The 42,871-nt window shown below is 43.6% G+C and carries 51 protein-coding genes and 2 tRNA genes (1 of these 53 running past the window's edge); 43 read left to right on the top strand and 10 right to left on the bottom strand.

The features are described 5' to 3' along the window. Nucleotides 1-36: 36 nt before the first annotated feature. The 3 genes from I3252_RS08840 to I3252_RS08830 all read right to left on the bottom strand — a co-directional run bounded on the left by I3252_RS08840 (nucleotide 37) and on the right by I3252_RS08830 (nucleotide 2,378). Nucleotides 37-405: a hypothetical protein gene (locus I3252_RS08840; protein ID WP_238034886.1), complete on the bottom strand. Its 369-nt coding sequence runs from the start codon at nucleotides 403-405 to the stop codon at nucleotides 37-39. A 249-nt stretch (nucleotides 406-654) separates the two neighbouring features. Next, nucleotides 655-2,118 carry a tyrosine-type recombinase/integrase gene (locus tag I3252_RS08835; protein ID WP_238034885.1) on the bottom strand — a complete coding sequence of 488 codons (1,464 nt, stop codon included), beginning with the start codon at nucleotides 2,116-2,118 and terminating at the stop codon, nucleotides 655-657. Between the two features lie 183 nt (nucleotides 2,119-2,301). Further along, nucleotides 2,302-2,378: transfer RNA gene (locus tag I3252_RS08830), tRNA-Arg, on the bottom strand. Between the two features lie 358 nt (nucleotides 2,379-2,736). Between I3252_RS08830 and I3252_RS08825 the strand changes: the two genes are divergently transcribed. The 8 genes from I3252_RS08825 (at nucleotide 2,737) to I3252_RS08790 (ending at nucleotide 9,447) form a co-directional block, all read left to right on the top strand. Next, a complete protein-coding gene (locus I3252_RS08825; protein ID WP_201560461.1) occupies nucleotides 2,737-3,369 on the top strand; it encodes a c-type cytochrome in 633 nt (210 codons plus the stop codon). Between the two features lie 232 nt (nucleotides 3,370-3,601). After that, the gene (locus tag I3252_RS08820; RefSeq protein WP_238034884.1) at nucleotides 3,602-4,564 is read left to right on the top strand and encodes an ABC transporter ATP-binding protein; all 963 of its coding nucleotides are present in this window, start codon (nucleotides 3,602-3,604) and stop codon (nucleotides 4,562-4,564) included. Nucleotides 4,565-4,593: 29 nt separating this feature from the next. Continuing rightward, entirely contained in the window at nucleotides 4,594-5,367 is a 774-nt protein-coding gene (locus I3252_RS08815; RefSeq protein ID WP_045446727.1) for an ABC transporter permease, read from the top strand. Nucleotides 5,368-5,430: 63 nt separating this feature from the next. Next, the gene (locus I3252_RS08810) at nucleotides 5,431-6,288 is read left to right on the top strand and encodes a hypothetical protein (protein WP_238034883.1); all 858 of its coding nucleotides are present in this window, start codon (nucleotides 5,431-5,433) and stop codon (nucleotides 6,286-6,288) included. Further along, on the top strand, nucleotides 6,289-7,158 hold the full coding sequence (locus I3252_RS08805; RefSeq protein ID WP_238034882.1) for a hypothetical protein: 870 nt from the start codon (nucleotides 6,289-6,291) through the stop codon (nucleotides 7,156-7,158). 27 nt (nucleotides 7,159-7,185) lie between these two features. Further along, entirely contained in the window at nucleotides 7,186-8,013 is an 828-nt protein-coding gene (locus I3252_RS08800) for a hypothetical protein (protein WP_201560458.1), read from the top strand. 63 nt (nucleotides 8,014-8,076) lie between these two features. Beyond that, on the top strand, nucleotides 8,077-8,961 hold the full coding sequence (queF, locus tag I3252_RS08795) for an NADPH-dependent 7-cyano-7-deazaguanine reductase QueF (RefSeq protein WP_201560457.1): 885 nt from the start codon (nucleotides 8,077-8,079) through the stop codon (nucleotides 8,959-8,961). A gap of 84 nt (nucleotides 8,962-9,045) precedes the next feature. Next, complete coding sequence (locus tag I3252_RS08790; RefSeq protein WP_201560456.1) at nucleotides 9,046-9,447, top strand: lysozyme inhibitor LprI family protein; 402 nt, start codon at nucleotides 9,046-9,048, stop codon at nucleotides 9,445-9,447. Between the two features lie 87 nt (nucleotides 9,448-9,534). Here I3252_RS08790 and I3252_RS08785 read toward each other — a convergent pair whose 3' ends face one another. After that, nucleotides 9,535-11,253 carry a proline--tRNA ligase gene (locus tag I3252_RS08785; RefSeq protein ID WP_201560455.1) on the bottom strand — a complete coding sequence of 573 codons (1,719 nt, stop codon included), beginning with the start codon at nucleotides 11,251-11,253 and terminating at the stop codon, nucleotides 9,535-9,537. A gap of 569 nt (nucleotides 11,254-11,822) precedes the next feature. Between I3252_RS08785 and I3252_RS08780 the strand changes: the two genes are divergently transcribed. Continuing rightward, nucleotides 11,823-12,560, top strand: coding sequence for a DUF4230 domain-containing protein (locus I3252_RS08780; protein WP_087814691.1), 738 nt, complete (start codon nucleotides 11,823-11,825; stop codon nucleotides 12,558-12,560). Nucleotides 12,561-12,725: 165 nt separating this feature from the next. Next, nucleotides 12,726-12,887, top strand: coding sequence for a hypothetical protein (locus I3252_RS08775; protein ID WP_238034881.1), 162 nt, complete (start codon nucleotides 12,726-12,728; stop codon nucleotides 12,885-12,887). An 81-nt stretch (nucleotides 12,888-12,968) separates the two neighbouring features. Here the strand turns inward: I3252_RS08775 and I3252_RS08770 are convergent, their stop codons facing one another. After that, nucleotides 12,969-14,660 carry an FAD-binding domain-containing protein gene (locus I3252_RS08770; RefSeq protein ID WP_238034880.1) on the bottom strand — a complete coding sequence of 564 codons (1,692 nt, stop codon included), beginning with the start codon at nucleotides 14,658-14,660 and terminating at the stop codon, nucleotides 12,969-12,971. Between the two features lie 210 nt (nucleotides 14,661-14,870). On the opposite strand from I3252_RS08770, the gene I3252_RS08765 reads away from it, so the two are divergent. From I3252_RS08765 to I3252_RS08735, 7 genes are all read left to right on the top strand, one after another. After that, nucleotides 14,871-15,554, top strand: coding sequence for a phosphoribosylanthranilate isomerase (locus I3252_RS08765; RefSeq protein ID WP_238034879.1), 684 nt, complete (start codon nucleotides 14,871-14,873; stop codon nucleotides 15,552-15,554). A gap of 173 nt (nucleotides 15,555-15,727) precedes the next feature. Next, nucleotides 15,728-16,930: a tryptophan synthase subunit beta gene (gene trpB, locus I3252_RS08760; protein WP_238034888.1), complete on the top strand. Its 1,203-nt coding sequence runs from the start codon at nucleotides 15,728-15,730 to the stop codon at nucleotides 16,928-16,930. A 129-nt stretch (nucleotides 16,931-17,059) separates the two neighbouring features. Next, nucleotides 17,060-17,884: a tryptophan synthase subunit alpha gene (gene trpA, locus I3252_RS08755; protein ID WP_238034878.1), complete on the top strand. Its 825-nt coding sequence runs from the start codon at nucleotides 17,060-17,062 to the stop codon at nucleotides 17,882-17,884. Between the two features lie 269 nt (nucleotides 17,885-18,153). Continuing rightward, nucleotides 18,154-19,116, top strand: coding sequence for an acetyl-CoA carboxylase, carboxyltransferase subunit beta (gene accD / locus I3252_RS08750; RefSeq protein WP_238034887.1), 963 nt, complete (start codon nucleotides 18,154-18,156; stop codon nucleotides 19,114-19,116). 234 nt (nucleotides 19,117-19,350) lie between these two features. Next, a complete protein-coding gene (locus tag I3252_RS08745) occupies nucleotides 19,351-20,754 on the top strand; it encodes a folylpolyglutamate synthase/dihydrofolate synthase family protein (protein ID WP_238034877.1) in 1,404 nt (467 codons plus the stop codon). A gap of 258 nt (nucleotides 20,755-21,012) precedes the next feature. Next, nucleotides 21,013-22,203 (top strand): LysM peptidoglycan-binding domain-containing protein, encoded by a 1,191-nt coding sequence (locus I3252_RS08740; protein WP_238034876.1) that lies wholly within the window; start codon nucleotides 21,013-21,015, stop codon nucleotides 22,201-22,203. A 323-nt stretch (nucleotides 22,204-22,526) separates the two neighbouring features. Then, complete coding sequence (locus I3252_RS08735; protein ID WP_238034875.1) at nucleotides 22,527-23,057, top strand: DUF2726 domain-containing protein; 531 nt, start codon at nucleotides 22,527-22,529, stop codon at nucleotides 23,055-23,057. A 17-nt stretch (nucleotides 23,058-23,074) separates the two neighbouring features. On the opposite strand, the gene I3252_RS08730 is transcribed toward I3252_RS08735, so the two are convergent. After that, nucleotides 23,075-24,055, bottom strand: coding sequence for a DUF1853 family protein (locus tag I3252_RS08730; protein WP_238034874.1), 981 nt, complete (start codon nucleotides 24,053-24,055; stop codon nucleotides 23,075-23,077). 152 nt (nucleotides 24,056-24,207) lie between these two features. On the opposite strand from I3252_RS08730, the gene I3252_RS08725 reads away from it, so the two are divergent. Further along, entirely contained in the window at nucleotides 24,208-24,510 is a 303-nt protein-coding gene (locus tag I3252_RS08725; protein WP_238034873.1) for a monooxygenase, read from the top strand. 75 nt (nucleotides 24,511-24,585) lie between these two features. On the opposite strand, the gene I3252_RS08720 is transcribed toward I3252_RS08725, so the two are convergent. The 4 genes from I3252_RS08720 to gatC form a co-directional block, all read right to left on the bottom strand. After that, nucleotides 24,586-24,662: transfer RNA gene (locus tag I3252_RS08720), tRNA-Pro, on the bottom strand. 114 nt (nucleotides 24,663-24,776) lie between these two features. Next, entirely contained in the window at nucleotides 24,777-26,306 is a 1,530-nt protein-coding gene (gene gatB, locus I3252_RS08715; RefSeq protein ID WP_238034872.1) for an Asp-tRNA(Asn)/Glu-tRNA(Gln) amidotransferase subunit GatB, read from the bottom strand. Further along, nucleotides 26,306-27,802: an Asp-tRNA(Asn)/Glu-tRNA(Gln) amidotransferase subunit GatA gene (gatA, locus tag I3252_RS08710; RefSeq protein ID WP_238034871.1), complete on the bottom strand. Its 1,497-nt coding sequence runs from the start codon at nucleotides 27,800-27,802 to the stop codon at nucleotides 26,306-26,308. Before gatA ends, gatB begins: the two co-directional genes overlap by 1 nt. A 68-nt stretch (nucleotides 27,803-27,870) precedes the next feature. Then, nucleotides 27,871-28,185, bottom strand: coding sequence for an Asp-tRNA(Asn)/Glu-tRNA(Gln) amidotransferase subunit GatC (gene gatC / locus I3252_RS08705; protein ID WP_238034870.1), 315 nt, complete (start codon nucleotides 28,183-28,185; stop codon nucleotides 27,871-27,873). A 651-nt stretch (nucleotides 28,186-28,836) separates the two neighbouring features. Here gatC and I3252_RS08700 point away from each other — a divergent pair. The 25 genes from I3252_RS08700 to rpsE form a co-directional block, all read left to right on the top strand. Continuing rightward, nucleotides 28,837-29,865, top strand: coding sequence for a rod shape-determining protein (locus I3252_RS08700; RefSeq protein ID WP_083475748.1), 1,029 nt, complete (start codon nucleotides 28,837-28,839; stop codon nucleotides 29,863-29,865). Between the two features lie 189 nt (nucleotides 29,866-30,054). Next, nucleotides 30,055-30,915: a rod shape-determining protein MreC gene (mreC, locus tag I3252_RS08695; RefSeq protein ID WP_087814671.1), complete on the top strand. Its 861-nt coding sequence runs from the start codon at nucleotides 30,055-30,057 to the stop codon at nucleotides 30,913-30,915. Then, nucleotides 30,905-31,090 carry a hypothetical protein gene (locus tag I3252_RS08690; protein WP_045446597.1) on the top strand — a complete coding sequence of 62 codons (186 nt, stop codon included), beginning with the start codon at nucleotides 30,905-30,907 and terminating at the stop codon, nucleotides 31,088-31,090. Before mreC ends, I3252_RS08690 begins: the two co-directional genes overlap by 11 nt. Further along, nucleotides 31,077-31,562 carry a rod shape-determining protein MreD gene (gene mreD / locus I3252_RS08685; RefSeq protein WP_045446600.1) on the top strand — a complete coding sequence of 162 codons (486 nt, stop codon included), beginning with the start codon at nucleotides 31,077-31,079 and terminating at the stop codon, nucleotides 31,560-31,562. Before I3252_RS08690 ends, mreD begins: the two co-directional genes overlap by 14 nt. Nucleotides 31,563-31,693: 131 nt before the next feature. Beyond that, a complete protein-coding gene (locus I3252_RS08680) occupies nucleotides 31,694-32,359 on the top strand; it encodes a Maf family protein (protein ID WP_238034869.1) in 666 nt (221 codons plus the stop codon). Between the two features lie 178 nt (nucleotides 32,360-32,537). Next, nucleotides 32,538-34,148, top strand: coding sequence for an Rne/Rng family ribonuclease (locus tag I3252_RS08675; protein WP_238034868.1), 1,611 nt, complete (start codon nucleotides 32,538-32,540; stop codon nucleotides 34,146-34,148). 441 nt (nucleotides 34,149-34,589) lie between these two features. Further along, a complete protein-coding gene (gene rpsJ, locus I3252_RS08670) occupies nucleotides 34,590-34,901 on the top strand; it encodes a 30S ribosomal protein S10 (protein ID WP_169393475.1) in 312 nt (103 codons plus the stop codon). 48 nt (nucleotides 34,902-34,949) lie between these two features. Continuing rightward, a complete protein-coding gene (gene rplC / locus I3252_RS08665; RefSeq protein ID WP_055125271.1) occupies nucleotides 34,950-35,588 on the top strand; it encodes a 50S ribosomal protein L3 in 639 nt (212 codons plus the stop codon). 14 nt (nucleotides 35,589-35,602) lie between these two features. Further along, on the top strand, nucleotides 35,603-36,205 hold the full coding sequence (gene rplD, locus I3252_RS08660; protein ID WP_045446611.1) for a 50S ribosomal protein L4: 603 nt from the start codon (nucleotides 35,603-35,605) through the stop codon (nucleotides 36,203-36,205). Beyond that, entirely contained in the window at nucleotides 36,202-36,552 is a 351-nt protein-coding gene (rplW, locus tag I3252_RS08655) for a 50S ribosomal protein L23 (RefSeq protein WP_010196677.1), read from the top strand. The genes rplD and rplW overlap by 4 nt, the downstream gene beginning before the upstream one ends. Before the next feature lie 11 nt (nucleotides 36,553-36,563). Then, nucleotides 36,564-37,391, top strand: a complete 828-nt coding sequence (gene rplB / locus I3252_RS08650; protein ID WP_055125272.1) for a 50S ribosomal protein L2 — start codon at nucleotides 36,564-36,566, stop codon at nucleotides 37,389-37,391. Nucleotides 37,392-37,403: 12 nt separating this feature from the next. Beyond that, entirely contained in the window at nucleotides 37,404-37,679 is a 276-nt protein-coding gene (gene rpsS / locus I3252_RS08645; RefSeq protein ID WP_010196682.1) for a 30S ribosomal protein S19, read from the top strand. 10 nt (nucleotides 37,680-37,689) lie between these two features. Next, complete coding sequence (rplV, locus tag I3252_RS08640; RefSeq protein WP_045446615.1) at nucleotides 37,690-38,019, top strand: 50S ribosomal protein L22; 330 nt, start codon at nucleotides 37,690-37,692, stop codon at nucleotides 38,017-38,019. 3 nt (nucleotides 38,020-38,022) lie between these two features. Further along, nucleotides 38,023-38,751, top strand: a complete 729-nt coding sequence (gene rpsC, locus I3252_RS08635; RefSeq protein ID WP_045446618.1) for a 30S ribosomal protein S3 — start codon at nucleotides 38,023-38,025, stop codon at nucleotides 38,749-38,751. A 3-nt stretch (nucleotides 38,752-38,754) separates the two neighbouring features. Next, the gene (gene rplP, locus I3252_RS08630) at nucleotides 38,755-39,168 is read left to right on the top strand and encodes a 50S ribosomal protein L16 (RefSeq protein ID WP_055125273.1); all 414 of its coding nucleotides are present in this window, start codon (nucleotides 38,755-38,757) and stop codon (nucleotides 39,166-39,168) included. Continuing rightward, the gene (gene rpmC / locus I3252_RS08625) at nucleotides 39,168-39,365 is read left to right on the top strand and encodes a 50S ribosomal protein L29 (protein WP_011279794.1); all 198 of its coding nucleotides are present in this window, start codon (nucleotides 39,168-39,170) and stop codon (nucleotides 39,363-39,365) included. Before rplP ends, rpmC begins: the two co-directional genes overlap by 1 nt. After that, nucleotides 39,362-39,634, top strand: coding sequence for a 30S ribosomal protein S17 (rpsQ, locus tag I3252_RS08620; protein ID WP_045446623.1), 273 nt, complete (start codon nucleotides 39,362-39,364; stop codon nucleotides 39,632-39,634). The genes rpmC and rpsQ overlap by 4 nt, the downstream gene beginning before the upstream one ends. A gap of 181 nt (nucleotides 39,635-39,815) precedes the next feature. After that, nucleotides 39,816-40,184: a 50S ribosomal protein L14 gene (rplN, locus tag I3252_RS08615; protein WP_010196702.1), complete on the top strand. Its 369-nt coding sequence runs from the start codon at nucleotides 39,816-39,818 to the stop codon at nucleotides 40,182-40,184. Nucleotides 40,185-40,192: 8 nt separating this feature from the next. Beyond that, the gene (rplX, locus tag I3252_RS08610) at nucleotides 40,193-40,510 is read left to right on the top strand and encodes a 50S ribosomal protein L24 (RefSeq protein WP_045446626.1); all 318 of its coding nucleotides are present in this window, start codon (nucleotides 40,193-40,195) and stop codon (nucleotides 40,508-40,510) included. 21 nt (nucleotides 40,511-40,531) lie between these two features. After that, the gene (rplE, locus tag I3252_RS08605) at nucleotides 40,532-41,068 is read left to right on the top strand and encodes a 50S ribosomal protein L5 (protein ID WP_011512858.1); all 537 of its coding nucleotides are present in this window, start codon (nucleotides 40,532-40,534) and stop codon (nucleotides 41,066-41,068) included. 12 nt (nucleotides 41,069-41,080) lie between these two features. After that, a complete protein-coding gene (rpsN, locus tag I3252_RS08600) occupies nucleotides 41,081-41,386 on the top strand; it encodes a 30S ribosomal protein S14 (RefSeq protein WP_021813378.1) in 306 nt (101 codons plus the stop codon). Between the two features lie 11 nt (nucleotides 41,387-41,397). Continuing rightward, nucleotides 41,398-41,796 carry a 30S ribosomal protein S8 gene (gene rpsH, locus I3252_RS08595; protein ID WP_045446631.1) on the top strand — a complete coding sequence of 133 codons (399 nt, stop codon included), beginning with the start codon at nucleotides 41,398-41,400 and terminating at the stop codon, nucleotides 41,794-41,796. Nucleotides 41,797-41,971: 175 nt separating this feature from the next. Next, nucleotides 41,972-42,505: a 50S ribosomal protein L6 gene (rplF, locus tag I3252_RS08590; RefSeq protein ID WP_045446634.1), complete on the top strand. Its 534-nt coding sequence runs from the start codon at nucleotides 41,972-41,974 to the stop codon at nucleotides 42,503-42,505. An 11-nt stretch (nucleotides 42,506-42,516) separates the two neighbouring features. Further along, nucleotides 42,517-42,867 (top strand): 50S ribosomal protein L18, encoded by a 351-nt coding sequence (rplR, locus tag I3252_RS08585; RefSeq protein ID WP_021813381.1) that lies wholly within the window; start codon nucleotides 42,517-42,519, stop codon nucleotides 42,865-42,867. A gap of 2 nt (nucleotides 42,868-42,869) precedes the next feature. Next, on the top strand, nucleotides 42,870-42,871 hold a 2-nt sliver of the coding sequence (gene rpsE, locus I3252_RS08580; protein ID WP_010196711.1) for a 30S ribosomal protein S5. 514 nt of this gene lie beyond the right edge of the window; only 2 of the gene's 516 nt are visible here; its start codon straddles the right edge of the window (only 2 of its three bases are visible, at nucleotides 42,870-42,871); the stop codon falls past the right edge of the window.

The following is a 42,871-nucleotide window of genomic DNA, read 5'->3' as shown; positions in this document are numbered from 1 at the left end:
TGCCTAAGCTATTTCAGGATATGGGCTGTATTTATTTTATTGTGAACTGACTATAACTTGTGGCTCTATAAGCTTTGCTATGTTATCTCCAACACCGTGTGAAAAAAGCTCTAAGCTATCATCATTAGTGTATATCCAATGCTCATCATTAATATCACCTAATCTAATGACTTCTTTTACTGTTTCTAAGACCTGATTGATTATATCTTTCTTATCAAAGCTAATAGGCGTAATGCTATATTTTGAGTCAATATAATAAAAACCTAGCGTATTAAGCTCACAACACAGTAAGTAATTAACTACTTCATAAAGTGGTTGATTATTGCTTCCTGATAAATGTAGTAAAAGGTCTTTGAAACTTATATAGTCCTTTGTTGGCTCTATAAGCCTGTCTATTAAACTCACATTCGCACCCTCACACCCCTAAAGCAAAATAGGAGCAAGGCGCTGACAGCTAAGGGTGCGGTGGCTGTCGTTCGGGTAATTAGTCCTAGCCTTGCAATCGGTTATGACAGCGACTGACGCTATCATGTTCGGTTTTGTCTGTTATATCGCGCTTACCAATAGGTTTCGTCAGTTTTGTCAGTGCTGTTTTATGGCATATTGATATTTTTATGCGTTTGGGCTGGCGCGTTATGTTGTTAAAAGATGTTGTTAAAGCTGCTCGGCAAGTTTGGCCAGTACCTCAGGTGATACGCCTTGCGCCTGTAAGCTCTTTATCAGTATGTCTTTATCATGCAGCGCTATATCGGTGGCTTGCTCATTGCGGCTATTCATTTCCTTAGCGAGTTCATCAGGGGTCAGTAAATCAAAGCTGATCATCTTGCCAGCGCGTAAGTCATCAAGATAGTTCGCCCATCGGTGCATCATCATTTGACGCTCGGCTAAATGCTCTGATAAGTCATAGCGCCTTCTCACGCTCGATTGCTCAAGGTGGGCGAGTTGTATCTCTATCAAACTTTCAGAAAATTGCAGCTCATACAGTCCTGTGCTGGCAAGCTGCCTAAAGCCGTGACCTGTCATCTTGGGGTAGGGGTCACCTGTATAGCCCATGCGCTGTAGAGCCTGATTGAACCATGCTTCACTATAGGGCTTGTTTGACTCAAAGTTATAGAATACATAGCCCGTCTGCTCAGTCAGTGGGCGCATACGCTCAATGATTGCCATTGCTTGTGGTGATAGCGGGATAATATGATCTTGGCGCATCTTCATTTTGGCGGCTGGAATACGCCATACGCTTTTATGATAATCAATCTCTGACCACTCAAAGTGCCTTAGCTCTTTAGTACGCACAAAGCACAGCGTCATAAGCTGTAACCCTGCTACGGTCTGCGCGTGTGCGTTTGGGTGATTGCTAATATATTGGTCAATGTTACGGAGTAGGTCGGGGAATTGGTGCTGTTCTACCGCCTTCATGCGTTCGGCTTTATGCGGTCTGAGTGCTTTATTACGTCCAATGGCAAGGTTAGTAATATCATAGCCCAGCGTATTGATAGCGTACTCAAAGATAGAACTAATCAGCCCCATGCACTTATGCGCGGTTTCTGAGGTGTGCTTGCCTTGCTGCTCAAAGCTCGCTTGAATGGCAAGCCCTGTTTTAATAATGTCTTGCGCGGTGATCGCCCCAATAGGGTATGAGCCTAAGTGCTTTAAGATATGATTGTCTAAAAACCCTTGCAGTTTTTGCACGTTTTTGGCTGTAGTTTTAGATTTTTCATCGATATAACTTTTGGCAATGGCTTTGAATAAGTCCTTTTGCTCAAAGTTATTTTTCTCAGCACCTTTATGGACGGTGGGGTCAATACCATCAGTGAGTAGCGCCTTTGCCTTGTCACGCTCGATACGCGCTTGCTTTAGCGACACTTGCGGCTTGAATGAGGCGTCAATGGCTTGCTTTGATGATTTATAGATACCGATTTGATAGGTTTTTTGTTTGGGCTGAATGTCTTTATCCGATTGATAGCGGTATGACATTTGCCAAAATAATGAGCCGTTGGGGTGTTGTATCAGATATAGGCTGTTACCATCGCTATGACGGGCGACTTTATCGGGTGCCGACTGCTTAGCGATAGACTTCACGCCATTATCCGTTAATAGATAGTCTTTTCTCTTATTCATGCCAGCCCCAAAGATGTTAAATAAGTTTTAACAACAGATTTAACAACAGATTTAACAACAGATTTAACAACATTCTATAGGTGCTAATAGGTAATGACAAGTAATAGTTAAAGATATAGAATGATGGTATTAAAGGGCTGTAGAGGTTTGGGGTAATGCTAGGGAATGGCAAAATATGAGGGTTGGTGCGCTCGGCGGGAATCGAACCCACGACCCTCGGCTTCGGAGACCGATACTCTATCCAACTGAGCTACGAGCGCATAACAACAACGGCGTACGGTATTATCAGCATCATGCCTAAACGAGCGTTATGAGCAGTAAAGATGTCGAAAAATAAAGACCGCTTAGTCTAACAAATAAAATCCATAAAGCCAATGAATGAAGACAGTGATTGATGTTTTTTAAGAAAAAACAGGATAGTCATTAAACAGGCATGGCAATCTACCTGCCTTTTCCCTTATAATGACAGGGAGAATTCATATTTATAATCACCGATTACAAGTGTGCTGGTACGCGGGATGGCTGTTTGCTATTGATAACTATTTGGTTGTCAAAGGAGGACAAGCAGAATGTCTGAGCCGTATAAGCCTTTGTATATGTAATAAGAGAACGTGACGAATGAGAAAAGTAGTTATGTTATCGGCAGCTGCCATTCTAGGAATCGCTAGTATCGCGGTGAGCCAAGCTGAAAGTGTTGTAGACACTCCTGTAACTGTTTCTGATGTAGCAGCAGCGCAGGAAGTGGTAGCAAATGCGCCTGAGCAGTTGGGTGATGATACCCAAGCTGCTGCAGATACGACTGACGGCGATGCACCTGCCGCAGAAACTGCCGCTGCCGCACCTGCGGTTGATGAAGAGCCTATTCCGCAAGATACGCCGCAAGTGCAAAAGCTGATTGCTTTGTATCCTAACTTAATTGCTCGCATTCAGCCAGTTGCTAAAGTGTGCTTTGAAGACGATGAAGTTTGTGATGTGACGGCACGTGCCGCTGGCCCAGCAGCGGGTGACGGCCCTCGTGATGGCAAAGCAGTATATAATGCCGTATGTCAGACTTGTCATGCGGCAGGTCTACTTGGCTCGCCAATCTTAGGTGACGCTGGTGCATGGGGACCACGTATCTCCAAGGGTAAAGAAACATTATACACTCATGCTATCAATGGTTTTAACGCCATGCCTGCTAAAGGTGGTGCTGATATCCCTGATGAGGAAGTTCAAAACGCTGTTGATTATATGGTTGGTGAAGCAAGCTAATTGTATTGAATATCTGGCTAAGCTTTTTACCCTATATATCAGTGGAGCGCCTATTTCATTAAATGAGATAGGCGCTTTTTTAATGATGAGTATTATCAATACGGTACTTCTAAGGCATTACAGTTGAAATTCATCGACACTAGCCTCACTTTATGACACTACACAGTATCTTCTGTCTGTTTATATTCTAAAAACATTTTTACATAAATTTATAACCAATAAAGAGGTTTTCATGTCTGAGGTACCAGCACTTGCTATCCAGAATTTATCCAAAACCTATAGCAATGGGTTTTCGGCACTCAAAGATGTCAGTTTAACCGTCCCGCAAGGAGGTTTTTTTGCGTTGCTGGGGCCAAATGGTGCTGGTAAATCAACCATGATCGGTATTATTAGCTCGCTTTTTAAACCAACAGCTGGCAGCGTAAAGATATTTGGCACAGATTTACTAGAGAATCCGTCAGTCGCTAAACAGTATCTTGGTATCGTCCCACAAGAGTTTAATTTTAATATGTTCGAAAAAGTCGAAGATATTTTGATTACACAGGCTGGGTACTTTGGTATTCCTGCCAAAGAAGCACGCCCACGGGCAAAACGATTATTAATGGCGCTAGGTCTGTGGGACAAGCGCAATAGCAAATCACGTGAGCTATCAGGTGGTATGAAGCGCCGGTTGATGATTGCAAGGGCGCTGATTCATAAACCAAAATTATTGATTTTGGATGAGCCAACCGCTGGGGTAGATATCGAGTTACGCCGCTCTATGTGGGAGTTTATGCAGCAGATTAATATCGAAGAAAACACCACGATTATTCTGACGACTCATTATCTTGAAGAAGCGGAGCAGCTGTGCAAACGCATTGCGATTTTGGATCATGGTGAGATTCGTATTAATACTGAGATGAAGGACTTGCTAGCGCAGCTATCGGTTGAGACTTTTGTTTTTGATTTGGAGACACCGCTTACGCGTCAATTGGTTTTGGCAGGAGTGACAGACATATCGCAGCCTGATGATCAGACGCTTGAAGTCACACTGACTGAAGGCGAATCGTTGAATGGTGTTTTTGACCAGTTATCGGCGCAAGGTATCACGGTAGCCAGTATGCGTAATAAAGCCAATCGACTAGAAGAGCTATTTATGCGTTTAGTAGACAAAAATATCCAAAGTGCAGATAGCATGAAGGAGGCAGGATTGTGAGTCAAGAAATGATAGATCCTAATAAAACCATGTCATGGAATAAAAAGTGGATTGCTTTTCGCACCATTTTGTTAAAAGAGGTTCGCCGAATTCTGCGTATTTGGCCACAGACCTTGCTGCCACCAGTGATTACGATGAGTCTCTATTTTGTCATCTTCGGTAAGATGATCGGCTCGCGTGTGGGTGAAATGGGCGGCGTACCATACATGCAGTTTATCGTGCCTGGTCTCATTATGATGTCGATTATTACCAACAGTTACTCCAATGTGGTATCGAGCTTCTTTAGTGCTAAGTTCACCTCCAGTATCGAGGAGCTATTGGTTTCGCCAGTATCCAAACATGCGATTTTAATGGGTTATATCAGTGGTGGTATCTTTCGTGGACTGGCCATTGGTATCATCGTATCAATAGTTGCACTATTCTTTACCGACCTTGGCATTGAGCATTTATTTGTGACGGTATTTACGGTACTAGGTACGTCTATCTTATTTTCACTTGGTGGCTTTATCAATGCCGTATTTGCTCGCTCATTTGATGATATTTCTATCATTCCAAGTTTTGTGCTTACGCCATTGACTTATCTAGGTGGTGTGTTCTACTCGATGGAAAACTTGTCACCATTTTGGCAAAATATCTCACTATTAAATCCTATCGTTTATATGGTGAACTCATTTCGTTACGGTATTCTTGGTTATTCTGATGTGAATGTCTGGTATTCAATGGCGGCTATTTTTGTCTTCTGTGCGGTATTCTATACCATCGCCTATCGTTTACTCAGTAATGGCTCACGTGTGCGCTTGTAGATTAGTTTGTAAAATGTAGCTTGTCACCTTATTATAAGAGTCCAACATTGTTGGGCTTTTTTTATGCAAAATTTTTTTGTCAGAAGTATGAGTAAGGCTTTTACAGCCACTTTATTGAGTACAATCACGAGCATTGCCATCGCAGCGCCACTTGCGGCAACGGATGATTATGATTGGGTCGTCATGGAGACGCCTGTAGATCCTGCAACGTATAAGTATGATTGCCATAACGACTACAAATATGAAACTTATGATGCGCTACAAAACTGTCTGTATAACTTGAGGGAAGATGCAGATAATGCGCTTAGTAAGCAATGGAATATCAGCGATAAAGTCTTTCGAGAGAGAAATGCCATTTATATCAAAGTCGCTAATCGGAAAAACCCACTAGTATTTGTTGATTACTCCAGTCCTTATGAGGAGGATTTTAATCCTTATTATTCGCTACAAGACTACGATAAAGCACGGAAATTACTGACAATACATCAAAGATTTTATGAAGGAGAGAGCTTGACGGTAGTGAATTTGGTTACTGGGTTTTGGCAAGATTTTAGTCTCAGAAAGCTAAGTATCTCTCCTGATATGAGATATATAGTCGGTTTTGAAAGTGAAATGGGAGCGACGGAACACGTCAATATTTTGGAGCGACAAGATAGCGGTTACTATGAAGGCTACTATAAACAAGTCTATAGTAGTAGTTACGATTCAAAAAACTACGACAGTCATAAAAAGTTTTATCAAGCAGATAAAGCACAGCAGGTTTATGATAGCGAAACCTTTACTTGGATAAATGATGATAAGTTTTATGCAGATTCTTTTTATAAGTTGAATGAAGCGGATTCAGCGGCTTTTAGAGTACGATATACCTTTATTAAAAATACCTCAACGAATAAGTGGCAACTGTATGAAGGTAGTAGGTAAATGATCGCTATCTCTCATTGTATAAAGACGGTGTTGACTGTCGCAGGACTATTTATATTGACCACAATAGCAGCCTTAGATGCACAGGCAGCGCCTATAGCTTTAGAGCCATCGACAGGTGAAGAGATATGGATAAAAGTCGCTGCGCCTGTAGCCATAGACTGGTATGAAGGCAGCTGTCGATACGATCATACTGAATATCAAACATTTACAGATTATGAAAACTGTATTTTTGAATCGTTAGCCCAAGCTGATAATGCACAAAGCCGAGAGTGGGGCTTGAGTGACAGAGTCGTTCGAGAAAAGGACACCATTTATATCAGTATACCGAATCAAAAGCAGCCATTAGTATTTAAAGATTATCTTGTACCGTTTGAAGAGGAACATAGCGCTCACTATGAATTGCAGTACTACGATAAAGTGCATCATTTATTACAGTTACTACATACGATGTATGAGACTCAAGCGACTGTCATTGTCGATTTAAACACAGGGCGCTGGCAAGAGCTGTATGCGACCAATCTTAAGTTTTCTAGCGACATGAATCAAGTGGTAGGGTTTAATGGTAGGCAAGGTGTGACCAGAGATATCATAATATGGGAGCGTCAAAAAGCTGACAATGACGGACGCTATGCAACGATATTTGCTAGTAATGAATTATATGAACAAGATTATGATAATGACAAAAAACATGAGGTGTACGAAGCGCGAGATATCAGTTGGACAAGCGATAATAAAGTTAACGTTGATTTTTATTACAGAGTCAATCCCACTGACACGGTAGCATTTCGCGTGCGCTATATTTATGCGGCTAATAATAAAGAGGGTGAATGGCAGAGAGTTTTACCTGATGCTAATATCAACGATTAAAAAACAATAAAAAGGTCTAGCTCTCATATGCAAATAACTCTATCAGTCGCCACCTCAATTCGCATCTGTATGGCGAGTGCATTGCTACTGATGCTATCGGTGCCTGCGCAAGCAGACCTGCCCAAAGCGGCGATGGATGACTATGTTTGGGAGGTACTAGACAAGCCCGTTTATCCTAACTGGGGTGAGAATTGCAGTAGTGAAGATGAGCGGATTTATCAAGATTGCTTAGATAAAAGCTTGATGATTTATAATCAAAGACTCATCAAGAAATGGGGTTTATCAGAATACATTTCTCGCAAGCTAAACAAGACTATCATAAAGGTACCAAATCATGACCTTATCATATTGATGGACGATTTTGCAGAAGGGGAAAAAGAGCTTAGATATGTTTATCTTTTAGACCATTATGATGCAGATAACAACTGGCTTTATTTATCTGGGCAAATATATGAGACTAACAATACAGTATTGATTGATTTAGATTCAGGCTTCAAGCAAGAGTTTGAAGGATCTCATTTGACGTTTTCACCAGATATGACTTATGCAGCTACGGTTAAAGTTGAGTTTCCAGGAGAAGAAAATGTCATGATCTGGAAAAAAGATAAGAGCGATGCTTACCAGTATGACGAAAAAAATAACAGGGATTACGATAAATTCCGACAACATTTAAAATTTTATAATGGTAGCGAAGATAAGGTTCGCAAGGTAGAGGTTGAATGGATTACCAATGAGAGCTTATTGGTAGATTTCTATTTCAAAATGAACGATAGCGATACTGCTGCTTACCGAGTACGCTTTAACTATGTAAAGACAGATTCTGCATCAGACTGGCAAATGATTCCCATAAAATAGCCCATTGCTGTAAAATGACTGGTTTTTATTTCATTATATTTAAGCATGACAGGTAAGTAACTTATGAGTATTCACGGTATCTTGGGTGAGCAAACCACCGACTATCCAACCGAGTATAGTCCAGAAACCTTGTATCCAATTGCCCGTAGTATGGGGCGTGATGCAATTGGCTGGCAAGACGATAAGTTGATGGTTGGCATCGATTGGTGGCAGGCATTTGAGATGTCTTGGTTGAATCCGCAAGGACTCTCGCAAGTGGCTATCGCGCGTTTTGGTATTCCAGCCAGCTCGCCATTTATCGTTGAGTCAAAGTCACTTAAGCTCTATCTAAATAGTATCAACTTTACTGAATTCGCTAGTTGGAATGATGTGCAAGCGCTGATTGCTAAAGACTTATCAGCCTGTGTACAAGCAGACGTGCAAGTTGAGTTGTTTAGCTTAAATGACGACCTGCATAATAAGACAACAGGGCTATTGATTGCTCAGCCTGAGGGTGTTTGCATTGATGACGCGCTTGCTAACAGTAGCGAAAAAGTCGCATTGTGCGAGCATCCTGACGCGTCATTGCTAAGTAGTGATAAAGATTTAAACAGTAGCTCTATTTTAGAGAATACTGGCACTGAGCCTTATATTTTCTATTCTAATTTACTACGCAGTAATTGTCCGGTGACCAATCAACCAGATTGGGGGACGTTAGCAGTTTCGATTACCAGTAATAAAACAGTCGATGAGGCTGGAATGCTGCGTTATATCTTAAGTTTTCGTCAGCATAATGGTTTTCATGAGCAATGTGTGGAGCAAATATTTGCTGATTTGAGTCAATACTATGAGCCAAGTGAGCTGATGGTTCGCGCTTGGTATACACGCCGAGGCGGTATCGATATCAACCCTTGCCGTGTGAGTGATATAACCTTGCTACCTAAACCAAGTCGTTTGATTCGGCAGTAAATGAATATTAATTTTTAGCTTTCATAGATGAGCGTTCTTTCTTATACTCAATAAACCTTATTTTATTAATATTGAGATGCAGCTATGAAGTTAAAAACCGGATTTTTAACCGCTCTAGGGACTACTATTTTGTCTCTTTCTACCTTGCAGTTAGCACAGGCTGCATTTGTGGAAAATCAATATAACTGTGAAGACGCTTATATGGAAGTGGCTTATGATTGTGGTAACGATGCGATTGTAGTCGAAAAAAATCGCCTTAATAAAATCTATATGGGCGCTTATCGTACTTTGAATACGACACAACAACAGCAGTTGGATAAAGAACAGCGTATATGGGTAAAGGATCGTAATGATAAGTGTGACTTTGAATACGAAGGTCCAATGAATAATTCTGTGGTGTACGCTCAGATTAGCGCTAATGTTTGCACCGCTAATGAGACACAGAAACGCAGTAAGGTCATTGCTAAAAGATATAATATTAAGTAGTTTTTTTTAGCTATATTACACGCGAAAAAGCGCCTATCTCATTTAATGAGACAGGCGCTTTTTATGGCACAGTTTTAACGAGTAAAACTATTTGCCGCTTACTTTTGCAATGACGTCTTCACGGCTCAGCATTTGCTTTTCTGCTTCACGGCGATTGACGTATTCGTACTGGCCTTCAGCCAAGTTACGGTCTGAAACCACGATACGATGAGGAATACCAATCAATTCAAGATCAGCAAACTTGACACCTGGACGCTCGTTACGATCATCAAGAAGCACATTGATGCCTTGTGCTTTTAACTCTTCATAGAGTGCCGTCGCTGTCTGCATGACGGTCTCTTCTTTTGACTTCATCGGTATGATAGCGACCTCAAAAGGAGCGATTGAATCATTAACCGTTGGCGTTTGTGGCCACATGATACCGTTTTCATCGTTGTTTTGTTCGATAGCAGCGGCAATGATACGGCTCACACCAATACCGTAGCAGCCCATCATTAGGGTCACAGGCTTACCATCTTCACCAGATACGGTAGCATTTAACGCTTGCGAGTACTTATCACCCAACTGGAAGATATGACCGACCTCGATACCACGTTTGATTTTTAGGCTGCCTTTACCATCAGGTGAAGGGTCGCCTTCTTGTACATTGCGTACATCAACGACACGAGTAATGCTCGCATCACGCGCCCAGTTCATACCAGTGGTGTGTTTATTGACTTCATTGGCACCGCACACAAAGTCTGACAAAGTTGCTGCCGAACGATCAACGAAGACAGGCATATCCAAATTAACGCCAATATAGCCTTTGTGCAGACCAGCAGCTTTCAGTTCTTCATCAGAAGCCATTGTCAGCGGCACATTGGCCTCTTCGATTTTCTCGGCTTTGATCGTATTTAGCTGATGATCACCGCGTAATACGATAGCAATAAGCTGTGGCTCATCATTTTCGGTATGACCATGGACGATTAACGTTTTGACCGTCGTTTCTAATGGTAAGCCTAAATGTTCAGCAACCATTTTACAGCTGGTCATATTTTCCGTCAGGATGTCTTCACGCACCATCTTCGGTGGCTGACGCTCAGCGGTGCTCACTGATTCGGCAAGCTCAACGTTGGCCGCATAATCAGAAGAATCAGAGAAGGCAATATCATCTTCGCCGCTGTCTGCCAATACATGAAATTCGTGTGAAGCAAAACCACCAATAGAACCAGTATCTGCTTGCACGGCACGGAAATCTAAACCCAAACGGGTAAAGATGCGCGTATAAGCGTCATACATGTCATGGTAAGTTTTTGCCAACGATGCTTGGTCAACGTGGAACGAGTAGGCGTCTTTCATGGTAAATTCGCGTGCGCGCATCACCCCAAAACGTGGACGAATCTCATCACGGAATTTATTCTGAATTTGGAAAAAGGTGATTGGTAATTGTTTATAACTACGTAGCTCGCCTTGCGCCAGATTGGTGATGACTTCTTCATGCGTCGGACCAAGCACAAAGTCGCGATCATGACGGTCTTTGAAGCGCAACAGCTCAGGACCATAATCGTTAAAGCGTCCGGTCGTTTGCCAAAGCTCGGCAGGCTGGGTCATCGGCATGAGCACTTCTTGTGCACCAACTTCTTGCATCTCTTCACGAACAATACGTTCGACTTTTTGCAAGATGCGTAGCCCCATGGGCAACCAAATATATAACCCAGAAGCAATCTTTCGAATAAGACCGGCACGCACCATCAATTGGCTTGAGGCGATATCGGCATCACTTGGGGTTTCTTTTAGAGTGGCAAATAAAAATTGACTGGCTTTCATAAATAAAGCGTAACCTTATCAACGATAAAATAAATAAGAAATAGTAGGATGTTGAGCGTGTGCTTTGATGGCCGACGCAAGCTTACCTTTGTATCACTTGGTAATAGTCTAGGACATGCCTAGCTAAAAAGTACTGCGACAAACAGTACATGAATAGAAAGTGCGTTCATAAAACGCCTTACAAAAAGGCTGGAACTTTTCATTTTGTATTAAAACGTTGATGTTGGCAGCGTCATACTTTACGCATAAAGACCAGAAAAATAGATGTACGCCAACATTTTGCTTATACAATCTGACTATGTTAGGTAAAGTTAGCCTAAGACGCAATGACTTTTTGTTTTTTCAGACAGAACGTGACTTAAACGTGACTTAAACGAGCAAATGAGGTCACTACAACTCGATTGTTTACCAGTTTTTAGGGTATTTATAGTAAATGGTAGCACTAGTCATTGTGTAGCGTATTGGTAGTTATTACTTGAAGTTGCTGCTCAAAAGTAGCATTTATCATTTAGACAGTTATTTGTTATACGTTTAATAAAAATAAATGATAAAACTCTGAGGGTGTTTATATGAATAATCCTGACAATCGATCTCCTGTTAATAATGATGCGACTAACTCACAAGCGAAAAAACCTATTGCGATGATGTCGTGGATGATATTGCTCATCGGTTTAGCAGCTATCGTCTTTGCTATTTATAGTGTGCAGAATATAACCAAGGAAGAGCCGATAGAAACCATTACTCGTGAAGGCGTGGTCACACAAATTCAAAAATTGAATCGTTTGGAAACGGTGGCGTTTAGTGTCGATACCGTCATTACCAGTCAACGTCCTGGCAGTTGGATGAAGCTGTGGCAAGACGAGCAAAAGGGTTTGTTTATCGCGCGCGGACGAGTGGAGGCGGGGATTGATTTAAGTGCACTTACCCCTGAGATGGTACAAGTGGTGCAGCCTGAATTTAACGTCGATGAGGTACAAGAAGCAGGTGCTAATACGCCAGTCTCAGTGATGCCGCAAATCAATATTACCATCCCACCATCAGAGATATTTTCGGTTTATCTAGACGATATCGAGATTTATGATTGGCAGACGGGTGCTTTTGGCATGATGCAAGTCGATCCAAAAATATTGCAACAAGCGCAAAGTATGGCAAAAAAAGAAGTACTCGAACGCGCTTGTCGTGGTGATGTCATGAATATGGCACTAGAAAATGCGCAAACCCAACTGCAACAGCTATTTTCGTTAACTGGTGCAGTAGTGACGGTAACGACTCAAGGTGCAGGCGCGTGCCAGATGTCAGTAAAATAATGCATAATTTTATTAGAGCCATAGACTAGATAATCATACGTTAGCTTATTAATTGGAAACACTTAAAGTAACGCCATTTATATTGTATAGTAGAGCTTATCTATTATTCATAGTGAACTTATGAATTTCGTTGATAATATAACACTACATAAAAAGGTGGCGTATATGACAACTCTTAATAATAAACCGTCTTCTAAGCCTGAACGTCAGCTTGATAAACGCTCTAAAGCGAAAGAATCGCTTTCTTTTGCGACATGGGTGCTGTTAATTATAAGCTTCACTCTACTAGCCTATGCCCTATACATTATCCAAACCCGTATCTTGTAAACTATAGCTGAGCTAGTAAGCAGGCAATTAATATGGCTAAGGTGATGAATGTGACTAAAGCACATTAAGTGAGACGCATCGCTATTTTTTAAATTCAGCAATGGCTAATAGACGCGCTACTTTATGGTCGACCATAGGTTTTGGATAGTTGATTTTGACTAGCTGCCCACTTCTACTAAGTAGCTTGCGCATTTTATCTTCGCTATGCAAGATAGTAGCAGGGATTTCTTTCAACTCAGGCAGCCAAGTTTTAATGAATATCCCATCAGTATCATGAGTTTTAGCTTGGCTAAATGGGTTCATAATACGGAAGTAGGGCGCTGAGTCCGTCCCAGTTGAGGCACTCCATTGCCAGCCGCCATTATTAGAGGCAAAATCCCCATCTATCAGCTGCTGCATAAAGTAGCGCTCGCCTAAGCGCCAATCAATCAATAAATCCTTAGTCAAAAACATCGCCGTGACCATCCGCAAGCGATTGTGCATAAAGCCCGTTGCATTCAGGCAGCGCATTGCCGCATCGACTAACGGTACGCCAGTTTTACCTTTGCACCACGCCGCAAAATCATCTTGATTATATGACCAGTTAATTTTGACATCAGTCTCATGTTTATACGCTTGATGGCGAATCAGCTCGGGCTTATAGTCTAAAACATGGCGATAAAAGTCACGCCAAGCTAGCTCACTTATCCAGCGGTTAATGTCGTTATTATCAGTGTTGTTAAAGCTATCCCCGCTGTCTAAGGTGTCACCGCCATTCCCATGTAATTCTCCCAGTGCTTTGCTCAATTGTAGGGTAGCTTGTAAGTAGCAAAGTCTGGGGCTGATTGCGCCAATAGTCAGGTAAGCAGATAGCTGACTGGTCGCATGTAAGCTTGGTACATCACGGCTCACATCGTAGTTATCAATATCATCAGCGATGAAATCCTTTAAACGTTGGCACGCCGCCGCTTCGCCAGCAGGGTAGGCTGCCCGAGCGTGCTCAAGCTGTACGTCTATATCCATGTGCTCTAATAAACCAGCATTTTGCAGTGTCTTTTGATAATCTTCGACTACTTCTTTACTTGCTCTTTCTATATCTTCGATAGTAGCACTGGCGTTCGATACTTCTAGTTTGACTTTAGTGTTGCCATTTATGGCGGATGCCTCATGCATTTGTATGGTGCTGATATCCAAGGTATGCCGCCATTTTTTATAAAATGGGGTAAACACTTGATACATGCTGTCATCGTTCGTGGTGATGGTTTGTGGTGGCAAGATACATTGATCATGCCAGCGAATAAATTCTACATCGTTGTTTGCAAGCTGTTTGGTTAATTGTTCATCACGCTTAATCTCATTGCCTTCGTACTCGTGATTTGCCATCACAGTGCTGATCTGGTTCGCGCTACAGATATCTAGCATCGCCTCAACACAGTCAGAAAAGCTTGGACAGAGCTGTACTGTTAAGTGGATATTTAATTGTGTTTGCAGAGATTTGGCTAGGATAGGCAAGGTGCGTGCGATATGGTCGAGCTGTGTCAGCGACATGTCATGTGCTTGCCATTGTTCAGGCGTCACGAAGTAAATAGCGCTTACTGAGGCGTTATCCGCATTTGCCTGCTCGCAAAGCGTAGCTAGCGCGGTATTATCATAAACTCGCAGGTCACGACGAAACCACATTAAATAATGTGCTGGGTTTACGCTAGTGGCATCGTCGCTATTGTTGAAGTTGCTTGTTTCGGTGCTATCTGTGCTATCGGTGTTATGAGACGTTTCCGCCGCCGTTTTAGACATTCAACTATCCCTCTATTAATCAATCGCAATCATAAACAAAACTGGTAATAAAAGTATGCTAGGATAAGTTTTTGGATGCAATGGATTTACCATTCAATTAACAAATCCTCATATTTACGCTTTAGCGTTGGCAATTGACGTTTACTTGCCGTCAATGTAGCGAAGACAGTCTAATAATGTCGCACTAAGTGTTATATCTAAGGTCACATCATGCACGTTAAGTTTTGCGGATTTACCCAGCCTAATGATATTAAAATTGCCGCCCAGTTGGGTGTTGATGCGGTTGGCTTGGTATTTTATCCGCCCAGTCCACGCGCTGTCACTATCGAGCGGGCGCAATCGTTAAGTGCGTCTTTGCCAGCTTTTATAAGTATAGTGGCTCTAGTGGTGAATATGCCGCGCGCAGAGCTGATAGAATTAGCGAATCAGGTCGCTTTTGATATCATTCAATTCCATGGTGATGAAACACCAGAGCAATGTGCGCAGCTGGCCAGTGCGGTCAATAAACGCTGGATAAAAGCGCTGCGTATTAATGCTGACCAACACACCGCTGCTAGCGTAAGCGCCGAAATTAATGAGTTTGCCGCCGCTGGCGCGAACAGTATCTTATTGGATGCTTACCATCCCCATAAATATGGCGGCACAGGGGCACGTTTTGATTGGAGTCTGCTACCGCAAGACAGCTCGCTACCTATTATTTTAGCGGGCGGACTGGATGCCGATAATGCCGCTGCCACTTTAGACTTGCCTATTTATGCGGTCGATGTCAGCGGTGGGATTGAGTCTGACAAAGGCAAAAAAGACGCTGCCAAAATGCGTGCCTTTATGAAAGCAGTTAAGCGTGACCGATGGCAAAATGAGACGCTTGGCGAACCTTCGAATATCAGTAACTAGTTTTTTATCCGTGAATTTTTATCCGTTAAATAGCTAATTACTTGGAAAAATTTCCCCCTTATTTATCTTAAAAAATACCACTTATTATAGTAGGAATTATCATGAGTCATGTCGCAAGCAAAGATGTATCGGCTACTGCTAAAGCTATCAATACCTTCACCAATCCAGAGAACGTGCAAGATTTCAATCAATATCCTGATGCCCGTGGACATTTCGGCGTGCATGGCGGTCGCTTTGTCTCTGAAACCTTGATGGCAGCACTAGAAGAGCTAGAAACGTTATATAACACAGTAAAAAAAGACCCTGCGTTTTGGGAAGAATATCACAATGATTTGGTCAACTATGTCGGCCGTCCAACGCCTTTATATCATGCCAAGCGATTGAGCGATGAGATTGGTGGTGCGCAAATTTATTTTAAACGTGAAGACTTAAACCATACTGGCGCCCATAAGGTGAATAACACCATTGGGCAGGCGCTACTTGCCAAGATGAGTGGTAAAAAACGTATTATTGCGGAAACTGGCGCAGGGCAACATGGTGTCGCGACGGCGACGATTGCCGCGCGTTTGGGGCTTGAGTGTATCGTTTATATGGGCGCTGATGATGTCGAGCGTCAAAAGATGAACGTCTATCGTATGCGTTTGCTCGGTGCAACGGTTGTGCCAGTGACTTCTGGCTCACGTACCCTAAAAGATGCCATGAACGAAGCAATGCGTGATTGGGTTACTAATGTCGATAGCACCTATTACATCATCGGTACGGTTGCCGGCCCGCATCCTTATCCGTTATTGGTACGCGATTTCCAAGCGATTATCGGCAAAGAAGCACGTATTCAGCATCTGCAAATGACGGGTAAATTACCAGATGCATTAGTCGCTTGTGTGGGTGGTGGCTCAAACGCCATTGGCTTGTTCTTTGATTTCTTAAACGATACTGACGTTAAAATGTATGGCGTTGAAGCAACGGGTGACGGTATCGAAACGGGTCGTCATTCTGCACCACTGGCTGCTGGTCGTATCGGTGTACTGCATGGTAACCGTACCTATTTGATGGCCGATGATGACGGTCAAATTCAAGAGACACATTCTATCTCAGCGGGTCTTGATTATCCTGGCGTTGGTCCTGAGCACAGCTTCTTAAAAGACATGAAGCGTGTTGAATATGTCGGCTGTACCGATAAAGAGTCGCTAGAAGGCTTTCATGAAGTCACGCGCAAAGAAGGTATTATTCCTGCGCTCGAATCTGCGCATGCCGTCGCTTATGCATTGAAGCTAGCTAAAACGATGACGCCTGATCAAACGATTATCGTGAACATGTCGGGTCGTGGTGATAAAGATTTGCACTCAGTAATGAAGGCGGAAGGGATTGAGTTGTAGTGGCCTCTATTTTTATAAGCTATTTTACGATTTATCCATTATAAGAAAAATTGCTTAACACCCTTTGTTTAATATTGATTCTTAAATAAAGGGTTAACTAGGCCAGTTTATAATAATCAAGAGACCACTATGACCAGAATTGAAAGCACTTTTGAAACCCTAAAAGCCCAAAATAAAAAAGCCCTGATTCCTTATGTCATGGCAGGCGATCCTAATCCTGCGACCACTGTAGGTCTGCTGCATGACCTAGTGAAGCACGGCGCGGATATGATCGAAGTAGGCTTACCGTTCTCTGATCCGATGGCAGATGGCCCAGTCGTCGCTTTAGCTGGAGAGCGTGCATTAGCCGCAGGTACGAGTACACGTGATGCCCTAAAAATGGTCGCGGAATTCCGTCAGCAAGACACGCAGACCCCCATTATTTTGATGGGTTATCTAAATCCCGTGGAAATCATCGGTTATGATAACTTTGTGGCGCTATGTGAGCAGTCAGGTGTCGATGGTATTTTGATGGTTGATTTACCACCAAGCGAGGCGGGCAGTTTTACCCAGCATTTGACTGACCATGCGATGAACGAGATTTTCTTATTGTCACCAACCACTTTACCTGAGCGCCGTGAGCAAGTATTGACTCATTGCGGTGGTTATATTTATTATGTGTCATTAAAAGGCGTGACAGGTTCGGCAACGCTTGATACTGATGATGTTGCGACTCAAGTGCAAGCGATTAAAGCAGCGACTGATTTGCCAGTATGTGTGGGTTTTGGTATTCGTGATGCGGCTTCTGCTAAAGCGATTGGAGCACATGCGGATGGTATTATCGTCGGTAGTGCCTTGGTTCAAAATTTTGCTGATATAGATGCCAATGATAGCACTGCGGTTGCCGCGGCTCAGAAAAAAATCATGGCAAAAATGGATGAGCTACGCGGTGCACTTGATAGTTTGAGAGCCTGAGTTAAATAAAGTTAAATTATCGTCACTTAAATCGTCATGGCAATATGAATAACAATGTTTATAAAGACAGGGTTAAATGACTTTGCTAAAGTTAGTTCACGTGTGTAAACTAACATCACATATAAATTGTTACAGTTTCACGTAAGCGTGCCTTATAACTGCGCTTTATAACTGTGAAAGTTATGAGAATATGTGACGATTAAACTGATCCTTATAAATCGATTCTTAGGGACAAGCGCATGAGCCAGCTTGTCGATAAGCCTTTGATAATGGCGAATAATATGACTGATACGATAATAAAACCTGATATGACGACTCTGAACCATACTGAAAAAAGCAACGCTGAGCCAAACGGTAACGCTGCTGGGCAATCGTGGTTTAATCGCCCGATACCGGGTATTAAACAGCAATTGACAGCGCCTTTGACGGCGGTAGAGACCGAACCATCAACGAAATGCAGCAGCTGCCACTCGATGATTACCAATACGGCGCTGATTTTTAACTGCTATGTTTGCCCGCATTGTGATCATCATTTACCGATGAGTGCTCGTGAGCGCTTAAACTGGTTGCTCGATAAAGTAGAAGGTGAGCTTGGACAACAATTTACTGCCAAAGATCCGCTAAGCTTTGTGGATAGTAAGCCGTATCCGCAGCGCATGACCGAAGCACAGGACAAAACCGGCGAGTCTGAGGCGCTGATTGTACTGTATGGCAAGCTGCGCAATCTTGATGTGGTGACTTGTGCCTTTGACTTCCGTTTTATGGGCGGTTCTATGGGCTCAGTGGTTGGCGATCGTTTTGTCGAAGCAGCTGAGAAAGCACTGGCAGACAAAGTGCCTTTAGTTTGCTTTGCTGCCTCTGGCGGCGCACGTATGCAAGAAGGTTTGCTGTCTTTGATGCAGATGGCACGAACGGCTGCTGCAATTGAGCGTTTGAGAATTGCTGGCGTGCCGTATATCGTGATATTGACCAATCCTGTTTATGGCGGTGTGACTGCATCGCTCGCTATGTTAGGTGATATTCATTTAGCAGAACCAAAAGCCATGATTGGTTTTGCTGGTAAGCGCGTGATTGAGCAAACGGTTCGTGAGACGCTAGAAGAGCCGTTCCAGCGTGCCGAGTTCTTGTTAGAGCACGGTGTGGTCGATGAAGTGGTGCATCGTCATCAAATGATTGATACTATTTACCGTCTGCTGGCAAAGTTAAGCTGCATGCCTAATGTTGATGCCTAACTTGCTCATCGGCTTGACTAACGAATAACTGAGTTTAATATTCCGCATGACTTATGCTTAGTAGCATGATCAATTTTGCTGACTAACTAAGATCAATCAATAGCATTTATCGTCAACAGCGGTAAATGCTATTTTTGCTTTTTGGGCAGGTAGTTATATACTGTCTCTACTTTCTTAATGAATGCTTTCTCATTGACCATTTTTTATTCAAATATTTCAATATAGGCTGTGTCCATGTCCGACTCTCTACTTTTTAACCCTAACACTCCCAACAAGCATTCTAGTTTGACCGAATGGCTCGATTATATGCAGCAGATTCATGTATCGGCAATAGACATGGGGTTGTCGCGAGTTTTGCCAGTTGCCGAGGCGTTAGGCGTGGTACAGTCAGCCAAAGACGATGCTTATGTATTTACGGTGGCGGGCACCAATGGTAAAGGCTCAACGACGGCTGTCATCGCGCAGATGTGCCAAGCAGCAGGTTATAAAACGGCTCTGTATCAATCACCGCATCTAAGTGTATTTAATGAGCGCGTGCGTATCAATGGCGAGATGGTCAGTGACGAGACGTTAATTGAAGCCTTTAGCAAAGTAGAAGCAGCGCGATTAGCATGTGAGCTGACCTTGTCATTTTTTGAGATGACCACGCTTGCCGCATTATTAATATTTGCCGAAGCGGACTGCGATGTTTGGGTGTTGGAGGTCGGGCTGGGTGGGCGCTTAGATGTGGTCAATATCATCGATCCTGATATGGCAGTGATTACCAATATCGCTATCGATCATGTCGATTGGCTGGGTGACAATGTCGAAGATATTGGGCGTGAGAAAGCAGGTATCTTACGTGATGGTATCAGTGTGGTTTATGGCGCTACTGTGATGCCAGTCAGTGTGCAGCAAGCCATTGATAAGCATCAGGTGACCTGTTATCAAGTTGGGCAAGATTTTGATTATCGTGAAGTGGATGCAAGCGCTTGGCAATACAGCAATGCCGCGGTCACCATGCAGTTACCACGCCCAGCATTGTCATTGACCAATACTGCCAATGCGTTATCAGCAGTGCTCGCAAGTTCGTTGAATATCGATAGCACTGCTATCGAGCAAGCATTACAAACGGTCAAGCTCGCCGGTCGCTTTGATTATCGCGAGACCCATAATCGCCATTGGTTGTTCGATGTCGCGCATAACGAGCAAGGCGTTGAGTTTTTATTGGCGCAATTATTGCCACTTTGGCAGCAACATTTAGCCAATCAAAATAACTTTGATGCTCTCAATCAAAGCAGTAGTCAAAACAGCAGCCAACAAAACCAAGCTGTACGCAGACCTGCCAGCATTAAAATGCTATTTTCTATGTTGGGTGATAAAGATATCAATAAAGTCGTGCAGCGTTTGACCGAAGCGGGATTACCGATTAGCGATTGGTTTGTCGCTGAGATTGATTATCCACGCGCAGCGAGCACTGAGCACTTGCAAGGTATCTTATCAAGCTATGTCGATGATGCTCAAATACACGATTTTGCTAGATTGAAAGATGCGACGCAGGCCGTGATAAATGCCAGTCAGCCGCAAGACCTCATCGTGGTATGTGGCTCCTTTCATACGATCGGCGAGGCACTGGCCGCACTGGCGGTTGATAATTAACATTAAAATGGTGCTTATTTAATGTTAATCTTAGCAGTAGCATGATGGCAGACAGTATGAAAAATATGCTTTATAATCAAAGTGATTTGGCAAGTTGCTCTATAATGGCATTAAACGCTTGGCATAACATTTAAAAACGGATGGACGCAACTGGTGGCAATGACACCTATCAAGGCTATTAAAACTATCTAAACACAGTTTTGAGACGACAGTTGCGCCGCTCAATCAACCTTATTACCAACTAAGAGACGTAAACGGATGAACTTTTCGAGACAAGCCTTATTGGGCATTGGGATGATTATCGGCGGTAGCGTGATGCTATACGCCATGGTGCAACAGATTGGTGATAGTAATGAACCACAACCAGCGTCAGCAGTGGTAGATAAGCCAAGCCCTGAGCAAGAGTCTCCTCAGCCGCTGACGACGGATATCGAGACTGAAAAACGTATCCTGGCAGAAAAACAAAAAGAGCGCGCTGCTCGTGTTGCTGAACAAGAAAAACGTGCCCAGCAGTTCTTAACTGAACAGGAAGCCGCTGAGGCGGAAGCATTGGCAAAAGCCCGTGCAGAAAGTCAGCAGTATATGGCCAGTAGTGCGGCAGCTGCTGAAGAGAGTGATAAATCAGACGCGGAAAAAAATGATGCTACAGCACCAATAAAAAAGACTGGCGCTGCTGGGTCAGCTGAAAGTGAGACAAACACTGAAGACCAGCAAAAAGCTGCCCAAGCGCAACAAGAAGCTCAAAGGCAAGCGGCGATTAAAGAGCAGGCTGCCGCAAAGAAACTAGCAGACAGTAAAAAAGAAGCGGAAGCAAAAAGACAAGCGGATGCTAAGAAACAAGCGGATGCTGCGGCTGAGAAAAAACAAGCGGCAGCAGAAGCGGCTAAGAATGAGCCACCAAAATCGCCTTCTGATTATCAAGTTAAAAGAGGAGATGGGCTGATTAAACTGGCGCGGCAATACAATATGCCAGTAGAAGTATTGGCACAAGCGAATAATCTGTCACCATCGACATCGCTACAACTGGGTCAAAACATCACCATTCCATCACGTAAGCAAGTGGAGCGATTAGCACGTGAAGCGGCAGCGGCTGAGCAGGCACGGGAAGAGAAGCGTCAAAAGGAAGAAGCATTAGCCAAGAAGTCAGCAGATGCCAAGCGTGAGGCGCAGCAGAAACTTAGCGAAGCACGTCAAGAAGTCAAAGAGACCGATGCCAAAGGTAGCTTTGGTGTACAGGTCGCATTAGCAAACGATCAAGCCAAAGCAGATGAGTTGGCGAAAAAATTCCAGTCAGCAGGCTATCAAGTCAAGACCAGTACCACCAGCCGAGGCGTACGTGTCATCGTCGGTCCTGAGCGTGGTAAAGTGGCGGCATTGGCGCTTAAAGATAAAATCAATAGCGACCCTAAAGTAAATACCACCAGTGCCTGGGTCTTATACTGGCGTTAAAAGCGTCTTTAAATTTGGGTAGTAGTTAGCCCTTAGAAACTAATGATTACCTAATAACTTGGCCGTATAATTTCAGTTTTTTGATTTTTTCTCTCTTATTATAAAAACACGACATTAGATGTCGTGTTTTTTGCGTTATAGATTGCCGATAAGGATAGGCTTAGATACTATGCCTACCATTTATTACTTCCTTCTGTATAACCTGTCAGCCTAGAAAGGTTGACCTGCTGTGATTGTTAAAAACGACGGCTTGCATTCAGTTTTTTATAAATAGCGAAGTCGTGAGTTTGGTCAATCACTCTTAAATTGTATAAGGTAAAACCATGTCATTTGGCGTTATATTTTTAGTATTGGCCGTTGGGTTTTTAGGTCTCATTACATTACCAAAGCTGTTATCAAAACGTCAAAGCACAGAGCCTGATCCTAAGCCTGTGCGTGGTGATGATTTGGCTATATGGCCATTCGCACCCATGCCTATTATGACGGATACTGAAGTGCTGTTTTTTAATAAATTAAAAAATGCCTTACCAGAATATCATATTTTTGTTCAAGTGCAGCTGTCAAGAATCATCGAAGCCAATAGTAGCGAGACCTCCGAGCGCAGTTTTTGGTTTAATCGCATCTGTCGTCAAAGCGTTGATTACGTGATTGTTGATATTGATGCTCAAACAACCTTAGTGGCTATTGAACTTGATGATTGGACACACAGCAGTAAGTCACGACAAAAGGCCGATGATAAAAAGGACAAAGCCCTTGCCAGCGCAGGCATTCCGATTGTGCGCTTTCATGCTGAGCGTATGCCAAGTGCGGATATGCTCAGATATGAGCTGATGCAAGTGATTGAGACTTATTAAAAATTTACCCGAGCTCTTTAAGGGCTATCATTTGTTTCATCAGGCTGCCTTGGGTAAATGACAATTGGTCTGCCATTTTCAAAATACAGCCCTGTTGCAGGTGGCGTATCGTCTTCCCAAACCAACTGTGGCTGACATTTATCGTAACTGTCATAAAAGCTGCGTTTGGTAAACCATTCGATATAATGTGCGCGTCTGAGTTTCACCATGTTAATGGTTGCGAGACATGCTTTGTCACTTTTATCGCACCATTCATGCATCGGAAAGCTGGGTGCTAGCCAAGTAGGCCAGTCAGAATGGCTAGAGTTGGCTATGTTCATTGGCAAAAAGAATCGTCCTTTTATGATGCCATAACGCTTATCAATTTTTACTTGTCCATGATTTTCGGTATCGACCCACACCGTGCGAAACTGCTTGGTTTGCATATGCGTCATTTTACGCTGTAGATTGTCATTAGAATTTATCCCTACCCAATTTACAGGCGCAAAAGGGGCTGATCCCATAAAAAACTTAATCGCTAATTCCCAATGTTCGATGAGACCTTCATCGTGATTATGCAAAATCAAATCTAGTTCGCCAGTCGTCTGCTTGCCGTTGTACAACTGTACGTTATTAGCGAGCGTTTCGTATGGATGCAACTTGCGCGCAAACCCATCCTCTAACCAAAATGACAATAACCCCTCGAAATGAAAACCCAAGCGGTTAGGACTCGGACGCGTCAGTAAATAGCGGGTCAGATCCTGATAAGCATTGGTAGTATCTAGCTCTTCTAAACGTTGCTCATACGCCTCAAACTGCTGCTGCCAAAAGCTTGCACTATGTACCGATACGATATGCGTATTCTGATGCGGTGCAAAGTCCAACCACTCTGTTAAGACATTAGGGCACGCCAGCACATAAGCCAAATCGCGTACATAAGGCCGCTGATAAGCTTCCCAAGGTGCATAGTTGGTATGAGTTGCGAGAGTGGCGGGGTGTAGCGTGCTAAGCTCAAACATAGATTAAACCAGTGTAAACGTAAAGTATTTACCCTAGCTGCTCACTTGCTAAAAGTCTATAGTCAATCGTACTATGTTAAGATTGAGACCATCTGGCAGCACATGCTCTGTCGATTATGAAACATAAATCAAATAATAATGAGGATTGAACTATGAAATACCTTTTGCAAATCGATTTTCCATATAGTGGCCCTTTTGGCAATGCGTTCTTTGAATCGATGAAAGAGCTCGCTGAAGACATCGCAAACGAGAATGGTCTAGTCTATAAGCTATGGACAGAAAATGAAGAAACGCAAGAAGCGGGCGGCATCTACGTGTTTGACAACTTAGATGATGCCAACAGATACCTTGCCAAACATACCGAGCGTTTAGAGTCTTTTGGCTTTACAGATATTAAGTCTAAAACTTTTGAAATTAACGAAGCGCTGAGTGCGATTACTAAAGCGTCTGTATGATAATTGATGAAAAGTCATGAAAAAAAAGCCAACCATTGAAAGCAATGATTGGCTTTTTTATTGTATTGCTATGTTTGGTCGGAACGGCAGGATTTGAACCTGCGACCACTACACCCCCAGTGTAGTGCGCTACCAGACTGCGCTACGCCCCGAATGACTGACTATTTTACGCAAAATCGTACGTATTGCAAGAGCTATTTATTTTGCTTGATTTTTACAACACCATTCTACGTATCATAGTCAGCATAACTACTTTACCGTTTAACCTAACCCAATAGTTCTTTTAGGATTTGGTTTACTTGCTGAGGGTTAGCACTACCGCGGCTGGCTTTCATCACTTGTCCGACGAGACCATTAAAGGCTTTTTCTTTACCGCCGCGATATTCTTCCACCATGGCTTGATTCTTAGCAATGACTTCTTCTACCATGGCTTTGATAGCGCCAGTATCCGTTTCTTGCTTAAGACCTTTTTCTTCAATGATTTTATCTGCTGCATCATCATCGTTGCCGCCTTCGCGCTCATACAGAGCGCTAAAGACTTTCTTAGCCAATTTACCAGACAGCGTATCGTCTTTGATACGCGCTAGCATGCCAGCCAATTGCTTGGCGCTGATAGGGGAGTCGATGATGTCTTTATCATCTTTATTCAGTGCACCGAGCAAGTCGCCCATGACCCAGTTAGCTGCCATCTTCGCATCTTGCTGACCCACTTCAGCGACGACATCTTCAAAGTAATCGGCAAGCTGACGGCTACCAGTCAAGATACGTGCGTCGTACTCTGACAGCCCAAGCGCTTCTTCAAAACGTGCGCGACGTACAACAGGTAGCTCAGGCATGGCTGCTTTAATCGCATCGACAGTATGTTGCTCGATACGTACAGGCAGCAAATCAGGATCAGGGAAGTAGCGATAGTCGTTGGCGTCTTCCTTAGTACGCATGGTGCGAGTTTCGTCGCGCTCTGGATCATAAAGCATCGTTGCTTGGATAACTTTACCGCCGTCTTCGATGATGTCGATTTGACGCTCGATTTCACGATTGATGGCGCGTTCGATAAAGCGGAACGAGTTTAGGTTTTTGAGTTCAGTACGCGTACCCAATTCTGCACCAGGCTCGCGCACAGAGACGTTACAGTCACAGCGAAATGACCCTTCTGCCATGACCGCATCTGAGATACCGAGCCACGTGACCAGCTGATGAATGGCTTTGATATAGGCCAGTGCTTCGTGAGCTGAGCGCATATCAGGCTCAGAGACGATTTCGATTAACGGCGTACCAGCGCGGTTCAAATCCACGCCAGTCATACCATCGACGGCATCGTGTACTGACTTACCAGCGTCTTCTTCTAAATGCGCGCGGGTGATACCCATACGTTTAGGATATTCGTTTTCCTCGCCTTCATTGACGATGACATCGATATAGCCTTCGCCAACGATAGGGTTGGCCATTTGGGTGATTTGATAGCCTTTAGGCAAGTCAGGATAAAAGTAATTTTTGCGGTCAAAGGTATTAAATAGACCCAGCTCAGCATTGACGCCGATACCGAATTTCAGCGCACGATCGACCACGCCAGCATTTAGAACTGGTAGTACACCGGGCAAGCCTAAATCTACGATACTGGCTTGGCTGTTTGGCTCATGACCAAAGTCAGTCGGTGCACTGGAGAATATTTTACTTTCAGTATTGAGCTGGCAGTGAATCTCGATACCGATGACCACTTCGTAACCATCGACAAATAGCTCTTTACGAACAGGATGTTTGCGTACGGCATTGTTATCAGTAATAGTTGCTGTGTTCATTATACCGTCTCCTTCGCGATAGTAGAGTGTTGTAAATGGTGATCTGTATGCTGCTGGAATAGATGCGCGGTGGCTAGCAGCTTGCTTTCTTGCCAATACTGACCAATCAGTTGCAAGCCAACAGGCAAGCCTTCTGATGTCAGACCAACTGGCTGGCTGAGCGCAGGTAGGCCGGCTAAGTTAACCGCGATGGTATAAACATCGCCCAAGTACATGGTTGCAGGGTCAAGATCTTCAGCAAGCTTGTAAGCAGCCGTTGGTGCAGTTGGACTGGCAATGACATCACAGTTGGCAAAAGCGTCTTCGAAGTCTTTAACGATTAAGCGGCGTATTTTTTGTGCTTTAGTATAATAAGCATCAAAATAACCAGCAGATAGCGCATACGTACCTGTTAAGATACGGCGCTGTACTTCAGGACCAAAACCTTCAGAGCGTGAGCGCGTGTATAAATCGATGAGATCAGTCGGGTTTTCACAGCGATAACCAAAGCGTACACCATCGAAGCGTGATAGGTTGGAAGACGCTTCAGCAGGCGCTAGCATATAGTAGGTGGCAAGCGTGATATCAGGGTCAGTGATGTTCACTTCTACGATGGTCGCGCCCAGTTCTTCATATTTCTTTAGAGCAGCACGTACTGCCGTTTCTACTTCAGCATCAAGTCCTTTACTAAAGTACTCTTTAGCGACACCAATACGTAAACCATCAAATGGCTTATCACCAGCAGCAGCTTCTGCGTCATTAAGGTCTTGCACGTAGTCCGGCATATCATGCTTGATAGAAGTTGCATCGCGTGGATCGTGACCAATCATTGGTTGTAATAGATAGGCACAATCTTTAGCGCTACGACCCATGCTACCAGCTTGGTCAAGACTTGAGGCGTAGGCAATCATACCAAAACGTGACACACGGCCATAAGTCGGTTTGATGCCTGTTAAGCCGCAAAATGAGGCAGGCTGACGAATAGAGCCACCCGTGTCACTACCGGTTGCGACTGGCACAAAACCTGCGGCAACAGCGGCGGCACTACCACCAGAAGAACCACCCGGAACACGTTCTAAATCCCAAGGGTTTTGTACGGTACCGTAGTATGAGCTGCTGTTATCTGAGCCCATTGCAAACTCATCCATATTGAGCTTACCAAGGCTAATCATGCCCGCTTTATCAATGTTAGAAACGATAGTGGCGTTATAAGGTGAAACGAAATTATGTAGCATCTTTGAGCCACAAGTCGTCAGCACACCTTGCGTACAAAAAATGTCTTTATGCGCCATCGGTACGCCAAGTAGCGCGCGCTTATCGCCTTGTGCACGCATCTCATCAGCTGCCTGTGCCTGTGCACGGGCAGTTTCAGAGGTATGAGTGATAAAGCTATTAATCTTGCTATCTAGTGCGTCTATGCGCTTGATGTAATGTTCGGTCAGCTCAAGGCTGCTAAATTGTTTGTCTTGCAAGCCAGTAATAAGCTGCTCGGTACTTAATAGATGAAGTTCAGACATAGGGTGTCGTCCGTCAAAATGTGAATAGCATAAAGTAAAATAGGGTAGCGATTAAAGCAGCGCGCCGCTTATTCAATCACTTGTGGAACCAAATATAAGCCATCTTCAACAGCTGGGGCAACTGACTGATTGCGCTCGCGATTGATGTCGTGTTTAGCGACATCAGCCCGCAATTCTTGGCAAGCTTCATGAATGTTTGCTAAGGGTTTGATGCCTGTGGTATCCACGTTAGATAGCGTATTCATCAGTTTTAATACTTTACTAATATCGTCGGCATAGCTATCGGCTGTGCTTTCATCGACACCCAAACGTGCAAGGTTGGCAACTTCTAGGATTTCTTCACGGCTGACGTTGCTGTCAGACGTTGCTGGTTGCTGTGACATAGTTTCTCCAGTGAAGGACAGTTTTTGTTAGAGTAGAATGCGGCTAAAATAGGCAAGCATTAGATATAGATAATTATTAACACAAACTAAAACAAGGGGTTTATCTTAAGATGTATATATAGTGGCTTTATTATAAAGCATCTGGCTTAAGTTTACAGAGCATGACGCTTGATTGATGCACAATATCAACCAAGATGGCGTGATTTGCAAAATTGACCGTATAATTCACGATTGATTCTCAATTGCTTACCCATTACGTTCTGAAATACGTTACAGTATGCACCTGTGCTGCTAAGCAAAATTATCGTTTGCCTGTAGAGCCTTGTTAGTTATTGAATTAAATGATGTTTCATTAAGTCGAATGGTATTTACTGCTATTTTAAACTTTGTAACAACTTTTAGCGTTTAAGACCGAAATCCTGACTTACTGATGCAAATATCTGTGTTTTTTTTGAGCCAAATCGGTATAATTTAGCTCAGTTTTTCCATTGCATCATTATTGCTTAGGTTTGACTTGTTGCGAGGTTCAAATTTCGCCATAAGTAATGTCTAACGACGACCTGCTCAACGCTGACGAGTAACGCCTCAGTCAATCTCATTCGCCTCATTCGCCTCATTCGCCTCATTTGTAATACGCTGGAAATATTAGTCATGAACCTGTTTGGATTTTTATCAAATAATATCGCTATCGACCTCGGTACTGCGAACACTCTCATTTTTATTCCTAATAAAGGCGTCGTACTTGACGAGCCTACGGTGGTTGCGTTACGAAGTAATCGTACACAAAACCCTACCGTTGCGGCTGTTGGTATTGATGCCAAGCAGATGCTTGGTCGTACACCTGCCAATATTACAGCGATTCGCCCATTAAAAGACGGCGTGATTGCTGACTTTGAAGTGACGCAAAAAATGCTCAAGCATTTCATCACGAAGGTAAAAGCCAAGCGTTTTATGGCGCAGCCTAACGTGGTGGTTTGTGTGCCTTGTAAGTCTACTCTGGTTGAGCGTAAAGCGATTCGTGAAGCGGTATCTTCGGCAGGTGCGAGTAAAGTACTATTGTTAGAAGAGCCAATGGCTGCTGCCATCGGTGCTGGCTTGCCAGTTCATGAAGCCAGTGGTTCGATGGTGGTTGATATTGGTGGCGGCACGACGGAGATTGCCGTTATCGCGTTATCTGGTTGCGTTTATGCTGAGTCGATTCGTATCGGTGGCGATATGTTTGATGACGCGATTATCACCCATGTGCGCCGTACCCATGGTTGTGTGATTGGTGAGACCACAGCTGAGCGTATCAAACACGAAGTTGGCTCTGCTTTGAATGAAGACAGTCAGCTAGAAGTTGAAGTTCGCGGTCGTAGCATGGCAGAAGGCGTGCCAAAAACCTTTACTGTCAACTCAGAAGAAGTACAAAAAGCCCTGAGTGATCCGCTGAGCGGTATCGTTAGCGCGGTGAAAGCTGCACTTGAGCAGACGCCACCTGAGCTGTCATCAGATATCGCAGAGCGTGGTATTGTCTTGACGGGCGGCGGTGCGCTGTTGCGTGATTTGGACAAATTGATTTCAAGAGAGACAGGTCTACCTGTGACCGTTGCTGAAGATCCATTGACTTGCGTCAGCCGCGGCGGTGGTATTGCACTTGATTTTATCAATAACAAAAGCTTGAACATGATTTTTGTTTAGATTGCTTTAGTTAAGCACTGCGGTATTGATAAATCATCTTCGTCGTGCTTGATGATAGCTTGCGTAAAAATAGTGGGTCAAAACAGTATAAAATTAAAGGTAGCCAGTTGCGCTGCCTTTAATTGCATTAATCAACTAGAACCCAGTACTGGCTACTGCTTATTTTATAACTCCTGAGTTAGACGACTTATGACCCCAAGTATTTTTGCGCGCCAGCCGTTAGCACTTCGTAAGACTGCCATTGTATTAATAGCAGCTCTAATACTGATGTGGTTCGATAGCAAAAATTCAGAATGGTTTAATCCAGTACGTAGTACCAGTCATGCCGCTATGCAGCCTATTTATGAGCTATCACTGTTACCGAGTTATGCCAAGCATTGGGCAGGTGGCAGCTTACAGTCTAAAGAAGCGCTGCGCCGCGAAAACATGCAATTGAAGTCTCAGCTTATCCATGCGCAAGCCAAGTTGCAGCAGCAAGATTATATTTTGGCACAAAATGCGCGCCTGCAAGGTATTTTATCAACGACTAAGCCTGAACAATTTGATCTTAATTTGGCACAGGTAATCGGTACAGACACCAACTTACTCAGACAAATCGTGGTGCTCAATAAAGGCGTTCAAGACGGGGTTCAAGTTGGACAGACAGTGATTGATGAAGACGGTATTTTAGGGCAGATTATTAATGTCTATCCCAATACCAGTCGCCTGCTATTGATTACTGATGAGCAGCAATCGGTTGCAGTTACAGTCAAGCGCACAGGTCAACGCGCTATCGTGACAGGGCAAGGGATACCAACCTCATTAAGCCTTGACTATGTATTCAAAACCTCAGACGTGCGTGTGGGTGATGAGTTGGTGTCATCAGGATTGGGTGGGCGTATTCCAGCAGGGTATCGTGTCGGCCGTATCGCCCATATTAAAGATACTCAAGCCGATAACTTTAGAAGTATAGAAGTGACCCCAGCGGCGAACTTTATCGATAATGCGTATGTATTAGTCTTGCAAGATAAGCTGGTGAATAAAAATAATATGACTCTCAATGACCGTTAAGAAGTTAGGCGCTAAACACGTAAGCACCAATCAGACAATGGCTGGCATCTATTTATTAACTGGTCTGTTTGTCGATACATTTTCAGCCATGGTTTTTACCCCATCAATGCCCACTCATGCTTTAACAGCAGCCATCAATACATTCGTTAAGGTAAGTACCCATGTCGTATCCTGATTCTGAGAATGCAACGGTACTACTGATTGCTACCATCATTCTAAGTTTTGTTATTGCGTCATCGCTCAATGTATATCCGTTAAGTCCTAGTATGGCTACCTTACGCCCTATGGTCATGATCATGGTGCTGATTTTTTGGTTGTTATTTCAGCCACGCTATGTTGGTATTTTTACAGCATTTACCATCGGTCTCATTGCTGACTTACTCATGGATACCCATTTGGGACAGCAAGCCTTTGCCGCCGTGGCAGTCGCCTTCTTCATAAAAATAACCAGTATTTATATTAGGCAACTAAATACCATCAGTGCATGGTTATTAGCGAGCTTAGGATTGGTTGTTTTTCAATTATGTTTATGGATATTGCAGATGTTTATCCAGAATGTCTTTGTCGCACAATCTGCCTTATCACTGTTGATGAGTATCATCAGCTGGCCATTGGTACTACTGGCTTTGCGTAAATTTGCGTCATAAGAAAAATTCTGCTGATAACCAATAAAATTATAGCGCTTGTGTTTATTAATCATGACTAACTAATGTTAATGCACTAACAGGCAGCAGTTTTCGGTAGTAGGTAGATAAATTCAGATATAAAGAGAGTAGCGATGGATATTATTTTAGCTTCTGGTTCGCCGCGCCGTCGTGAACTGTTAGAAAGAGCACAACTAGAATTTAGCACATTGAGTGTAGATGTCGATGAAACAAAGCATGATGATGAGTCACCCACAGACTATATCGAGCGCATGGTCGCCACTAAAGCTGAGGCTGCCATACAGCAACTAGCATCATGCTTGAAAACAGATAAAAGCTGTTTTTCTGACTCACTGATCATTCTAACGTCTGATACCATCGGTGTGCTGGCAGATGGTCAAACAGTGCTGGTCAAGCCAGTCGATCATGAGCACGCTTATAGCATGTGGCAACAGATGTCTGATAATGTCCATGAAGTATGGACAGCGGTTCAAGCAACTTATGTATCATTATCTTCTAAAGCGGTCAACAGCACAACTCATGAGCCAGTATTTCAAATCATTAATCAGCAACAAATCACTGAGCGTACCGAAGTGACCTTTATAGCGCTCACTGCGGAGATGATGAGTAATTACTGGGAAAGTGGTGAGCCTGCTGATAAAGCGGGTGGTTATGGTATACAAGGTTTGGGGGCTATTTGGGTCAGCCGTATCAATGGTAGCTATACCAATGTCGTGGGTTTACCACTTCCACAAACGCTGGCGTTAATTAAAAACGTCACAGATATTAGTGTCAATTAAAATGCGAGACAGACCCTGATGGAGATTATTTGTCTCTCAGAGATTGGTTGTCACTCTAACCTGCTGCACATAATAACACGCGAGAGTAATGGGCGAGAGCCAGCTGCATTTGTTACACTATAAAGATAATAGACGATGAACGTCTAACAAGAAAGCTGAGAGATAAGAGAAAAAAATTATGTCCGAAGAGCTGCTGATTAATATTAGTCCAATGGAATCCCGTGTCGCAGTCTTAGACAATGGCATCTTGGGCGAAATTTATATTGAACGTCATCATAAATTGGGTCTGGTCGGCAATATCTATCTGGGTACAGTCGTACGCGTTTTACCTGGTATGCAGGCAGCATTCGTTGATATCGGGCAGTCGCGGACAGCATTTTTACATGTCAATGATATGCAGCGTGAGCCGCGTCCAGTAGCAGAAAATAAAAGTAAAGCGGCTGACAATGGCGATCAAAACTCGGATAGCAATATAGAAGATGCTGTGGTAGAAAATAGTACTAATAACTTGGCTGTCACGCCACCGGTGATTAGTATACAAAATACCGAAGTCATCCCTGTTTCTAAAACGTTGATTCAACATCGCTTGCATGAAAGCCAACGTATTTTAGTGCAAGTAACCAAAGATCAGTTGGGCAGTAAAGGCGCTCGCTTGACCACCAATATATCCTTGCCATCTCGCTATTTGGTGTATCTACCCTCAAGCGAACACATTGGTATCTCTCAGCGCATTGATGGCGAAGAAGAGCGCACTCGTCTGAAGACTGAGCTTAGTAGCCTGATGCAAACGGTCAATCTAAAAGGCGGTCTCATCGCTCGTACCGCTGCTGAACGTGTCCCTGTCGATAAGCTTGAAGAAGACATTTATTATCTATTGCAACTGTGGCGTACCATCTGCGCGCGTCGCCAAGAGATGAAACAACATCAAAGTTCTGATCTTATTTATCAAGAGCTATCATTACCGCTGCGCTCTATCCGTGATTTGGTACACGCGGATACCGAGAAAGTCATCATTGATAATGCACAAATTTATGAACAAGTCAGATCCTTTGCCAAAGAGTTTGTACCTTTTGTCTATGACCGCATTTTCCATTATACCGCTGAGCCATCCTTGTTTGATGTCCATCGTGTCGAAGATGATTTGCGTGATGCTTTAAAACGCCGCGTAGATTTAAAATCAGGTGGCTATCTCATTATCGACCAAACAGAAGCGATGACCACGATCGATGTCAATACGGGATCATTCGTAGGCGGGCGTTCGTTAGAAGATACGGTTTATAAAACCAATCTTGAGGCAACTCATGCAATCGCCCGTCAGCTGCGTTTGCGTAATCTAGGCGGTATTATCATCCTAGACTTTATTGACATGCTTGAACAGCAGCATAAAGATGATGTGTTAGAGAGTCTGCAATCACAGCTAGTACAAGACTATGCCAAAACTAAGATTACTCAGGTCAGTGAGCTTGGGTTAGTAGAGATGACGCGTAAACGTACGCGTGAGTCGCTCGGACAGCAGCTATGTGAGCCGTGCTCGACCTGTCAAGGACGCGGCTTTGTTAAAACGGCTGAGACAGTCTGCTTTGAGATATTCCGTGAAATCATGCGTTGTGCTCGTACTTATAACTCTCCCAAGAAATTTACGGTCGTTGCCCATGCAGCAGTCATTGATTTACTTCTCACTTCAGAGTCAGACACGGTGGCAGATTTAGAGTATTTACTTGGTAGAGTGATTACCTTTGATGTCGAAAATCTCTATACTCAAGAGCAATATGACATTGTTTTGGATTGATGTTTCATAGCTTTAGATTAACAGTGCATAGTTATCGATTCATATAAGCGTGATTATTAAGCACAGATACGGTTGTTTACATATTACTGTTTATAAAGGGTAATATCATAAGTCGCTATAGATATTACCCTTGCAATGACTGAAATACTATGTATAATATACACCACTGAATTATATATGCGCCGCCAATCAAACAGCGGGCGCTATGACAGCTAGAGCATCGTTTCTAGCACTATTTCATTATGCCTTTGCTGACATCCTATAATGGAAGGGTCGGCGGGGCTTTAAACTATTTTGCTTTTGGCACGCTACAAGTTCGGATAAAGAACTCATTCTGGTTAAGAACAGAAGGCCGCTTTAAGTGAATATTTAACCAAACGGCTTTTGATCATATCTTTGCAAAGCAAAAATGACAAAAGCACATATTAGGAGCTTGCTGGCATGGCTAACCAGAGAATCCGTATCCGTCTTAAGTCTTTTGATCATCGTCTGATTGATCAATCTGCACAAGAGATTGTTGATACTGCAAAGCGCACCGGTGCGCAAATTTGTGGTCCTGTACCGTTGCCGACTCGCATTGAGCGCTTCAACGTTCTAACTTCACCACACGTAAACAAAGACGCTCGTGATCAGTACGAAATCCGTACTCATAAGCGTATGGTTGACATCGTTCAACCTACCGACAAAACTGTGGATGCGCTAATGAAGCTTGACTTGGCGGCGGGTGTTGACGTTCAAATTGCTTTGGGTTAATGCACATAAACACCCAACCCATTAATATAAGATATAAAGAGGTCTAAAATGGCGATCGGTTTAGTCGGTAAAAAATGCGGCATGACCCGTGTCTTCACTGAAGCAGGCGCATCTATCCCTGTAACAGTGGTTGAGATCAGTGCTAATCGCATTACTCAAGTAAAAAATACTGATGTAGATGGCTATCAAGCCATCCAAGTTACCACAGGTACCCGTCGTGACAGCCGCGTAGCAGCAGCTCAAAAAGGTCACTTCGCTAAAGCTGGCGTTGCCGCTGGTCGTGGTGTTTGGGAATTTCGTGCCAATGATAGCGATCTTGAAGGTCGTGAAATTGGTGGTGAGATCCTAGCTGACTTGTTCGAACAAGGTCAGATGGTTGATGTCACAGGTAACAGTAAAGGTAAAGGCTTTCAAGGCGGCGTGAAGCGTCACAACTTCAGCATGCAAGATGCCACTCATGGTAACTCAGTATCTCACCGTGCCATTGGTTCAACTGGTCAAAACCAGTCACCAGGTAAAGTCTTCAAAGGCAAGAAAATGCCAGGTCAGATGGGTAACAAACGCGTTACCGTTCAGGGCCTAGAAGTGATATCGGTTGATGTTGAAAAAGGGTTACTTGTCATCAAGGGTGCTATCCCAGGTGCCACCGGTGGCGATGTCATCGTACGTCCGTCAGTCAAAGCCTAAGCAAGGGGATTAACGTGGATTTAAAAACAGTTACAGGGGCGGCAGTTGAGCTTTCTGATACGGCTTTCGGTCGTGAATTCAACGAAGCACTAGTGCATCAAGTCGTCACCGCATATCTTGCTGGTGCTCGTCAAGGTACACGCGCTCAAAAAACCCGTGCCGAAGTTTCTGGTGGTGGCATTAAGCCATGGCGCCAAAAAGGTACTGGTCGCGCTCGTGCAGGTTCTATTCGTAGCCCAATCTGGCGTGGGGGCGGTCGTGCATTCGCGGCTAAACCACAAGATTGGTCACAGAAAGTTAACCGTAAAATGTATCGCGGTGCTATGCAGTGTATCTTAGCCGAATTGATTCGCCAAGAGCGTTTGATTTTGGTCGAAGAGCTAAGCGTTTCTGGACCTAAGACTAAAGAGTTGATTGCAAAGTTAGGTGAGTTAAATGCATCACGTGCATTAATCGTCACTAAAGAAGTTGACGAAAACTTATACTTAGCTGCTCGCAACATCCCACATGTCAATGTACTTGATACAAGTGAAGTGGATCCAGTGAGCTTGATCGCTTTTGATAAAGTGATCATGACAGTCGAAGCTGCGAAACAATTTGAGGAAGCACTAGCATGAATAACGCAAGACTTTATCAGATCCTAAGAGGACCTGTATTCTCAGAGAAATCTCAAATGCTTGGCGACTCACTTGGTGTGCAGGTATTTAAAATTGACTCTAACGCTACTAAGCTTGAAGTCAAAAAAGCGGTTGAGATGATGTTTGAAGGTGTTGAAGTTTTAAAAGTAAACACTTTGAATGTTAAAGGTAAGACAAAGCGTTTTGGTAAAAGTATCGGCCGTCGTAATGACTACAAAAAAGCCTACGTTACCTTAAAAGCTGGTCAAGATGTACAAATGGCTGATGCTGGTGAAGAGGTCGCGAATACGACTGCTTCTACTAGTGAAACAGCGAACAACGAATAAGGATTACACTCATGCCTATCGTAAAAGCAAAGCCAACATCACCAGGCCGTCGTTTTGTTGAAAAAGTGGTGCATCCACACCTTTATAAAGGTCGTCCGTTTGCAGCGCTTCTCGAATCAAAAAGTAAAACTGGTGGTCGTAACAATAATGGTCGCATAACGACTCGTCATATTGGCGGTGGTCATAAGCAGCATTATCGTATTATCGATTTCAAACGTACTAAAGACAATATCCCAGCAACGGTAGAGCGTATTGAATACGATCCTAACCGTACTGCGCACATTGCTTTACTTAAGTACGCTGATGGCGAACGTCGCTATATCATTGCTGCTAAAAAACAAGCAGTTGGCGATACAGTAATGTCAGGTGAGCTATCACCAATTCGTCCAGGTAACTGTTTACCGCTGAAAAACATCCCATTGGGTACTGTGATCCATAATATCGAACTTAAAATCGGTAAAGGCGCACAGATGGCTCGTTCTGCGGGTGCTAGCGTTCAGTTGTTAGGTCGTGAAGGTATTTATGCTATTCTACGTATGCGCTCTGGCGAAACTCGCCGTGTACACGTGAACTGCCGTGCCGTTATTGGTGAAGTTTCTAACACTGAAAACAACTTGAAATCACTTGGTAAAGCCGGTGCTTCACGTTGGCGTGGTGTTCGTCCTTCTGTTCGTGGTGTTGCTATGAACCCGGTTGATCACCCACATGGTGGTGGTGAAGGTCGTAATAAAGGTCGCCATCCAACCAGCCCTTGGGGTCAGAAGTCTAAAGGACTTAAAACGCGTAGTAATAAGCGTACTGACAATATGATCATCCGCCGTCGCGCCAAGAAGAAATAAAGGAAGAATTTCATGCCTCGTTCATTGAAAAAAGGTCCATTCATAGACGCGCATTTGTTTGCCAAAGTTGAGAATGCATTAGACACCAACTCACGCAAGCCAATTAAGACTTGGTCGCGCCGCTCGATGATCCTACCACAAATGGTTGGCTTAACCTTGTCTGTTCACAATGGCCGTACTCATGTACCGGTTATCGTGAGTGAACAGATGGTTGGTCATAAACTAGGTGAATTTGCCCCGACTCGTACGTATCGTGGTCATGGCATTGACAAAAAAGCTAAGAGATAAGGTGCTTACCATGGAAGTAACTGCAAAATTACGCGGTGCCGCCATATCGGCACAAAAAGTTAGACTCGTTGCCGATGAAGTTCGTGGCAAATCTATCGAGCGTGCTTTGGATATCCTAACGTATAGTAATAAAAAAGGCGCTGTATTTGTTAAGAAATGCCTTAACTCAGCCATCGCCAATGCCGAACACAACAACGGTCTAGATATTGATACCCTTAAAGTATCAACCATCTACGTTGATGAAGGCATTACGCTAAAACGTATCCTACCACGTGCTAAAGGTCGCGCTGATCGTATCAGTAAGCGTACCTGTCACATCACTATAAAGGTAGGAGAATAAGTTATGGGTCAAAAAGTACATCCAATCGGAATTCGTCTTGGTGTTGTAAAGAAGCATAACGCAAACTGGTATGCTAACCCTAAACAATACTCAGAATACCTAATCAACGACATTCAAGTTCGTGAATATCTGCGCAAAAAGCTTGATAGTGCTATGATTAGCAAAATCATGATTGAGCGTCCTACCGGTGCTGCTAAGATTACCATCGCCACTGCGCGTCCTGGTATTGTTATCGGTAAGAAAGGCGAAGACATTGAAAGACTTCAAAAAGAATTGACCAAAATTATGGGCGTACCTGCTCAGGTCAACATTGAAGAAATCACCTCGCCTGATCTTGATGCTCATTTAGTAGCGGAAGGTATCGCAAGTCAGCTTGAGCGTCGTGTTATGTTCCGCCGTGCTATGAAGCGCGCCGTACAAAACAGCATGCGTTCTGGTGCTAAAGGTATTAAAGTTGAGCTGTCTGGCCGTCTTGGCGGTGCTGAGATTGCTCGTACTGAATGGTACCGTGAAGGTCGTGTGCCATTGCATACACTACGCGCTGATATCGACTATTCGTCAGTACGTGCGGAAACTACTTACGGCACCATCGGTGTAAAAGTTTGGATCTTCCGTGGCGAAATCCTTGACGGTATGAACAGTGTATACAATCCCGTTAAAGAAGAGCAGACTCGTGCGCCAAAACGCCGTGGTCGTGGAAACGGAAACCGTCGAAACACAGACAGAGGTTAAACTATGTTACAGCCAAAACGTACCAAGTTTCGTAAAATGCACAAAGGTCGTAACACTGGGCTAGCTCATCGTGGAAGCACCGTTGCATTCGGACAAATTGGTCTAAAATCGTTGACTCGTGGTCGTATGACTGCCCGTCAAATTGAAGCAGCACGTCGTACCATCACTCGTAAAATTAAGCGTGGTGGTAAGATTTGGATTCGTGTATTCCCAGACAAACCAATTACCAATAAACCACTAGAAGTACGTATGGGTAAAGGTAAAGGTCCTGTAGAATATTGGGTATGCGAAATCAAACCTGGTAAAGTGCTATATGAACTCGAAGGGGTTTCAGAAGAACTTGCTCGCGAAGCGTTTACGCTTGCTGCAGCAAAACTGCCCTTTAAAACTACCATTGTTAAGCGGACGATAATGTAATGAAGATCAGTGAATTACGTGATAAATCATTAGAAGAACTGACTCAGTTACTTGATGAAAAGCAACTTGATGCTTTCCGTATTCGTATGGCTAAAGCAACTGGTCAGTTGGGTAATACCCATGAAGTACGTGTTAATCGTCGTGCGATTGCTCAGCTTCAGACTTTGATTAACGAGAAACAACGAGGCGACTCATGAGCGATAACAATCAAACAGCTAATGCTAGCGTATTGACAGGACGAGTTGTCAGTGACAAGATGGACAAGTCCATCACAGTTTTGATTGAGCGTCTGGTTCGTCATCCTTTGTATGGCAAGCAGCTTCGTCGTTCTACAAAAATCAAAGCCCATGATGAGAATAACGTTTGCCAACAAGGCGACCTTGTCCGCATCAAAGAAACGCGTCCAATCTCTAAAACCAAGTCTTGGACTTTGGTTGAAGTGGTTGAAAAAGTAGAAAAAATCTAAGTAAATTGCATTAAAAGCCAGAAGCTGTTAAAATAGCCGCCTTTTTAAGGATGCTGATTGCGCCGAGCGTATATCACTCACATTAAGAGTAGCAGCGGTTATTATTATTAAAATGCCGACTACTCATACTGTGCTAGCGGCAGCAACTGGTTTTTATTGCTCATACGTGTGGAGTAACGCTATGATTCAGGTTGAATCGATGCTGGAAGTTGCAGATAATAGCGGTGCAAGACGAGTTCAGTGCATTAAAGTACTGGGTGGCTCTCATCGTCGTTATGCATCAGTTGGCGACATTATTAAAGTAACGGTTAAAGAAGCCATTCCTCGCGGTCGTGTTAAAAAAGGCGACGTGATGAATGCGGTAGTTGTACGCACCAAAAAAGGCGTTCGTCGTCCTGATGGTTCTGTTCTGCGTTTTGACGACAATGCTGCGGTATTGTTGAACCAAAATAAAGCACCGATTGCAACTCGTATTTTTGGACCGGTAACTCGTGAACTACGTGGTGATCAGTTTATGAAAATTGTATCACTAGCACCAGAAGTATTGTGAGGTAATCCATGTCAAAATTACGTAAAGGCGATACAGTTATCGTGATTGCTGGGAAAGACAAAGGCAAGCAAGGTACTGTACAAGCTGTAAAAAATGATCGTATTAAAGTTGAAGGCATTAATATTGTCACTAAACATCAGAAGCCAAATCAGGCAACTGGCGTTGAAGGTGGCATTCTTAAGAAAGAAGCTTTTCTACATATCTCAAATGTCGCAATATTAAATGCGCAAACCCAAAAAGCTGATCGTATTACTTATCAGTTCGGCGAAGACGGCAAGAAACAACGCGTCTATCGTTCGAACGGTGAAGTAGTGGCGACTGCGTAAGACACTAAGGGTGTAATGGTAATGGCAAGATTAAAATCTTTATATAACGAAGAATTAAAGCAGCAAATCAAAGAAGAGCTTGGTTTGGCTAATGTGATGCAAGTGCCTAAAATCACTAAAATCACACTTAACATGGGTGTAGGCGGCGCGTCTCAAGACAAGAAATTGCTTGAAGGTGCAGTAGCTGACATGACCGCTATCGCTGGTCAAAAACCTGTCGTCACCAAAGCGCGTAAATCAGTTGCTGGCTTTAAAATTCGTGAAGAATGGCCAATTGGCTGCAAAGTAACGCTACGCGGTGAGCAAATGTACGAATTTTTAGATCGTCTCATTGCCATTGCAATTCCTCGTATTCGTGATTTCCGCGGTTTTTCACCTAAAGCCTTTGACGGACGTGGTAACTACTCATTGGGTATCAAAGAACAGATCGTATTCCCAGAAGTAGATTTTGACAAGATTGATCGTATCCGCGGTATGGATGTGACAATCACCACGTCAGCTCAATCTGATGAAGAAGGTCGCGCGTTGCTTAAAGCATTCGGCTTCCCATTTAAATAAGGTAAAGACGTTATGGCAAAGAAGAGCATGATTAACCGCGAATTAAAGCGCGAAAAAATGGTTGCTAAGTACGCTGATAAGCGTATCAAGCTAAAAGAAACTATCAGTGATATGACTGCAAGTGACGAAACTCGTATGGAAGCGATGCTAGAGCTACAAGCTCTTCCACGCAATTCATCGCCAGTACGTCTGCGCAATCGTTGTGCTATCACCGGTCGTCCTCACGGTTACTTCCGCAAGTTTGGCTTATCACGCAATATGCTGCGTGAGCGTGTCATGCAAGGCGATGTGCCTGGTGTTCGTAAAGCAAGCTGGTAAGGGGTAACTATATGAGTATGCAAGATACCGTTGGGGATATGCTAACCCGTATTCGTAACGCACAAATGGCTAACAAAGTATCGGTAGCAATGCCGAGCTCTAAATTACGTAAATCAATTGCTGATTTGCTAGTTAGCGAAGGTTATGTGGCGAGCGCTGTTGTTACTGAAGAAGCAAACAATAAAGCAACCCTATCTATCGAATTGAAATACTTCGAAGGCCGCGCTGTCATCGAAACGATTCAACGTTTTAGCCGTCCTGGTTTACGCCAGTTCCGCGGTAAAGACGCTATCCCTACTGTTAAGCAAGGTATGGGTGTTGCTATCGTATCAACTAGCCAAGGCATCATGAGTGATCGTGCTGCACGCGCTGCTGGTATCGGTGGTGAAATCGTCGCATTTGTAGCGTAAGCTACACGACGATAAAGTCTATTTGATGATTGTTAGACTTCTATTGATTGAGTAATAATGAATTATTTCAAATTGATAGGTGTCTAACGCAGTCAACTATGCTAAACTAACACGCTTTTTAGCCTGTTAGTTTTTTCGCTAATATAAAGAAGTTAATTTTTTAAGGAATATTCCTATGTCTCGTGTGGCTAAAGCCCCAGTGACACTGCCAAACGGCGTAAGTGTTACTTTGAACGATCGGCAGGTCGAAGTGAAAGGCAAGAACGGCATTTTGTCTTTACGCCTGCATGAATTGGTCGAGCTGAAACAGGAAGATGATGCGATCATTTTCTCACCTACAGTCGATTCAAAAGAAGCTATGATGCACACTGGCACCATGCGCGCTCTTGTTAACAACTATGTTAAAGGCGTGAATGAAGGCTTTGAAAAGCGTCTTCAGTTAATTGGTGTTGGTTATCGCGCACAAGTTGCTGGTAACAAGGTAACTTTGAACGTTGGTTACTCTCATCCAGTAGAATATACGTTGCCTGAAGGTGTGTCAGCTGAAACCCCAACGCAAACTGAAATTGTTTTGAAATCAAACAATAAACAGCAGCTTGGTCAAGCAGCGGCTAATATCCGCGGTTTCCGCCCACCTGAGCCTTATAAAGGTAAAGGTATTCGTTATAGTGACGAGCATGTGATTCGCAAAGAAGCCAAGAAAAAATAAGGTGAGTTGAAATGTTTGATAAAAAAGCAGCTCGTCTGCGTCGAGCTAAGAAAACCCGCGCGCATATCCGTTTCTTAGGCGTTCATCGCTTAACGGTTACTCGCACGCCAAAACATATTTATGCCCAGATTATCTCTCCTACCGGTGGTGAAGTGATTGCTCAGGCATCTACCTTAGACGGCAGCTTGCGCTCAGGCGCGACTGGCAATGCTGATGCAGCAACGTCTGTGGGCCAAATGATCGCAGAACGCGCAAAAGCAGCTGGTATCACTAAAGTTGCCTTTGACCGTAGTGGTTTTAAATATCATGGTCGAGTTAAAGCTTTAGCAGAAGCAGCTCGCGAAAACGGATTGGAGTTTTAATCAT

It is taken from the genome of Psychrobacter sp. Ps4, from assembly GCF_022129285.1.
Lineage (GTDB): Bacteria > Pseudomonadota > Gammaproteobacteria > Pseudomonadales > Moraxellaceae > Psychrobacter > Psychrobacter immobilis_A.
This window is presented reverse-complemented; position numbering and strand designations above follow the sequence as displayed.

Bases quoted from the DNA above. Each gene is read 5' to 3' on its own strand.
- rplP (WP_055125273.1), top strand. From the start codon at position 38,755: ATGTTACAGCCAAAACGTACCAAGTTTCGTAAAATGCACAAAGGTCGT.
- mreC (WP_087814671.1), top strand. From the start codon at position 30,055: ATGACCCCAAGTATTTTTGCGCGCCAGCCGTTAGCACTTCGTAAGACT.
- gatC (WP_238034870.1), bottom strand. From the start codon at position 28,185: ATGTCACAGCAACCAGCAACGTCTGACAGCAACGTCAGCCGTGAAGAA.
- rplE (WP_011512858.1), top strand. From the start codon at position 40,532: ATGGCAAGATTAAAATCTTTATATAACGAAGAATTAAAGCAGCAAATC.
- accD (WP_238034887.1), top strand. From the start codon at position 18,154: ATGGCGAATAATATGACTGATACGATAATAAAACCTGATATGACGACT.
- I3252_RS08730 (WP_238034874.1), bottom strand. From the start codon at position 24,055: ATGTTTGAGCTTAGCACGCTACACCCCGCCACTCTCGCAACTCATACC.
- rplW (WP_010196677.1), top strand. From the start codon at position 36,202: ATGAATAACGCAAGACTTTATCAGATCCTAAGAGGACCTGTATTCTCA.
- I3252_RS08735 (WP_238034875.1), top strand. From the start codon at position 22,527: ATGTCATTTGGCGTTATATTTTTAGTATTGGCCGTTGGGTTTTTAGGT.
- I3252_RS08775 (WP_238034881.1), top strand. From the start codon at position 12,726: ATGACAACTCTTAATAATAAACCGTCTTCTAAGCCTGAACGTCAGCTT.
- rplV (WP_045446615.1), top strand. From the start codon at position 37,690: ATGGAAGTAACTGCAAAATTACGCGGTGCCGCCATATCGGCACAAAAA.
- I3252_RS08810 (WP_238034883.1), top strand. From the start codon at position 5,431: ATGCAAAATTTTTTTGTCAGAAGTATGAGTAAGGCTTTTACAGCCACT.
- rplC (WP_055125271.1), top strand. From the start codon at position 34,950: ATGGCGATCGGTTTAGTCGGTAAAAAATGCGGCATGACCCGTGTCTTC.
- mreD (WP_045446600.1), top strand. From the start codon at position 31,077: ATGTCGTATCCTGATTCTGAGAATGCAACGGTACTACTGATTGCTACC.
- I3252_RS08740 (WP_238034876.1), top strand. From the start codon at position 21,013: ATGAACTTTTCGAGACAAGCCTTATTGGGCATTGGGATGATTATCGGC.
- rplN (WP_010196702.1), top strand. From the start codon at position 39,816: ATGATTCAGGTTGAATCGATGCTGGAAGTTGCAGATAATAGCGGTGCA.
- gatB (WP_238034872.1), bottom strand. From the start codon at position 26,306: ATGAACACAGCAACTATTACTGATAACAATGCCGTACGCAAACATCCT.
- I3252_RS08815 (WP_045446727.1), top strand. From the start codon at position 4,594: ATGTCATGGAATAAAAAGTGGATTGCTTTTCGCACCATTTTGTTAAAA.
- I3252_RS08725 (WP_238034873.1), top strand. From the start codon at position 24,208: ATGAAATACCTTTTGCAAATCGATTTTCCATATAGTGGCCCTTTTGGC.
- I3252_RS08690 (WP_045446597.1), top strand. From the start codon at position 30,905: ATGACCGTTAAGAAGTTAGGCGCTAAACACGTAAGCACCAATCAGACA.
- I3252_RS08700 (WP_083475748.1), top strand. From the start codon at position 28,837: ATGAACCTGTTTGGATTTTTATCAAATAATATCGCTATCGACCTCGGT.
- rpsN (WP_021813378.1), top strand. From the start codon at position 41,081: ATGGCAAAGAAGAGCATGATTAACCGCGAATTAAAGCGCGAAAAAATG.
- queF (WP_201560457.1), top strand. From the start codon at position 8,077: ATGAGTATTCACGGTATCTTGGGTGAGCAAACCACCGACTATCCAACC.
- rpsQ (WP_045446623.1), top strand. From the start codon at position 39,362: ATGAGCGATAACAATCAAACAGCTAATGCTAGCGTATTGACAGGACGA.
- rplF (WP_045446634.1), top strand. From the start codon at position 41,972: ATGTCTCGTGTGGCTAAAGCCCCAGTGACACTGCCAAACGGCGTAAGT.
- I3252_RS08790 (WP_201560456.1), top strand. From the start codon at position 9,046: ATGAAGTTAAAAACCGGATTTTTAACCGCTCTAGGGACTACTATTTTG.
- trpA (WP_238034878.1), top strand. From the start codon at position 17,060: ATGACCAGAATTGAAAGCACTTTTGAAACCCTAAAAGCCCAAAATAAA.
- rplR (WP_021813381.1), top strand. From the start codon at position 42,517: ATGTTTGATAAAAAAGCAGCTCGTCTGCGTCGAGCTAAGAAAACCCGC.
- rpmC (WP_011279794.1), top strand. From the start codon at position 39,168: ATGAAGATCAGTGAATTACGTGATAAATCATTAGAAGAACTGACTCAG.
- rplX (WP_045446626.1), top strand. From the start codon at position 40,193: ATGTCAAAATTACGTAAAGGCGATACAGTTATCGTGATTGCTGGGAAA.
- rplB (WP_055125272.1), top strand. From the start codon at position 36,564: ATGCCTATCGTAAAAGCAAAGCCAACATCACCAGGCCGTCGTTTTGTT.
- gatA (WP_238034871.1), bottom strand. From the start codon at position 27,802: ATGTCTGAACTTCATCTATTAAGTACCGAGCAGCTTATTACTGGCTTG.
- I3252_RS08675 (WP_238034868.1), top strand. From the start codon at position 32,538: ATGTCCGAAGAGCTGCTGATTAATATTAGTCCAATGGAATCCCGTGTC.
- I3252_RS08800 (WP_201560458.1), top strand. From the start codon at position 7,186: ATGCAAATAACTCTATCAGTCGCCACCTCAATTCGCATCTGTATGGCG.
- rpsH (WP_045446631.1), top strand. From the start codon at position 41,398: ATGAGTATGCAAGATACCGTTGGGGATATGCTAACCCGTATTCGTAAC.
- I3252_RS08785 (WP_201560455.1), bottom strand. From the start codon at position 11,253: ATGAAAGCCAGTCAATTTTTATTTGCCACTCTAAAAGAAACCCCAAGT.
- I3252_RS08780 (WP_087814691.1), top strand. From the start codon at position 11,823: ATGAATAATCCTGACAATCGATCTCCTGTTAATAATGATGCGACTAAC.
- I3252_RS08745 (WP_238034877.1), top strand. From the start codon at position 19,351: ATGTCCGACTCTCTACTTTTTAACCCTAACACTCCCAACAAGCATTCT.
- I3252_RS08765 (WP_238034879.1), top strand. From the start codon at position 14,871: ATGCACGTTAAGTTTTGCGGATTTACCCAGCCTAATGATATTAAAATT.
- rpsS (WP_010196682.1), top strand. From the start codon at position 37,404: ATGCCTCGTTCATTGAAAAAAGGTCCATTCATAGACGCGCATTTGTTT.
- I3252_RS08835 (WP_238034885.1), bottom strand. From the start codon at position 2,118: ATGAATAAGAGAAAAGACTATCTATTAACGGATAATGGCGTGAAGTCT.
- I3252_RS08805 (WP_238034882.1), top strand. From the start codon at position 6,289: ATGATCGCTATCTCTCATTGTATAAAGACGGTGTTGACTGTCGCAGGA.
- I3252_RS08680 (WP_238034869.1), top strand. From the start codon at position 31,694: ATGGATATTATTTTAGCTTCTGGTTCGCCGCGCCGTCGTGAACTGTTA.
- I3252_RS08825 (WP_201560461.1), top strand. From the start codon at position 2,737: ATGAGAAAAGTAGTTATGTTATCGGCAGCTGCCATTCTAGGAATCGCT.
- rpsJ (WP_169393475.1), top strand. From the start codon at position 34,590: ATGGCTAACCAGAGAATCCGTATCCGTCTTAAGTCTTTTGATCATCGT.
- I3252_RS08820 (WP_238034884.1), top strand. From the start codon at position 3,602: ATGTCTGAGGTACCAGCACTTGCTATCCAGAATTTATCCAAAACCTAT.
- rpsC (WP_045446618.1), top strand. From the start codon at position 38,023: ATGGGTCAAAAAGTACATCCAATCGGAATTCGTCTTGGTGTTGTAAAG.
- I3252_RS08770 (WP_238034880.1), bottom strand. From the start codon at position 14,660: ATGTCTAAAACGGCGGCGGAAACGTCTCATAACACCGATAGCACAGAT.